Origin of the sequence: Streptomyces sp. NPDC002619 (assembly GCF_042889305.1) — a bacterium.
GTDB lineage: Bacteria > Actinomycetota > Actinomycetes > Streptomycetales > Streptomycetaceae > Streptomyces.
This window is the reverse complement of the sequence record NZ_JBIAQV010000013.1, coordinates 56830-113481: the sequence shown is the minus strand read 5'-3', so window position 1 is coordinate 113481 and position 56652 is coordinate 56830. Positions and strand designations below refer to the sequence as shown.

Annotated in this window: 54 protein-coding genes and 2 tRNA genes (1 of these 56 only partly in view); 18 read left to right on the top strand and 38 right to left on the bottom strand. The window is 69.3% G+C overall.

The features are described 5' to 3' along the window. Both ACFYXB_RS21830 and ACFYXB_RS21825 read right to left on the bottom strand, forming a co-directional pair. On the bottom strand, window positions 1-716 hold the 5' portion of the coding sequence (locus ACFYXB_RS21830) for a YceI family protein (protein WP_389584792.1). The gene continues 166 nt to the left of window position 1, outside the view; only the first 716 of its 882 coding nucleotides appear in the window; its start codon is at window positions 714-716; its stop codon lies off the left edge, out of view. A gap of 163 nt (window positions 717-879) precedes the next feature. After that, on the bottom strand, window positions 880-1698 hold the full coding sequence (locus ACFYXB_RS21825) for an arylamine N-acetyltransferase (protein ID WP_389584789.1): 819 nt from the start codon (window positions 1696-1698) through the stop codon (window positions 880-882). A gap of 237 nt (window positions 1699-1935) precedes the next feature. On the opposite strand from ACFYXB_RS21825, the gene ACFYXB_RS21820 reads away from it, so the two are divergent. The 13 genes from ACFYXB_RS21820 to ACFYXB_RS21760 all read left to right on the top strand — a co-directional run bounded on the left by ACFYXB_RS21820 (window position 1936) and on the right by ACFYXB_RS21760 (window position 10318). Beyond that, window positions 1936-3597, top strand: coding sequence for a recombinase family protein (locus ACFYXB_RS21820; RefSeq protein WP_389584787.1), 1662 nt, complete (start codon window positions 1936-1938; stop codon window positions 3595-3597). Window positions 3598-3968: 371 nt separating this feature from the next. Continuing rightward, on the top strand, window positions 3969-4157 hold the full coding sequence (locus ACFYXB_RS21815; RefSeq protein WP_389584785.1) for a hypothetical protein: 189 nt from the start codon (window positions 3969-3971) through the stop codon (window positions 4155-4157). Between the two features lie 33 nt (window positions 4158-4190). Next, window positions 4191-4625: a hypothetical protein gene (locus ACFYXB_RS21810; protein ID WP_389584784.1), complete on the top strand. Its 435-nt coding sequence runs from the start codon at window positions 4191-4193 to the stop codon at window positions 4623-4625. Further along, window positions 4625-6073, top strand: a complete 1449-nt coding sequence (locus ACFYXB_RS21805; protein ID WP_389584781.1) for a phage/plasmid primase, P4 family — start codon at window positions 4625-4627, stop codon at window positions 6071-6073. The genes ACFYXB_RS21810 and ACFYXB_RS21805 overlap by 1 nt, the downstream gene beginning before the upstream one ends. A 459-nt stretch (window positions 6074-6532) precedes the next feature. After that, a complete protein-coding gene (locus tag ACFYXB_RS21800; protein ID WP_389584778.1) occupies window positions 6533-6739 on the top strand; it encodes a hypothetical protein in 207 nt (68 codons plus the stop codon). A gap of 81 nt (window positions 6740-6820) precedes the next feature. Then, window positions 6821-6991 carry a competence protein CoiA family protein gene (locus ACFYXB_RS21795; protein ID WP_389584967.1) on the top strand — a complete coding sequence of 57 codons (171 nt, stop codon included), beginning with the start codon at window positions 6821-6823 and terminating at the stop codon, window positions 6989-6991. Between the two features lie 6 nt (window positions 6992-6997). Continuing rightward, a complete protein-coding gene (locus ACFYXB_RS21790; RefSeq protein WP_389584776.1) occupies window positions 6998-7678 on the top strand; it encodes a hypothetical protein in 681 nt (226 codons plus the stop codon). A gap of 68 nt (window positions 7679-7746) precedes the next feature. Further along, window positions 7747-7935: a hypothetical protein gene (locus ACFYXB_RS21785; protein WP_389584773.1), complete on the top strand. Its 189-nt coding sequence runs from the start codon at window positions 7747-7749 to the stop codon at window positions 7933-7935. Window positions 7936-8299: 364 nt separating this feature from the next. Next, window positions 8300-8542 (top strand): HNH endonuclease signature motif containing protein, encoded by a 243-nt coding sequence (locus ACFYXB_RS21780; protein ID WP_389584770.1) that lies wholly within the window; start codon window positions 8300-8302, stop codon window positions 8540-8542. Between the two features lie 151 nt (window positions 8543-8693). After that, window positions 8694-8978, top strand: coding sequence for a hypothetical protein (locus ACFYXB_RS21775; RefSeq protein WP_389584768.1), 285 nt, complete (start codon window positions 8694-8696; stop codon window positions 8976-8978). A 7-nt stretch (window positions 8979-8985) separates the two neighbouring features. Beyond that, window positions 8986-9555: a hypothetical protein gene (locus ACFYXB_RS21770; protein ID WP_389584765.1), complete on the top strand. Its 570-nt coding sequence runs from the start codon at window positions 8986-8988 to the stop codon at window positions 9553-9555. A 12-nt stretch (window positions 9556-9567) separates the two neighbouring features. Then, entirely contained in the window at window positions 9568-9732 is a 165-nt protein-coding gene (locus tag ACFYXB_RS21765) for a hypothetical protein (protein ID WP_389584762.1), read from the top strand. A 214-nt stretch (window positions 9733-9946) separates the two neighbouring features. Next, window positions 9947-10318: an HNH endonuclease gene (locus ACFYXB_RS21760; protein ID WP_389584759.1), complete on the top strand. Its 372-nt coding sequence runs from the start codon at window positions 9947-9949 to the stop codon at window positions 10316-10318. A 77-nt stretch (window positions 10319-10395) separates the two neighbouring features. Here ACFYXB_RS21760 and ACFYXB_RS21755 read toward each other — a convergent pair whose 3' ends face one another. From ACFYXB_RS21755 to leuS, 6 genes are all read right to left on the bottom strand, one after another. Beyond that, a complete protein-coding gene (locus tag ACFYXB_RS21755; protein WP_389584756.1) occupies window positions 10396-10755 on the bottom strand; it encodes a hypothetical protein in 360 nt (119 codons plus the stop codon). A gap of 172 nt (window positions 10756-10927) precedes the next feature. Further along, a complete protein-coding gene (locus ACFYXB_RS21750; RefSeq protein WP_389584754.1) occupies window positions 10928-13411 on the bottom strand; it encodes a ComEC/Rec2 family competence protein in 2484 nt (827 codons plus the stop codon). Continuing rightward, window positions 13408-14505: a helix-hairpin-helix domain-containing protein gene (locus ACFYXB_RS21745; protein WP_389584751.1), complete on the bottom strand. Its 1098-nt coding sequence runs from the start codon at window positions 14503-14505 to the stop codon at window positions 13408-13410. The genes ACFYXB_RS21750 and ACFYXB_RS21745 overlap by 4 nt, the downstream gene beginning before the upstream one ends. A 143-nt stretch (window positions 14506-14648) precedes the next feature. After that, the gene (locus ACFYXB_RS21740; protein WP_389584749.1) at window positions 14649-15494 is read right to left on the bottom strand and encodes a DegV family protein; all 846 of its coding nucleotides are present in this window, start codon (window positions 15492-15494) and stop codon (window positions 14649-14651) included. A 71-nt stretch (window positions 15495-15565) separates the two neighbouring features. Beyond that, on the bottom strand, window positions 15566-16300 hold the full coding sequence (locus ACFYXB_RS21735) for a hypothetical protein (protein WP_389584746.1): 735 nt from the start codon (window positions 16298-16300) through the stop codon (window positions 15566-15568). 159 nt (window positions 16301-16459) lie between these two features. Then, complete coding sequence (leuS, locus tag ACFYXB_RS21730) at window positions 16460-19357, bottom strand: leucine--tRNA ligase (protein WP_389584744.1); 2898 nt, start codon at window positions 19355-19357, stop codon at window positions 16460-16462. Between the two features lie 492 nt (window positions 19358-19849). Between leuS and ACFYXB_RS21725 the strand changes: the two genes are divergently transcribed. Beyond that, a complete protein-coding gene (locus ACFYXB_RS21725; RefSeq protein ID WP_389584964.1) occupies window positions 19850-21034 on the top strand; it encodes a cytochrome b/b6 domain-containing protein in 1185 nt (394 codons plus the stop codon). Continuing rightward, window positions 21031-22641, top strand: a complete 1611-nt coding sequence (locus ACFYXB_RS21720; protein WP_389584742.1) for an NADH-ubiquinone oxidoreductase-F iron-sulfur binding region domain-containing protein — start codon at window positions 21031-21033, stop codon at window positions 22639-22641. Before ACFYXB_RS21725 ends, ACFYXB_RS21720 begins: the two co-directional genes overlap by 4 nt. Window positions 22642-22745: 104 nt before the next feature. Here ACFYXB_RS21720 and ACFYXB_RS21715 read toward each other — a convergent pair. Beyond that, window positions 22746-22818, bottom strand: a tRNA-Ala gene (locus ACFYXB_RS21715). A gap of 123 nt (window positions 22819-22941) precedes the next feature. Between ACFYXB_RS21715 and ACFYXB_RS21710 the strand changes: the two genes are divergently transcribed. After that, a complete protein-coding gene (locus tag ACFYXB_RS21710) occupies window positions 22942-24141 on the top strand; it encodes a glycosyltransferase 87 family protein (protein ID WP_389584739.1) in 1200 nt (399 codons plus the stop codon). Here ACFYXB_RS21710 and ACFYXB_RS21705 read toward each other — a convergent pair. From ACFYXB_RS21705 to ACFYXB_RS21665, 9 genes are all read right to left on the bottom strand, one after another. Continuing rightward, window positions 24131-24364 carry a hypothetical protein gene (locus ACFYXB_RS21705; RefSeq protein WP_006136074.1) on the bottom strand — a complete coding sequence of 78 codons (234 nt, stop codon included), beginning with the start codon at window positions 24362-24364 and terminating at the stop codon, window positions 24131-24133. The genes ACFYXB_RS21710 and ACFYXB_RS21705 overlap by 11 nt on opposite strands. A 3-nt stretch (window positions 24365-24367) precedes the next feature. Then, window positions 24368-24541, bottom strand: a complete 174-nt coding sequence (locus tag ACFYXB_RS21700; protein ID WP_389584736.1) for a hypothetical protein — start codon at window positions 24539-24541, stop codon at window positions 24368-24370. Window positions 24542-24908: 367 nt separating this feature from the next. Next, window positions 24909-24981: transfer RNA gene (locus ACFYXB_RS21695), tRNA-Ala, on the bottom strand. A gap of 109 nt (window positions 24982-25090) precedes the next feature. After that, the gene (locus tag ACFYXB_RS21690; protein ID WP_389584733.1) at window positions 25091-25762 is read right to left on the bottom strand and encodes a histidine phosphatase family protein; all 672 of its coding nucleotides are present in this window, start codon (window positions 25760-25762) and stop codon (window positions 25091-25093) included. Next, the gene (rsfS, locus tag ACFYXB_RS21685; protein WP_351351162.1) at window positions 25759-26205 is read right to left on the bottom strand and encodes a ribosome silencing factor; all 447 of its coding nucleotides are present in this window, start codon (window positions 26203-26205) and stop codon (window positions 25759-25761) included. Before rsfS ends, ACFYXB_RS21690 begins: the two co-directional genes overlap by 4 nt. A 113-nt stretch (window positions 26206-26318) precedes the next feature. Beyond that, window positions 26319-28010 (bottom strand): LytR C-terminal domain-containing protein, encoded by a 1692-nt coding sequence (locus ACFYXB_RS21680; RefSeq protein WP_389584729.1) that lies wholly within the window; start codon window positions 28008-28010, stop codon window positions 26319-26321. A gap of 16 nt (window positions 28011-28026) precedes the next feature. After that, window positions 28027-28701: a nicotinate-nucleotide adenylyltransferase gene (gene nadD, locus ACFYXB_RS21675; protein ID WP_351351156.1), complete on the bottom strand. Its 675-nt coding sequence runs from the start codon at window positions 28699-28701 to the stop codon at window positions 28027-28029. 89 nt (window positions 28702-28790) lie between these two features. Continuing rightward, window positions 28791-28955, bottom strand: coding sequence for a hypothetical protein (locus ACFYXB_RS21670; RefSeq protein WP_389584726.1), 165 nt, complete (start codon window positions 28953-28955; stop codon window positions 28791-28793). A 120-nt stretch (window positions 28956-29075) separates the two neighbouring features. Continuing rightward, window positions 29076-29237 (bottom strand): hypothetical protein, encoded by a 162-nt coding sequence (locus ACFYXB_RS21665; protein WP_351351150.1) that lies wholly within the window; start codon window positions 29235-29237, stop codon window positions 29076-29078. A 103-nt stretch (window positions 29238-29340) separates the two neighbouring features. Here ACFYXB_RS21665 and ACFYXB_RS21660 point away from each other — a divergent pair, with 103 nt between their 5' ends. After that, entirely contained in the window at window positions 29341-30441 is a 1101-nt protein-coding gene (locus tag ACFYXB_RS21660) for a M48 family metallopeptidase (protein ID WP_389584961.1), read from the top strand. 9 nt (window positions 30442-30450) lie between these two features. On the opposite strand, the gene ACFYXB_RS21655 is transcribed toward ACFYXB_RS21660, so the two are convergent. The 5 genes from ACFYXB_RS21655 to proB all read right to left on the bottom strand — a co-directional run bounded on the left by ACFYXB_RS21655 (window position 30451) and on the right by proB (window position 35406). Further along, window positions 30451-31521: a hypothetical protein gene (locus ACFYXB_RS21655; protein ID WP_389584723.1), complete on the bottom strand. Its 1071-nt coding sequence runs from the start codon at window positions 31519-31521 to the stop codon at window positions 30451-30453. A gap of 89 nt (window positions 31522-31610) precedes the next feature. Beyond that, window positions 31611-32207, bottom strand: a complete 597-nt coding sequence (locus ACFYXB_RS21650; RefSeq protein ID WP_389584720.1) for a hypothetical protein — start codon at window positions 32205-32207, stop codon at window positions 31611-31613. A gap of 58 nt (window positions 32208-32265) precedes the next feature. Beyond that, window positions 32266-33552, bottom strand: coding sequence for a glutamate-5-semialdehyde dehydrogenase (locus ACFYXB_RS21645; protein WP_389584717.1), 1287 nt, complete (start codon window positions 33550-33552; stop codon window positions 32266-32268). Between the two features lie 148 nt (window positions 33553-33700). Next, entirely contained in the window at window positions 33701-34162 is a 462-nt protein-coding gene (locus tag ACFYXB_RS21640) for a hypothetical protein (RefSeq protein ID WP_351351138.1), read from the bottom strand. A 137-nt stretch (window positions 34163-34299) separates the two neighbouring features. Beyond that, the gene (gene proB, locus ACFYXB_RS21635) at window positions 34300-35406 is read right to left on the bottom strand and encodes a glutamate 5-kinase (RefSeq protein WP_389584958.1); all 1107 of its coding nucleotides are present in this window, start codon (window positions 35404-35406) and stop codon (window positions 34300-34302) included. A gap of 213 nt (window positions 35407-35619) precedes the next feature. Here proB and ACFYXB_RS21630 point away from each other — a divergent pair, with 213 nt between their 5' ends. Beyond that, window positions 35620-37047: a polysaccharide pyruvyl transferase family protein gene (locus ACFYXB_RS21630; RefSeq protein WP_389584713.1), complete on the top strand. Its 1428-nt coding sequence runs from the start codon at window positions 35620-35622 to the stop codon at window positions 37045-37047. Between the two features lie 308 nt (window positions 37048-37355). On the opposite strand, the gene ACFYXB_RS21625 is transcribed toward ACFYXB_RS21630, so the two are convergent. The 15 genes from ACFYXB_RS21625 to ACFYXB_RS21555 form a co-directional block, all read right to left on the bottom strand. Then, on the bottom strand, window positions 37356-38594 hold the full coding sequence (locus ACFYXB_RS21625) for a glycosyltransferase family 2 protein (RefSeq protein WP_389584711.1): 1239 nt from the start codon (window positions 38592-38594) through the stop codon (window positions 37356-37358). Between the two features lie 300 nt (window positions 38595-38894). Next, window positions 38895-41015 carry a hypothetical protein gene (locus tag ACFYXB_RS21620; protein WP_389584955.1) on the bottom strand — a complete coding sequence of 707 codons (2121 nt, stop codon included), beginning with the start codon at window positions 41013-41015 and terminating at the stop codon, window positions 38895-38897. A gap of 167 nt (window positions 41016-41182) precedes the next feature. Beyond that, window positions 41183-42682, bottom strand: coding sequence for an SDR family NAD(P)-dependent oxidoreductase (locus tag ACFYXB_RS21615; protein WP_389584708.1), 1500 nt, complete (start codon window positions 42680-42682; stop codon window positions 41183-41185). 452 nt (window positions 42683-43134) lie between these two features. Next, window positions 43135-44571, bottom strand: a complete 1437-nt coding sequence (obgE, locus tag ACFYXB_RS21610; RefSeq protein WP_351351129.1) for a GTPase ObgE — start codon at window positions 44569-44571, stop codon at window positions 43135-43137. A 123-nt stretch (window positions 44572-44694) separates the two neighbouring features. After that, entirely contained in the window at window positions 44695-44949 is a 255-nt protein-coding gene (gene rpmA, locus ACFYXB_RS21605) for a 50S ribosomal protein L27 (RefSeq protein WP_023550764.1), read from the bottom strand. Window positions 44950-44962: 13 nt separating this feature from the next. Continuing rightward, a complete protein-coding gene (gene rplU / locus ACFYXB_RS21600; RefSeq protein ID WP_351351126.1) occupies window positions 44963-45283 on the bottom strand; it encodes a 50S ribosomal protein L21 in 321 nt (106 codons plus the stop codon). A gap of 233 nt (window positions 45284-45516) precedes the next feature. Then, window positions 45517-49449 carry an Rne/Rng family ribonuclease gene (locus ACFYXB_RS21595; RefSeq protein ID WP_389584705.1) on the bottom strand — a complete coding sequence of 1311 codons (3933 nt, stop codon included), beginning with the start codon at window positions 49447-49449 and terminating at the stop codon, window positions 45517-45519. 278 nt (window positions 49450-49727) lie between these two features. After that, a complete protein-coding gene (locus ACFYXB_RS21590; RefSeq protein ID WP_389584703.1) occupies window positions 49728-50549 on the bottom strand; it encodes a TIGR03936 family radical SAM-associated protein in 822 nt (273 codons plus the stop codon). Window positions 50550-50597: 48 nt separating this feature from the next. After that, window positions 50598-51689, bottom strand: a complete 1092-nt coding sequence (locus tag ACFYXB_RS21585) for a hypothetical protein (RefSeq protein WP_389584700.1) — start codon at window positions 51687-51689, stop codon at window positions 50598-50600. 53 nt (window positions 51690-51742) lie between these two features. Then, on the bottom strand, window positions 51743-52342 hold the full coding sequence (locus ACFYXB_RS21580; protein WP_389584697.1) for a hypothetical protein: 600 nt from the start codon (window positions 52340-52342) through the stop codon (window positions 51743-51745). 159 nt (window positions 52343-52501) lie between these two features. Next, window positions 52502-53254 carry a DUF2637 domain-containing protein gene (locus ACFYXB_RS21575; RefSeq protein WP_389584695.1) on the bottom strand — a complete coding sequence of 251 codons (753 nt, stop codon included), beginning with the start codon at window positions 53252-53254 and terminating at the stop codon, window positions 52502-52504. Window positions 53255-53278: 24 nt separating this feature from the next. After that, window positions 53279-53488: a hypothetical protein gene (locus tag ACFYXB_RS21570; protein ID WP_389584692.1), complete on the bottom strand. Its 210-nt coding sequence runs from the start codon at window positions 53486-53488 to the stop codon at window positions 53279-53281. Between the two features lie 333 nt (window positions 53489-53821). Beyond that, on the bottom strand, window positions 53822-55033 hold the full coding sequence (locus ACFYXB_RS21565; RefSeq protein WP_389584689.1) for a cytochrome P450: 1212 nt from the start codon (window positions 55031-55033) through the stop codon (window positions 53822-53824). Window positions 55034-55067: 34 nt separating this feature from the next. Continuing rightward, complete coding sequence (locus tag ACFYXB_RS21560) at window positions 55068-56435, bottom strand: NAD(P)/FAD-dependent oxidoreductase (RefSeq protein ID WP_389584687.1); 1368 nt, start codon at window positions 56433-56435, stop codon at window positions 55068-55070. Continuing rightward, window positions 56425-56634, bottom strand: a complete 210-nt coding sequence (locus ACFYXB_RS21555) for a ferredoxin (protein WP_351351092.1) — start codon at window positions 56632-56634, stop codon at window positions 56425-56427. The genes ACFYXB_RS21560 and ACFYXB_RS21555 overlap by 11 nt, the downstream gene beginning before the upstream one ends. Window positions 56635-56652 lie beyond the last annotated feature (18 nt).

Genomic DNA, 56652 nt, shown 5'->3' with positions numbered 1-56652 from the left:
AGCCCGAGGTAGTCCATGTCGAGCGTGACCGTACGCGTCACTCCGCGCAGCGAGAGCGCGCCCGTGACGGCCCACCGGTTGCCGGCCTTGTGCGCGCAACGCTCGCTGTAGAACTCAAGCGTCGGGAAGCGCTCCACGTCCAGGAAGTCCGCCGACCGGAGGTGGTCGTCGCGCATCCGCACACCCGTGTCGATGGTCGCCGCGTCGATCACCACGTGCATGGCAGACTGCTCCACCCGGTCTGCGATCCGTACCGCCCCCGCGAAGGAGTTGAACCGCCCGTGGACCCGGGCCAGCCCGATGTGCCGCGCGGTGAAGGCGATCGAGGAATGCGTCGGCTCGATCCCCCAGTCACCCGGCGCCGGCAGCTCCGGCGGCCGCGCGACCTGGAGGGTCACATCGCCCAGTGAGGCGAGCGCGTTCTCACCGACCACCGCGGTCGCCCGGTACGGCGTGTAGCCCTCGGCGGACACCGCAACCCGGTACTCCCCCGCCGGAACCGTCGCCATGAACGACCCGTAGGGATCCGCCCCACCGCTGACCACCTTGCGCCCCCGCACGTCACTGACCGCGAACTCCGCGTGCGTGACCGGCTCGTTGACCGGGTCGAGGACCCGGCAGCTCAACACCCCGGCGTCGGGCGGGGTCTGCACCGCCGCGAGAGGACTCGTCCGTTGCACCCGGTCCGTTCGGTTTCCCAGCCAGCGGCCGAACATCTACGACACCCCTGTGCGCCTCGACGTCTGTTGCCGAAGAACCATTCGATCACCGATGCGACTTTCGAGGCAACTCGCGCCCATATCACGGGAATCCAGCACATGTGATGGGACTACGCATGAGTAGCATCGAGTGGTCCGACATCATCCGATATCAGCTGGATCAAGCCTTCAGGGTTCCTCCCCGCACGGTCGGCACATGGTCGAGCGCGATCCCGAACCGCTCCCTGTACGCCGTGAGCACCTCCTCGTCCGACCCCAACTCGCGCGCCTCGCGCTTCCCGTCGGGCGCCGTCACCGTCACCGTCCGCCCGCTCAGCGTGGTCCTCCCTCCGTCCTCCGTCACCCGTGAGCACACCGTCGACCGGGCGAAATGCGAAACGGGCGACGTGCTGTGCCACCACGCCCCGGCCACGAAGTCACCAAGCACCCGCGGCCGAGTCTCCAGCCGGTACTGCCGCTTCCCGTCGATCAGCACGTCCAGGTCCGTGCCCGCGACGCCCGCCTTGTCCGGCCCGGACTCCACGATCCGGAACACCCCGCCGGGATCGCGCTGCTCCCCCCGCTCCTCGAACGCCAGCGGATAGTGACTGTGTGCCCCGAACCCGACGTCGGCCAGCCACATGCCCCCGTCGACCGTCCCCACCCGCAGCGCGAGATGGTCGTACGGGATCCCGAGCCGTCCCTCGTCCCCGTACACCCGCGCCGCCAGCAGTACGACGTCGAAGCCGAGCGCGGCGAGCAACATCCCGAACACACCGTTCAGTTCGTAACAGAACCCGCCCCTGCGCGCGCCCACCACCTTGTCCAGCAGGTGTTTCTCCTCCAGCACGATCTCCTCTCCCAGATGGATCGACAGGTTCTCGAAGGGCACGGCCCGCAGATGGCGCAGATGCAGTTCGCGCAGCACCTCGACGGTGGGCCACGCCGGATGGGCGGCCCCTAGCCGGCGGAGATAGGCGTCGACCTGAGCGGTGTTCATGCCCTCAGTCTCGCGCCACCCGCAGTTCGGCGCCCATACCGGCGACCGCGAGCGAGCCGTCCTCGTCCGTGCGCAGCACCACCGCCCCTTGGTCCCGAAGCGCGGCCACGGTGCTCGGCGCCGGGTGCCCGTACGGGTTTCCGGAGACTCCCCGACTAGTAGTTCTGGGAGCCACCCACCATGACGGCATCTGCGCAGGTCAGAGGCACAAAGCATCCGAACCGCTCGTACACCCCCATGACCACTCAACTCAGGGGCGTGTCCTGCCTCCGCCTGTCCGTCCTCACCGACGAGACCACCAGCCCCGAACGCCAGCGGGAAGCCAACCAGCGCGCTGCCACGGCAGAGGGAATCGACCTGGGCGACCGGGAAGCCGTCGACCTGGGAGTAAGCGCCAGCAAAACCACACCCTTTGAGCGCCCCGAATTGGGCTCTTGGCTCCGGCGCCCGGATGACTTTGACGCGCTGGTCTTTTGGCGATTCGATCGCGCCGTCCGGTCCATGGATGACATACACGAATTGGCTAAGTGGGCGCGCGAGCACCGGAAAATGATCGTGTTTGCCGAGGGTCCGGGTGGTCTGCTCAAACTGGACTTCCGCAACCCGCTGGACCCCATGGCCCAACTCATGGTCACGCTGTTCGCGTTCGCCGCACAGATGGAAGCCCAATCAATCCGGGAACGAGTCACCAGCGCGCAGGCAGCAATGCGGGTAATGCCGCTCCGCTGGAAAGGCTCGCGCCCCCCGTATGGCTACATGCCCGCTCCGCTGGAAGGCGGCGGGTGGACCCTGGTCCAGGACCCAGAAGCCGTAGCAGTCATCATGCGAATCGTCCGGGAACTCATGGGCGACCCCAGCGCAAGCATTCCCGGAAAGAGCCTGGCAGCAATCGCGCGGGGGCTCAATGAGGACGGCATTCCCTCATCCCGTGACCACTGGAGCCTCAAGAAAGGACGAGAAACCGGCGGGAAGACAGGCGGCAAGGCTGGCGAGACTGTTGTCCGGGGGCGCTTTTCATGGCGACACGGCGCCATCAAAGAACTGCTGACTTCCGAGCGCCTGTTGGGATGGAAGGTGACCGACGGCAAGCCAGTTCGAGCGGGCAGCGAGGGTGCGCCTGTCATGGCTACCGCTGAGCCGATTCTGACCCGTGCGGAATTCGACGCAATCGGGGCTGTTCTCGCTGAGCGCTCCGTGGACAACAAGCCTGCGGACCGAGTGGACACGGTGGCCCTTTTGCTACGCGTAGCGCACTGCGGAAGCTGCGGGGAAAGGATGTACCTTCACCGGCCGTCGCCTAACAGCAAGAGCACCAGCAAGACGGAAACCTATAAGTGCGGCGCGCACACCCGTGGCCACAAGTGCGACGCGCCAGCCATCATCAAACGCGAATGGGCAGAAGAGTACGCGGAGCGTGAGTTTCTGCGGATGCTGGGCGCACTGGAAGTAACGCACAGCCGCGTAATCCCTGGGTATGACCCACAGCCTGAGATTGACGCCACCCTCGCTGAGTTTGAAGAGCACCAGGCACAGCAAGGGCGGCACAAATCGAACGCAGCTAAGACAGCGTGGCAGCGTCATGCGGATGCCCTTGACGCGCGACTCGCTGACCTCGAAACGCGTGAGCGTGTGGAGCCCCGCACTGAGGAGATCCGGACCGGTAAGACCTACGCCACGCTGTGGGCGAAAGCTGACACGGCAGGCAAGCGACAGATGATGCAAGACGCCGGGGCGCATCTGAGCGTGAAGCGAGCAACGCGCGGCGGGTGGCGCAAGTTGGATGAGCGGCGCGTTGACTTCGACGTCCGAGACCCGTTCTTCGCTGCGGCAGCGGGTGATATCTCGGCCGACGCTATTGAGCTTCAAGAGCTACTCGGCGACGCTGACGCAGCGCACTAGCGCCCCTGAACGCCCATCTGCGCCCCGTTCATCCGTCCCCTGGGGGGATTGGGTGGGCGGGGCGTTCGCATGCACGCAGACAGGCGCCCAGGGCTCAGGCATTCGAACCGCTAGATGTCCCTAGAGGGCAGCGCGCTGGCCGATACGCCAGTACGTGTGACACAGGCCACAAAGTTACCTTTCTGTTATCTTCGCAAGTCTCTGGCCTGCGGAAATGCCCAGCAGGTAACCGACTCGCTAGAACACCCTCGAGAGCGGCGAACAGCGCCCCCACAGATTCCCACCTTGGCCGGTGGTTAGAGCAACGCGTCAGTCATTGCGGCTGGCGCGTTTGCTTTGCCCTGGCTCTGTAAGCAGAAGGAGGTAACACCATGGACGAAATCACAGAGCGCGTAAGGGCAGTTGGCGCCCGGCGCAAGAGGCTGCGCGATGAACTCGCCGCCGCTGATGCCGAGTTGCGCGAGCTGATGCCCAGCGCAAAGGCACGGATGACCCAAGAGGAAATCCGGCGCGTGACAGGGCTCAGCTTTCCGACCATCAGGCTTTACGCCACCCCCTGAACTACCGGCCAAGGAAGGAAGGGCATTCGCCCCATGGACCTAGACACCTATCACCCGCGCGTAGCTGCGACGCTCGTCCAGGACTACTACCCGAACGGCAAGCTGGCCGGTGAATCGCGCGTAATCACCTGCCCCTACTGCCGATTGCAGCACAGCCACGGCGCCATGCTCGGCCACCGTGCGCCCCATTGCTTGGACGTAGTCGCCAAACGCAATCAGGTGGTCGACCCGCGCGACACACAGCGGACGCCCGGATACATCCTGTGCGACCCGGACGAGCAGGTGAACTGGCAACTCGAGTACGTCTACGGGCAGTTGTACGTGCTGCGGAACAAGTACCGGCGCCTGAGTGCAGAGCACGAGCGCATGGACCCGTGGACAGCGCGAGAGAAGCGCGTCAAGCAGAACCTACGAACGGAAATCGACGGCATCGCCACGGTGCTACGAGAGGCCGGAGTGATCCTCTGATGGACCTACAGAACATTGACGCGCAGGCGCTGCTATCCGCGCTGCTACAGGCGCAGGGCGATTCCAGCGCTGAGGCCATAGGCACGCAGTCCGACGATGACCTAGCCACTTACGCACTGGACAGCCGCTTTGGTGGCTCGCTGGCCTACAGCCGGTCGCGTGGCTGGCACACATTCCCGGACGATGGCCAGCACTGGCAGGCTGACCCCGAGGGCGACGAAATCGTGTCGACCGTACAGACGATGCTGCGGGACCTGCGCAAGGCTGAGAAGGACCAGCGCAAGGCGCAGTACCTCGGTTCCCGCCAGCGCCGAGACAACGTCGTAGACATGCTCAAGGGCCTGCCCGAGGTGCGATACAGCGGAGAGTGGGACCGTAACCCGTACCTACTCGCGGCGCCCAATGGCGTAATCGACCTGCGCACGGGCGAGATTGACGATGGCCAGCCGGATCAGCGGATTACGCGCGCTGTCACTGTCGCGTATGACCCGGACGCAAAGGCGCCTCGCTGGGAGCGCTTCATATCCGAGATTTTCGCCCATGACCCTGAGCTACCGACGTACGTTCAACGGCTGCTCGGGTACGGCATTACTGGCAGCACCAAGGAACAGTGTTTCGCTGTCCTGTACGGCGCCGGATCTAACGGCAAGTCGACGCTACTGACCACGCTGCGGGAACTACTCGGCGACCACGCTGCCACGGTGCCATTCGACATGTTCACCACCAGCGGGAAAGCGCGAGGCGGCCCCGAGGCAGAAATGTTGGTTGGCGCACGGCTCGCCCTGGCCAGCGAGACAAACCGATCCGCTGTCCTGGATTCCGCAGCAATCAAGAATGCGACCGGCGGCGAAGAGATCACGGTCAATCCCAAGTACCGCAAGCCGTACGCGTTCAAGCCACAGGCGCTGATCCTGCTTGCCAGCAACTACAAACCGATTGTGCGCGAGCAGGACACAGGCACCTGGCGCCGTATCAAGCTGATCCCGTTTCTCCAGCGGTTCGAGGGTGACGCCAAGGATCTGGACCTCGAGGACACGCTACGCAGCGAACGGGCGGGCATTCTCGCCTGGCTCGTCCGGGGCGCCGTCGACTGGTTTGAGAATGGCCTAGAGGACCCTGCCAGCGTGCGCGAGGCAATCGCCGAGTACCGCGAGGAGTCTGATTCCCTCGCTGGCTTCATGCCTGGTGTGCTGGTGGCCATTCCGGGGCGCTGGCTTTCCAACGCTGCTGTCTGGACTGCGTACGAGCAGTGGGCGCAAGCCAACGGTGACAAGGCATTCCAGATGGGCAGCACGCTGAATAAGGCAGTGATCGAACGCAGCAAGGGTGAGATCAGCGCCAAGAAGCAGGGTGGACAGCGCGGATTGGTCGGCGTCGCGCTCGCTGATGACCTGTCACGCGAGGAATTGCGGAAGCACGCGCCCGGCATCTTTGGCGTGGACAGCTAGCTGACCCTTTATGGACAGCTGGAGTTGCTCAGCTGTCCACGAGAAACCGCAGGTCAGACATGGTTTATGGACAGCTGGACAGCTGTGGACAGGTGTTTTGGGAAATGGAATCCACCAGTGCTAATGGCATATGGACTTTTGCCCAAGTGCCTGTCCTAGCTGTCCCACCTGTCCACCACACCCGCTGACCTGCGCAAACACCCTGGACAGGTGCTGCCCATGCCGTGGACAGCTGAGATCCCCTGTCCGCTGCACACGCAAATAGGCACCACTCGCCGGCTCAGGCATCCCCGCAGGTCAGCGCGCTGCCCGCTGCTGTCACAGACATTCACTGGAGCACACGTGATCATCGCCTTCTTCGAAACCCTATCCGCGCTGTGCGCACTCGCCCTGGTGGCTATCCACACCACCCGCTAGCCACCTACCAAAACTGGTAGGTGCCTGTCTAAAGGACACAAGATGACTACTCCCACACCCGCTGATATCGCACCCAAGGTGCCCACCCGCAGGGCGCTAGAGCAGCTCGTAACTGCCTGGGCGCTCAGGCTGGTCGACCAGGAAAAGCCAGACCTGGCCGAGGTTGATGCACTCGCGCGGCTGACTGACTCGCTGGCCAGGCTGACCAACGCGATTACGGCGTACCGCAGTTCCCACATTCAGCGGTGAGCGCGCGTGCTGTACGCCATATCGCTGGCGCACGTTGACATATACAGCGCTGAGGACGCGCCAGCCGATGGGGCGCCGTTCATGTGCCCGCGCTGCCATTCCCGCGTAATCCTGCGCGCCACCATCAATCAGCGCCCTCATTGGTCCCATGGGCGCACCCATTCCATGCGCTGTGCCTTGCGTCGTGACGCTGTCTCAGGGCACGGCCACGCCAAGCGCACTGCCGCTGAGCTGAACACCTACGAAAGCTGAGAAAAGATGAGTGACCTTGCACAGACGTATTCCCCGTTCGGTATGCCGAAGGCTGTTTCTGCGGCTGAGGCGGAGCGCGATAAGGCTTATGACGCGCTGGGAGACGCTGAGCTGCGCTACGCCGACGTGGCCGACGACCACTGGCAGGCTCGAGCCCACCAGCGCGACGCAGAGGCCGCCAAGGCTGCCACCCTGGCGGGCAAGCCCCTGCCTACCGGGCCGAGTCACTACGAGCAGGCTGCTGCCCTGCGAGGCGAAGCCATGGGTGTGCTTGAGGCGCTGCGCGGTAAGGCGCTTCAGGCGGACAATGCGATAACCCTCGCGTGGCAGCAGGAAGCGCCCGGTATGGCTGACGACATTCGCGCCGCTTACGTTGCAGCGGAAAAGGCCGAGGCTGAGGCTGAGAAGGCTTTGCGGAATGCTCGCGGAATGATGCGTCATGCGGCCCGTGCGCTGGTCGGTACCAAGCATGTGCAGAGCGCTGGCCCGCTGCCCCGTATCGACGGCAACCCGTCCGGTGACATGGCGCATTCGGAGATGTTCCGCAGGTTCATCGCGTCGCATGGCATGAGCGTTGACACGGATGGGCCCGAGTACCGCGCTGTGCTCATTGACGGAATGGCGCGATACCTTCCCGCCAACGTCGCTGAGAAGCTCATCAGCGCTGGTGCGGCCCAGCGCGCGTAAGGACTGCGTCCAGGGGGTCACCTACCAGTTTTGGTATGTGGCCCCCTGGCCTACCGAATAGAGGGCCCATGTACGTCAAGATCAATGCCGGATTCCAAGTCACCTACCAGGGCGCCGTGTTCAGTGGTGGGCAGGTGCTGCGCAATGTGCCCGCCGAGGTTGCGCAGGGCTGGATAGACCAGGGAATTGCGGCTGCATTCACCCCGCCGCGCACCAGGGACACCACGTTTCAGGACGTGTGGGGTGACTATGTCTGACCCCCTGGTGCGACTACGCGTTGCGGAGTTCCGCCAACTGTTCTTCAACGGCTCGCAGCTCATCGCTGGCGACATCATCGAGATACCAGCCGAGAACACCGCTCAGTGGCTGCGTACGGGCCTGGTGGTGCCCGCTGATGGCCAGTACCCAGAGGGTGTCTTCACGTCGCCCAGCGAGGCGCCTAGCAAGCCTGCGGAGCGCGCAGCGCATGAGCCCTGCGACCCTGGCCCAAAGCCAAAGGGCAAGCGCCGTAGCGTCTGCTCGGTACCTGGGTGCCCGTGCCTGACATGGGGCGGCAAATGCAGGGCCCATGCTCGGACTTCAACAACGACCGGCAGGGAATACCACACTGGCCACCGGAACGTGAGTGCCAACCTGCGTGCCCGCTGGGAACGTGAGCGCGTGGCCTACCTGCGCGCCAATCCGTATTGCGAGTGCAGCGAATGTCTCGCCATTGCTGAGCCGCTGAGGCCGAGCGCCAGCGAGGTGGACCACATTGACGGGCTCGGCCTGCTCGGTCCCAAGGCATTCGACTGGGACAACTTGCAGTCACTGACCAAGGCTCACCACTCACGTAAGACAGCGCGAGAATCTTTTGGCTTTTGATTCTCACGCTGAGTGACACAGGGGGTGGGGGATGACCCCGATGATCATGACCCCCCGAGACGCAGGGGAGGGCTCTGACAGGTGCGCCCGGTTAGAAACCTGGTTCTACACGCCCAATTCGGACATACAGCTACAGCACGGAGAGTGACCCATGACCATAACCGCCGACTACTGGGACGACTTCCCTGAATGGTGCTCGCGCTGCCAGCAGGAAAAGCCAGCCAGCGAGTTTGCCTATGAAGCGCGCCGAGGCTTGCAGCCATGGTGCCGAAAGTGCAAAACCGAGTACACCCGCGAGCGTCGCCGACTGCTGCGAGAGGGCCAAGAGGGCCACGATTTCCCGCCGATTGGCTCTGGCATCAGCCAGGTCGAATGGCAGGAGATTTCGGAGCCTGAGCGCCAGCAGATCCGCCACGTTTACGGGATAGCTGACTGATAGTCAGATGATCTTGAAAAGAGACCTACTCGGCGCACTCGCCCTGCTCGCTGCCCTGGTTGCAACTGCCAGCGCTGAATACGCACTTGCCCGCGCAGCCGGATACGGCCAATGGGTCGCTGGATGCATTCCGGCTGCACTCGACGTCTACGCCCTGCGTGCATTCAGCGTGAAGCGCGACGTACCCGCTGTGGTGGTTGCGCTGATTACGACGAATGCACTTGCGCACCTGGTGAGTTCACACCTGGTTCCCGTATCCGTTCCGCTGGTGGTCGCAGTCAGCGCGATAGCGCCCCTGGTGCTCTGGCGCGTAAAGGCGCTGAGCGCCCCTGTGAGCGCCCCTGAGCCTGCGCCGGTATCCGTGGAGCCTGAGCGCGCTACGGGCCCTGTACAGCGCCCCACAGCCATTCCCGCCCCCGCATCCGAGGCGCAGCCAGACGAGTTGCTGCCAAAGGCTCGCGCATTCGCCGCCGAAGTGCACAGCGCAACCGGCAAGGCGCCAAGCCTGCGTGCACTCCAAGCGCATCTGAGCATCGGCCAGGCACGTGCCCAGCGCATCCGAACGCAACTCGCCTAGGAGGTACACAAGTTGACCCGCGTACGCGTCCGCATCAGCGATGAGGAGCTGGCCGAGCTGCTCGCGCTGGCACGTGAAATGAACCTGACCCCGAATGTCGTCATGCGCACTGCGCTGGCCAGGCTGTCTGACGAGTGGAGGGAAAGCCATGGAGACTCGACCGGCGCCGCTGGCTGACAGGCGCACCAGGCTGGCCCGTAACCGCCGTTTCCGCGCGCTGGGCATCCCGTACAAGACTTGCTCTAGCTGTTTCGCTGTCAAGGCGCACGGAGCATTCCCGGCCGCCAAGGGGTACCCAGACGGGCGCCACCATCGCTGTTATACGTGTGATGCGGCGCGCAAGCGGACACCCGAATACCGGACACACGCCCGTGAGGGTGACCGCAGGCGTTTGGCGGACCCTGCGAGGCGTGCTGCTAAGAATGCGCGCACGCGTGAGTGGAAAGTCAGCAACCCAGACAAGCACCGTGCCGCCAACCAGCGTCGACGCGCTACCAAAGCTGCTGCCCAGGTCGAGGATTTCACCCGCGCTGATCTGCTGGCCTACTGGGACGAAATCGGCTCGTACGGCTGTGTGTTCTGTGGCGGCCCATACGAACACGACGAACACATACAGCCGCTTTCGCTGGGTGGCGAGCACAGCCGCGCAAACCTGCTTCCGTCCTGCGCAACGTGCAACAGCAGCAAGGGCGCCAGCGACCCAATCGACTACGTGAACCAGCGCTATGGCCTGCGCCTCTCCTGGCCCACTGAGAGGCTTTGAGACCAAGAACGGCCCCCAGGGTCCCCGGATGTATTCCGGAGGCTCTAGGGGCCGTTTATTCGTTTCCTGACAGCTCGTCAGATGCGACGGAGAGCCGCGCGCAACGCCTCTTCAAGGGCCCTTGCCGCTGGACCGTAGACCGGTTCGCTGAGCCGTTCGCCACGCAGTTCCGCCACGCTGGCAACGTCCTTCACCGCACCGGCCAACTTCCGGATGATCAGGCGCAGTTCAGCGCGGGGCACTTCCGGGCGCTCCGCCATCGCCAGCGCATAGGCAGCATCGTCGCGCGCCATGCTGACTATGTGCGCTTCTGTGCTGTCTGCGATCTGGTTGATAACCCCGTCCCCCGGCGTGACGTACTCCACCTTGCCTTCCGGTCCGGTCCACGGCAGGCGTCGCAGGGGCTCGTGCGTCTCAGTGCCGATAGGCTCAGGCATGCCGACTCCTTTTCAGTCGGTAGCCCCGGTGCGGAAGCTGAACCCTTCCCGCCGGGGCGCTTTTTATGACCTGATCAGGCTACGCGGATAAGTGGCGCCTAGAACGCGTGAGTTCGCCCCGTCGCTGCCCCCTTCCTGCCGCTGAATCCCTGCGCTGACCAGGGCAGATGTGCTAGAACTGGAAGTCGCGAGTCTTCGGGTTGTCCGCCCCGCACGAGATGAGCGCCACCCGCGGCGACACGAGACGTATGAGCCCGGGGTCCTGGTACGCCGACCCGTGGTGGGCGACCTTCAGCACGTCGACACCGCCCAGCGCGGCCGCCGCCGGTGATCTCAACAGCGCCTGCTGGGCCGGGGGTTCCAGGTCCCCGAGCAGCAGCAGCCGCAGTCCTGACGACCGGACGAGCAGCGTGACGCTCGCGTCGTTGGGGCCGTCGGGATCCGGTGCCGGGCGCGCCGGAGGCCACAGCACCTGCCAGGTGAGCGCTCCGGTGCGCCGCCGCTCCCCGGCGACGGCATGGGTGAGCGGAATGTTCCGTTCGGCTGCCTCCCTTCTCACGAACTCGACCTGGTCCGCGGGTTCTTCGAAGTCCGTCGTCTCGATCGCGCCCACCGAGCGGCCCCGCAGCACGCCGGGCAGCCCCGCGACGTGGTCGGCGTGGAAGTGGGTGAGGACGACGAGCGGGATCCTGGTGATGCCGAGTTCGCGCAGGCAGTGGTCGACGAGCGTCGGATCGGGTCCGGCGTCCACGACCACGCCGCTGCCCTCTCCCGCCGCCAGGACCGTCGCGTCGCCCTGTCCCACGTCGCACATCGCATACCGCCAGCCCGGCGGCGGCCAGCCCGTGATCACCCGGGCCAGCGGCGCCGGCCGTAGCACCAGCAGCAGGAGCAGCACCGCACAGGCACCGCACCACCACGGGTGCCGCAGCAGCCGGCGCGCGACGAGTACGACGACCACCGTGACCCCGGCGAGCAGCAGCGCGCCCGTCCAGCTGCCGGGCCAGTCCACTCCCCCACCGGGCAGCGCGGCCCCGGTCCGGGCCACACCCGCGATCCACCCGGCCGGCCAACTCGCGCACCAGGCAAGGGCCTTGGCCAAGGGCATCGCGATCGGCGCCGCGCCCAGCGCCGCGAAGCCCAGCACCGTGGCCGGGGCGACCGCGGCCTCGACCAGCAGATTGCAGGGCACCGCCACCAGGCTCACCCGCGCCGACAGCACGGCGACGACCGGCGCACACACCGCCTGCGCCGCGGCGGCCGCGGCCAGCGCCTCGGCCAACCGTGCGGGCACCCCGCGCCGCCGCAGCGCCGCGCTCCAGCCCGGCGCGAGCACCAGCAGCGCCCCCGTGGCCAGCACCGAGAGCAGGAACCCGTAGCTGCGGGCCAGCCACGGGTCGTACAGCACCAGCAGCAGTACGGCCGTCGCCAGCGCCGGGATCAGGGATCTGCGGCGCCCGGTCGCCAGGGCGAGCAATGCGACGGCTCCGCAGGCCGCGGCGCGCAGCACACTCGGGTCGGGCCGGCACACGACGACGAAGCCGAGCGTCATCGCCCCGGCGAGCAGCGCCGTGGCCCGCAGCGGGATGCCAAGGCGCGGGGCGAGCCCACGGCGCTCGGCGTACCGCGCCAGGCCGGGCGGTCCGACGAGCAGGGCGAGCAGGACCGTGAGATTGCTGCCGGAAACGGCGAGCGTGTGAGCCAGGTCCGTCTCCTTGAACGCCTCGTCCAGCTCGGGCGTGATCCGCGAGGTGTCTCCGACGACCAGCCCGGGAAGCAACGCCCGCGCGTCCGCGGGCAGCCCGTCGGTCGCCACGCGCAGCCCGGCCCGCAGCCGCCCCGCCAGCCGCTGCGGCGCACTCGGCCCGCCCACGACCTCCGGTACCGGTTGCTCCCGCACACGCAGCACGGCCGCACTGCGGTCCCCGTCGGTCATCGTGGGGGCCAGCCTGGCACTCACCCGCAGCCGGGTGGAGGGCAACAGCCCCAGCCAGGCCGAACGCCCGGCCCCGCCGCCGGCCCCGCCGCCCTGCCGCTCGGGTGCCGGGACATCCTCGTCGACGATCATCAGCACCGGCGTCCGCGTGCTCACGGCCGTCCCGTCCGCCTCCTCCACCCGTCGCACCTCGGCGCGGACCAGCACGGCGGCCGGGGCCGCGTGATCGCCTCGTACACGGGGTCTGCTGAGCCAGGGGTCGGAGTCCAGCTCGACCTCCGCGGTCACGGTCGCGTACTCCCGGGCCAGCCCGGGCACCGGCCCGCGCCGCACGTCCGCCCCGTGCAGCCCGGCGGACACCGCGGCCGCGGCGACGCACAGCAGTACGGCGGCGACGGAGGCACGGGGCCAGGTGAGCCAGGCTGAGGGCCGGGTCAACCGGGGCGATGGGGCGAACATTCGCCCTGTCGCACCGCGTCGCGCCCCCAGCAGAATGACGGCCACGATCAGGCACAGCACCGCGATCCCGGTGATCCACAGCGGCGGAACCTCCAGCCCCAGTGCCGCCATGGCCCAGGCCGTCAAGGCGGGCGGTACGAGGCGCAGGTCCGTCGGCCCTTCCTGCCGGGGATGGGCGGCGCCCAGCCGCTTGCCGGAGTCGGCGTGCACCGGACGGCGGGCCGCCTGCGGTTCGAGTGGGGGTACGGTGCGGCGGCTCATGGCCGTACCAAGTCGCGGAGATCGGAGAACCGGCGGTCACCGATGCCGTTGACCTGGCGCAGTTCGTCGACCGAGCGGTAACCACCGTGCTGGGTGCGGTAGTCGATGATGTGCTGGGCCAGCACGGGACCGACTCCGGGCAGTGTGTCGAGTTGGTCCGCGGTGGCCGTGTTGAGGGAGACCGGGGCGGCGGGACCGCCCGCTCCCGCCGTGGAGCCCGCCGTCCCCGAGCCGCTCGTGCCGCCGGGGCCGCGTCCCACCGCCGGTGCGGGACCGCCCACGACGATCTGCTCGCCGTCTACCAGGAACCGGGCGCGGTTGAGGCCCTCGGTGCTGGTGCCCTGCCGTACGCCGCCCGCGGCCCGCAAGGCATCCACGACCCGCGAACCGGCCGGCAATCGATGGATCCCGGGCTTGCGGACCTTCCCGCTGACGTCCACCACGATCTCGGTGCTCGCCGAGCCCGCCCCACTGGGTACTTCGGACACACCGCTCGACGCACGGCCGCCGGAGGCCGACGCCTCGTCCTTCCCTCCCTTGCCACCCTGCCTGTCCTCCCCCAGCCGCTCCTCCGACCGCACCACCTGAGGTGCCCGCACGGCCTGCGTGCGGCCGGCCCAGAAGTGCTGGACGGCGAACACGGCGACCAGGACGAGCAGTGCCGCGAGCGCGACCACGCCCCGCCGCTCCAGCCCGCACCTGGTCTGCAGCCACACCGGCATGCGCTCACGCAGGGCAGTCCCGGCACGCTCCCGCAGACTCGGCGGAGTCGGCCCGTCCGGCGGTGTCGGCCCCTCCGGCAGCACGGCAACCGGTGCCTGCCTCGCCCCGGACGCCGATCCCGTCACCGTCGCCGTACCCGTCACGACCGCCGTCGCCCCACCCGGAGGCCCATGTCCCGACTCCCGCCGCTGCAGGGCGCGTTCGCCGAAGAGCAGTTCCGCGCGGCGGCGCAGCTCCTCCGCCGGGTAGTGCCCCTGGCGGGAGTTACGGCGTACAGGTGTCCGGCGGTGACGGGTACGGCCGTCGGAGGCCGGTCCGCGGCCCGGGCCACTGGTCGCGGTCGCTGTGCGTGAGCGTGATCGAAGTGCCATGCGACGAGGATCGGACATCCCGCCCATTCGCGATGATCTTGCTCAATTTCCGGGGATTACCGCCCAGTTGTGGATAACTCCATCACTCACACGAGTGAACCCACCGACGAAGAACCACCGACGAAATGCCCTGCGTCCCCGCCTCACCGAGGTGAGACGACCGCCCCCAGCAGCCCTGGCCCGGTGTGCGCCCCGATCACAGCGCCGACCTCGCTCACATGCAGGTCGGCGAGGCCCGGTACCCGGGTCCGCAGCCGGTCGGCGAGGGCCGACGCCCGGTCGGGGGCGGCGAGATGGTGGACCGCGATGTCGACCTCGGCGCCGCCCGCCCGTTCGGCCACGATCTCCTCGAGGCGGGCGATCGCCTTCGACGCCGTCCGTACCTTCTCGAGGAGTTCGATGCGGCCACCCTCCAGCTGGAGCAGGGGTTTCACGGCGAGTGCGGACCCCAGCAGGGCCTGCGCGGCGCCGATGCGGCCGCCGCGGCGCAGATAGTCGAGGGTGTCGACGTAGAAGTAGGCGGAGGTGCCCGCGGCCCGCTTCTCCGCCGCCGTGACGGCCTCGTCCACCGTGCCTCCCGCGTCCGCGACCTGCGCCGCGGCGAGCGCGCAGAAGCCGAGGGCCATCGCGACCATGCCGGTGTCCACCACCCGCACCGGCACCGGCGCCTCACGCGCAGCGACGACGGCCGCGTCGTACGTCCCCGACAACTCGGCGGAGAGGTGGAGCGAGACGATGCCGGTGGCGCCGGACTCGGCGACCCTGCGGTAGGTTTCCGCGAACTGCCGCGGGCTCGGGCGGGACGTGGTGACGGGCCGCCGCTTCTGCAGCGCCTGGGCCAGGGCACGGGTCGAGATCTCGGTGCCCTCTTCGAGTGCCCGGTCGCCGAGAACCACGGTCAGGGGAACCGCCGTGATGCTGTGACGCTCCATCGCCCGGGGCGGCAGGTAGGCCGTTGAATCGGTGACGATCGCGACATGGCGGGACATGAGCTGGAGGTTACCTGGCGTAGCGCCCGTGCGGCAGCCCGGCCCCTCTCACCGGGCCGGGACCGGCCGGATCAAGTGGTGCTCTCGGGGCGGGGCTTCTTCTGCCAGGGGTACTGCTGGCGCCGTCCGGGCGGGGTGATGGCGGGCCGGGTGGGTTCCTCGGCGGTGCGGGACTTGGGGGTCTGACGCCAGGTCTGCTGGGTGTGCGATCCGTCGGCCTCCGGGGTCTCGGGCCAGGGCGGCGGCGCCTGTGACGGTTCGGTGCGCTGCCAGTGCCGCAGCGCGCCGGTCTCGACGTGGATCTGGGTGCTCAGCGAGTCCAGGTCGTCGGCGGCGAGATGGTGGGCCCGGTCGCGGGCGGCCCAGCGCAGGGAGTCTGCGGACTTCGTGATGCGTTCGGTGCGGCCGCGCAGCTCGGGCAGCAGGGCGGCGAGGGCCGCCCGGTCCGGCTCGGACTCCAGGCGCTTGAGTTCGTCGTCCAGTTCGTGCCCGTGGACGCTGAGCCGCTGGAAGAGGCCGAGCGACTCTCTCAGCGACTCGTCCTCGGCCACGCCCACGTGCAGCGCGTCCTGGGTGGCCCTCATCGAGGTGCGCAGGCTGAGCCGGAGCTGGGCGATCTCGCCCGCCGGGCCGGTCTGCGCGAAGGACTTGGCGCGCAGGGTGTGGTCCTCCACCGTGCGGCGGGCCTGCGTGATCGTGCGGTCGACGCCGCGCTTGGCGGCGCCGATCACCTTGACCGTGGCGTAGGCGCCCAGGACCACGAAGAGCAGGAAGATCACGGCCAAGACTGCGATCACTGTTTCCACGACTCTCCTCCTAGGGCCTCCCACGACAGGCGCCGCGCCGGTCTTCGCGCTCTTCCGCCTCTCCGCCTCTTCAACCCTAAACGCAACGGGCAGGCCCTGGGTTCCAGAAGAACCCCGAACCTGCCCGTAGGGGACTACCCGGAGGCAGCACCCGGACGCTTACGCCGTGACGATGTTCACCAGCTTCGGCGCCCGCACGATCACCTTGCGGATCCCCGCCCCGTCCAGCGCCGCGACGACCTTCTCGTCGGCCAGTGCCACCTTCTCCAGCTCCTCCTCGGAGATGGCCGGCGAGACCTCCAGGCGGGCCTTGACCTTGCCCTTGATCTGCACGACGCAGGTCACGGTCTCGTCGACGACGTACGCCGGGTCGGCGACCGGGAAGTCCTGGTGGACGACCGAGTCGGTGTGGCCCAGACGGCGCCACAGCTCCTCGGCGATGTGCGGGGCCAGCGGCGCGACCATCAGCACCAGCGGCTCGGCGACCGAGCGCGGCACCGTGCCGCCCGCCTTGGTCAGGTGGTTGTTCAGCTCGGTGACCTTGGCGATGGCGGTGTTGAAGCGCAGGCCCTCCAGGTCCTGACGCACCCCGTCGATCGCCTTGTGCAGGGCGCGCAGCGTCTCCTCGTCGGGCTCGGAGCCGGTGACGGTGACCTCACCGGTCGCCTCGTCGACGATGTTGCGCCACAGCCGCTGCAGCAGCCGGAACTGGCCGACCACCGCGCGCGTGTCCCACGGCCGGGAGACGTCCAGCGGACCCATCGCCATCTCGTACAGGCGCAGGGTGTCGGCACCGTACTCGGCGGCGATCTCGTCCGGAGTGACCGCGTTCTTCAGGGACTTGCCCATCTTGCCCAGCAGGCGGCTGACCTTCTCGCCCTGGTAGTAGTACGCGCCCTCGCGCTCCTCCACCTCGGCGGCCGGCACCGCGATGCCACGGCTGTCGCGGTAGACGAAGGCCTGGATCATGCCCTGGTTGAACAGCTTGTGGAACGGCTCGGCCGACGAGATGTGCCCCAGGTCGTACAGCACCTTGGACCAGAAGCGCGCGTACAGCAGGTGCAGTACGGCGTGCTCGGCGCCGCCGACGTACAGGTCGACACCGCCGTGCGGCTGCCCCACACGCGGGCCCATCCAGTACCGCTCGATCTCCGGGTCGACCAGCTTCTCGTCGTTGTGCGGGTCCAGGTAGCGCAGCTCGTACCAGCAGGAACCGGCCCAGTTGGGCATGGTGTTGGTCTCGCGGCGGTACTTGCGCGGACCACGTCCGTCACCCAGGTCCAGGGTGACGTTCACCCAGTCCTCGTTGCGCGACAGCGGCGTCTCGGGCTCGGTGTCGGCGTCGTCCGGGTCGAAGGTGCGCGGCGAGTAGTCCTCGACCTCGGGCAGCTCCAGGGGCAGCATCGACTCGGGCAGCGCGTGGGCGATGCCGTCCTCGTCGTAGACGATCGGGAAGGGCTCGCCCCAGTAGCGCTGGCGGCTGAACAGCCAGTCACGCAGGCGGAAGTTGACGGTGCCCTCGCCGATGCCCTTGCGCGCCAGCCACTCGGTGATGCGCGCCTTGGCCTCGACGACGCCCAGGCCGTCCAGCTTCACGTCGTCGCCCGCGGAGTTGACGATCTCCGCGTCGTACGAGACGAAGGCGTCGTCCCACGTCGAGGTGTCCGTGCCGCGGCCGTCGGTGGGCTCGACGACGCAGCGGATCGGCAGCTCGAAGGCGCGCGCGAACGCGAAGTCGCGCGTGTCGTGCGCCGGTACAGCCATGATCGCGCCGGTGCCGTAGCCCATCAGGACGTAGTCGGCGATGAAGACCGGGACCTGCTCGCCGTTGACCGGGTTGGCCGCGAACGCTCCGGTGAAGACGCCGGTCTTGTCCTTGGCCTCGGCCTGGCGCTCCACGTCCGACTTGGAGGCGGCCTGCGCGCGGTAGGCGGCGACGGCCTCGGCGGGAGTTGCGTGGCCGTCGGTCCACACCTCGTGGGTGCCTTCCGGCCAGGCGGCCGGGGTGAACTTCTCGACCAGCGGGTGCTCGGGAGCCAGCACCATGTAGGTCGCACCGAACAGGGTGTCCGGGCGCGTCGTGAAGATCGTGATGCGCTCGCCGTCGATCGGGAAGTCGACGCGGGCGCCCTCGGAGCGGCCGATCCAGTTGCGCTGCTGCAGCTTGATGGCCTCGGGCCAGTCCAGCTCCTCCAGATCGTCCAGCAGCCGGTCCGCGTAGGCGGTGATCCGCATGTTCCACTGGCGCAGCTTGGCCTTGAAGACGGGGAAGTTGCCGCGCTCGGAGCGGCCGTCAGCGGTGACCTCCTCGTTGGCCAGCACGGTGCCCAGGCCGGGCGCCCAGTTGACGGGCGCCTCGGACGCGTAGGCCAGGCGGAACTCGCTCAGGACGTCGGCCCGTTCGGCGGCGCTCAGTTCGTTCCACGCGCGCGTGTCACCGTCGACGCCCGGTACGGCACGCTCACCGGACTCGAACTGGGCGATCAGCTCGGAGACGGGGCGGGCCTTCTTCGCCTCGTCGTCGTACCAGGAGTTGAAGATCTGCAGGAAGATCCACTGGGTCCACTTGTAGTACTCCGGGTCGATCGTGGCGAACGACCGGCGCTTGTCGTGGCCCAGGCCCAGCCGGCGCAGCTGGGACTTCATGTTCTCGATGTTGGCCTCGGTGGACACGCGCGGGTGCGTGCCGGTCTGCACGGCGTACTGCTCGGCGGGCAGGCCGAAGGCGTCGAAGCCCAGGGTGTGCAGGACGTTGTGGCCGGTCATGCGCTGGAAGCGGGCGAAGACATCGGTGGCGATGTAGCCCAGGGGGTGACCGACGTGCAGGCCCGCACCGGAGGGGTACGGGAACATGTCCATGATGAACTTCTTGGGCTTGGCTACCAGCTCGGGGTCACCGGCCAGATCGCCCTTCGGGTTCGGCGCGGCATAGGTGCCGTCTGCGTCCCAGAAGTCCTGCCAGCGTGCCTCGATCTCGGCCGCCATGGCGGCCGTGTAGCGGTGCGGCGCGGCCTCCGCCGGGGTTGCGGCGGCGGCAGCGGGGTTCGTCTCGCTCATGATCCTCAAAGCTCCATCGATCGTCTCTGCCTGCGGCTGTGACTTTCAAGAAACGAAAAATCCCCTCGCACAGGAGGGGACGCCGCGCCGATGCCGACCACGTTTCATCCGGTGGTCGGGACTGATCAGCGCGGCCCGCTAAGCAGAAGGCGTACGGCACGCATGGCGTCAGGGTACCGCAGGCCTTGAGCAGGCCGCGACGCACTTCCGTATGCCTGGTCGACACACCCGGTCGGCATGACAAGACAAGGCAAGACGCAGCACGAACTGAACCCCGTTCAAGGGTTACTTCGCGTAACGCCCGCTATGGGACAACGCAACAGCCAGATAGTCCTTTGATAACAACGCAATAACTCAAACCTCGTACTGATCGGTATGACGCCGCTTAGAGTGCCGCAGCGGGACCGCTTTACCGAACCGCTCGGAGTTGCCCCCATGAACCCTCGTCGTAGTAACAGCTCGCTCCCCAAACCGGGCCGGTCGGCCTATGGGATGGCGTCCGCTGTTGTTCTGCTGCTCATACCGGTGGTCGTGCTGTTCGGAGGCAGCCGGCTGCAGGACTTCCTCAACTTCGGTGCCGGCGTCCTGTCCCTGGTCTGCCTCACCTGCTCGGTGATCTGGGGCCTGGTCGCCCAGGACCGGCTCATCCTCAACACGCGCCAGCGGATCGTCGCGCAGGGCATCCACCGGGTGACCGCCGTCGCCTCGATCGCGTTCCTCCTGGTGCACATCACGATCAAGCTGGCGCTCGACCACACCGTCCTCATCGCCGCGCTCGTCCCCTTCAGCCTCGGCGTCAAGGGCAGCGCGGGACTCATCGGCCTCGGTTCCCTGGCCGGACTGCTCATGATCTTCGTGGGTGTCACCGGCGCCCTGCGCAACCAGTTCGCCTCCCCGGCGCCGGTCGCGGCGCGCTGGCGCGCGATGCACATGCTGGCCTACCCGGCCTGGTGCGCGGCGCTGGTCCACGGCCTGTTCGCCGGCCGCCCGGCGAAGACGTTCTTCATGGTGTCGTACGAGCTGTGCCTCGTCGCGGTCGCCGCGGCCCTCGCCCTGCGCGCGGCTCCCCGCCCGTTCAAGCACAAGGTCGCCGACCGGCTCGTCGCGATCCTGGGCACCGAGGAGCGGCCCGGCCGCGAGGAGCTGGACGCGAGCCGGGCCCGGGCGGCGGAGACCGCGTCGCTGCCCGGCTACGAGAACCGGCGTACGGCGAACCCCGCGCGGGACGACGCGACGACGCCCCCGGCACCCGACTACGCAGCCCCCGCGTCCGGCTTCGCCGCCGCCTACCGGGCCGTATCGACACCTCAGCAGCCTTACGCGACCGGCCGCGCGGACCTGCGGGCCACGGAGGCGATGCCACGCGTCGACGGCCCCGCCGGCCCCTCGGGCAACTGGCCGATCCCGTCCCCGCCGCCGGTCGGCGAGGCACCCCCGTCGGCCTACGACCCGCTCCAGGACACCGGATACACCATCCCGGTCTATGGCAATCCGGGCGCCGGTGGGTACGGCGGAAGTGATGTGTACGACACCGGTGAGACGAACACCCTCTACGGGACGTACAACCCGGGTGACACGTACAACAGCGGTCCCGCCACTGAACCATCACCCGGTGCGTCCTTCGACGCACCGGGTTCGGGCGAACCTTGGAACACGCCCTCCGGAGGCTATAGGTGAACGAGGCCCTGCCCGACGTACCGGAAGTCCGCGTGGTCGGACTGCCGCAGCTCACGTCGGGCTTCGACCTTGTCGAACGACTCGATCTGCCCATGCACCTCAAGGTGCACGGGCCGCTCGACCCCCTGGGCGGCGAACAGCTCGCGCAGCTCGCCGAACGCATCAACCTGAAGGGCCGCGGCGGCGCGGGCTTCCCCTTCCACAAGAAGCTGCGCTCGGTCGCCGAAGCGGCGATCAAGCGCGGCGTACGGCCGGTCGTCGTCGTCAACGGAAGCGAGGACGAACCGGCCTGCCGCAAGGACACAGTGCTCATCAACCGTGCCCCGCACCTCATCCTGGACGGCGCGCTGCTGTGCGCCGAGGCCATGGGTGCCCGCACGCTCGTGGTGGGGGTCACCCGTGAGTCGACGCAGCGCTCCATGGAGGCCGCGCTCGCCGAACGCGGCCTCAGCAACAGCCGCAGGTCGGCCCTGCGCGCGTGGGTGCAGCGCAACCCGGTCCGCATGGTCACCGGCGCCGCCGCGTCGCTGATCCGCTCCATCGACGGCGGTCCGGCGATCCCGCCCGGCCGCAAGGTCAGCGCCTCGCAGACCGGCGTCGGCGGGGCGCCCACGCTGCTGTCGAACGCCGAGACGTTCGCCCAGCTGGCGATCGCCGCCCGCATCGGCCCGGAGCGCTACGGCAACACCGGTCTGTACGACGAGCCGGGCACCGTCATGCTCACGGTCTCCGGGGCGGTCGCCCGGCCGATGGTGATCGAGGTTCCCACGGGAGTGCCGCTGCGCTACGTCCTGCAGCTCGCCGGCGCCCCGCCGATGCCACAGGGCGTGCTGACCGGCGGCTACCACGGCAAGTGGATCGACGCGGCCACCGTCAACGAGGCCATCGTCTCCCGCAACTCCCTGGATGCGGTGGGCGGTTCACTGGGCGCCGGCGCCATCCTGCCCATCAGCCAGGACACCTGCCCGCTGGGCGAGTCGCTCAGGGTGGCCCAGTGGCTGGCCGAGGAGAGCGCGGGACAGTGCGGTCCCTGCTACCTCGGACTGCCCGCCGCCGCGCGCGGGATGGAGGACATCCTCAACGGCGGCGGACCGGCCGCTCTGGAGGCGCTCAAGCAGGTCGCCAAGAACGTGAAGCGGCGCGGCGCGTGCTCGCACCCGGACGGCTCCGCGATGTTCCTGGAGTCGACCGTCAAGGCGTTCACCGACGACCTCGCCGCCCATGTCCTCGGAAACGGCTGCGGACGTCCTGTGGAGGGCGTTCTGCCGCTCTTCGAGGGGGGCATGGCACCCGCGGGCATCCCGGGCAGCGGCGAGCCCGAGGACAGCGGCGCCAGCCGCCAGAAGATCTACGTCGACTGGACCCTGTGCCGCGGCCACGGCCTGTGCGCGGACATCCTCCCGGAGGTCTTCCAGCTCGGCGCCGACGGCTTCCCGACCGTCGCCCAGGCGAAGGTGCCGCAGTACGCGGAGGCGAAGGCGCTGCGCGCGGTGCGCCGCTGCCCGGCGCTGGCACTGCGCCTCGAGGAGGACACGCGCGCGCAGGCGCCCTCCCGCAACCTGCCGGTGCTCTCCCAGGGCCGCGGCCGCCGCGCCCTGGGCCGCTGAACACACGGGCGGCGGGTCACCCGGAACGGGGAACCCGCCGCCCGCATACGACGACATACGTCGAAGGCGGACCATCCGTTCGGATGATCCGCCTTCGACTCCTGTGGAGCTAAGGAGAATTGAACTCCTGACCTCCTGCATGCCATGCAGGCGCTCTACCAACTGAGCTATAGCCCCTTGTGTTGTCCCGGCGGGTTCCCCCGATGGCGACGCCAACATTACACGGTCCACCGGGTGCACCACCAAATCGTTTCCGTTCCGCACCGATAAGGGCCGGTACCGCAGCTAGTGTCGGCCCTCATGACCGTGATCGCGTTGTCCAGGACCCACCATCGTGTCCCGGTCGCCCTGGGGGCGTGCCTGTTGTCGTTCGCGGCGTTCTGGGTCGCGCAGCGGGTCGCGCACGTGTCGATGGTCGACCTGATGGTGTACCGGGCCGAGGGAGCGACCGTCCGCGCGGGCGGCGATCTGTACGCGCTGCGCACCACCGCGTTCCGGCTGCCCGCCACCTACCCGCCGTTCGCGGCACTGCTGTTCACGCCGCTGACACTCCTGGACACCGGCCTTCTGCGCACCCTGGCGACCGCCGGGAACCTCGCCCTCCTGGTGGCGTTCGTACGGCTCTCGCTGAAGCTCGTCGGGCACACACGCGTGGCAAGCGTCTGGTGGGTCGCGGCGGCGGCCGTGTGGTGCGAGCCGGTATGGACGACGCTGCGCTACGGGCAGGTCAATCTGCTGCTCGCCGTCCTGGTGCTGTGGGATCTGACACGCCGCTCCCCCGCCGCCGGGGCCCGCTGGGCCGGAGCCGGCCTGGGGCTCGCCGCGGCGGTCAAGCTGACGCCCGCGCTGTTCGTGGTCTTCCTGGCCGCCACCGGTGTCGTGGCGCGGCTCAGGGGCGGCGACGGGGGGCCTTGGCTGCGGCACGCGCGCGGGGCGGCCATCGCGTTCGCCGGGGCGACGCTGTTCGCGGCGGCCGTCCTGCCGTACGACTCGTGGCGCTTCTGGACCCGCATGGTGTTGAGCGCCGACCGGGTGGGGCACGCCGAGGAGACCGCGAATCAGGCCCTGCGCGGCGTTCTGGCGCGGTTGCTGCACTCCCCCGACCCGGGAGCCCTCTGGGCCGCCGCGGCGGCTCTCGTGGCCCTCACGGGGCTCGCCGTGGCGATCGTGGCGGAGCTGCGGGGCCACCGGTGCTGGGCGGTGGCCGTCTGCGCGGTGACGGCTCTGCTGGTCTGCCCGGTGTCGTGGTCGCACCACTGGGTGTGGTGCGTGCCCGTGGTGCTCCTGCTGTGGACCCGCGGCCACCGCGCGGCCGCGGGCGCCACCCTGCTGGTCTTCTGCTCGTACGCCCTGTGGTGGGTGCCGCACGGGCACGGTCGGCCCGAACTGCATCAGAACGGCGTCGCGTTGACGCTGTCGGCCCTCTACGTGGTCACAGGACTGGGCTTCCTGGTGCTCGCCGGACATCGTTGCCGAGGTCCAGCGGGAGTCAAGCCGTGACGAACGAATAGAACCGCTTGAGGGTGCAGTGCTCCTCCAGGAGGCGGCCGTAGATCGGTTCCCCCTCCAGTTCGCGGTACGTCTCGATCGGGTCGCCTTTTATGATCAGCGCCCGCGCGCATTCCTCGCACCAGTACTGGTAGTCGGGGTTGATCGGTTCCATGTCACGGACGATCGGCGTACCACTGCCGCACCAGTCGCACTTTCGCCGGTGTGCACCCATCGATCAGCTCCAGCTGTGGCCGCAGGCCGTGCACACGTAGGAGATTCCGCCGTTGTCGCCGAGTACTTGGGCCACATGTGCGGAACCGCAGGAAGGGCAGCTGAGCCGGGTGGCCGTGTCCCGTATCAACGCCACACCGAGGAGGTGGCCGACCTCCTCGAGGATGCTCGCAGGCATCGCACTCCCTCCCGTCGGGCCGCGCCCCCTTCCGGCCGTCTGATTCTGCCACGGCCGGAGCGCTACGGTCAGCGACGCCTCAGTACCAGTCCGGACACGCTCACCGCGGCCGTCCCGGCCAGTGCCCCCAGGCAGGCCGAGAGCGCCTCCGAAGAGGTATACGCCCCTGGGCCCCAAGTGACTCAAGCACGGCCCGGACGACGAGGAAACAGCCCGGCGCACGGCCCGGACGACGAGGAAACGGCCCGGCGTACGGCCCTGCTGAGGGGGCGTCGGAAGCGGCTGTGGCCGCCGGACGCGATGACGTGGACCGGGCACACAACGAAAAATCCCGCCCTCCGAGGGACGGGATTTCGTGGAGCTTGTGTGGAGCTAAGGAGAATTGAACTCCTGACCTCCTGCATGCCATGCAGGCGCTCTACCAACTGAGCTATAGCCCCTTGCCCACGCGGTGGAGCCGCATGGTGTTTCGCCCCGCTCGGCGGGGCGAACAAGAAGAACTTTAGCCTGCGACCTGCCGGAAAGTGAAATCCGAGGGTGGGGGGGTGCTCAGTCGTCGTCGCCGAGGACCGGCTCCGGGAGGGTGCCGGCGTTGTGCTCGAGGAGGCGCCAGCCGCGGGCGCCCTCGCCGAGGACGGACCAGCAGCAGTTGGAGAGGCCGCCGAGGCTCTCCCAGTGGTGGGCCTCCAGGCCGAGGAGACGCCCGATGGTGGTGCGGATGGTGCCGCCGTGGCTGACCACCACGAGGGTGCCGTCCTCGGGCAGCTTCTCGGCGTGCCGCAGGACGACGGGGGCGGCCCGGTCGGCGACCTCGGTCTCCAGTTCGCCACCGCCGCGGCGGACCGGCTCGCCGCGCTTCCACGCGGTGTACTGCTCGCCGTACCGGCCGATGATCTCCTCGTGCGTCAGCCCCTGCCAGACGCCCGCGTAGGTCTCGCGCAGGCCCTCGTCGCGGGTGATGTCGAGGCCGGTGAGGGCAGCGAGCTCGGCGGCCGTGTCCGCGGCCCGCCTGAGGTCCGAGGAGACGATCGCGTCGGGCTTCAGCGAGGCGAGCAGGCGGGCGGCGCGCCGGGCCTGGCCGACGCCGGTGTCGGCGAGCTCGACGTCCGTGGAGCCCTGGAAGCGGCGCTCCACGTTCCAGGAGGTCTGGCCGTGCCGCCACAGAATGATGCGGCGGCCCCTGCCGGGCCTGCGGTCGGCCACCCCACCGGTGCCGCTCATCGCCACTCCCCGCCCAGTTCGGCGGCGTCCTCGGCGGCCTGCAGCTTGGCGTGCTCCGCGGCCTTGCCGCGGGTGGCCTTGGCGTCGGCCGGCAGCTCGATCTCGGGGCAGTCCTTCCACAGCCGCTCCAGGGCGTAGAAGACGCGCTCCTCGCTGTGCTGGACGTGGACGACGATGTCGACGTAGTCGAGCAGGATCCAGCGGGCCTCGCGGTCGCCCTCGCGGCGCACCGGCTTGGCGCCGAGCTCCTTCGAGAGCCGCTCCTCGATCTCGTCGACGATCGACTTGACCTGGCGGTCGTTGGGCGCGGAGGCCAGCAGGAAGGCGTCCGTGATCGACAGGACGTCGCTGACGTCGTAGGCGATGACGTCGTGGGCGAGCTTGTCGGCGGCCGCCTGAGCGGCGGTGTTGATGAGCTCGAGAGAGCGGTCAGTGGCGGTCACTACGCGGCTTTCCGTCGGCGGTCTTTTGTTGTCAAGGGTCTCACGGACCGCCGGGGGCACCCCAACGTGATGGTCGGATCACCTGGGGTGCCCTGCCGCCGTGGATACGGCCTTCAGGAGCTCGACGGCTTGTAGTCCTGGCCGAGGACCACGGAGACGTCGGCGTTCGAGCCGACCGTGCCCTTCTTCACGGCGCTGTCGGGCAGGCCCAGGGTCTTCGCGACCTCGGTGGCGTTGTCCTTGTCGGCGGCGCCGGAGTACAGCACCTTCGACGTGTACTGGACGGCGGACGCGGTGCCGCCCTCCTGGAAGGAGAAGCCGCCGTTGAGGAGGACCACACGGGCCTTCTCGGTGTTGTCCTTGGCGCCGGTGGCGTTCTGCACGGAGACCCGGACCGCGGAGCCCGCGTCGGGACTCTTGGCGACGCCGCCCAGGATGTCCTTCACCACGCTGGAGCTGGTCTGCGCGCTCAGCGTGCCGTCGGACTGGAGGGGCAGGATCGCCGTCTTGTAGTCGCCGCCCTTGGCGAGGTCGGCGAGCTTGGCCAGGAAGGTGCCGAGGTTCTTGTCGGACAGCGGCGGCTCGATGATCTGCCCCAGCGTCTGCACGGTGACGGTGGCGCCCTGCGCGTCGGAGGACAGCTTGCGCAGCACGCCCTGCATGACCTGGCCGAACCGCTCCAGCTGGGCGTTCTGGGCCTCGCCCGAGGCGCGGTAGGTGGCGTAGCCGACGGCCGCCTTGCCGCTGAGGGTCTGGGCCTTGCCCTTGTGGACGAGGGGTGCGGTGCCCTTCTTCTTCGCGTCGGGGTCGGGCACGTCGGCGTTGGTGTCGATCTCGATGTTGCCGACCAGTTCGACGAGGTTCTGCAGGTAGGGCGTGTCGAGGCGCCAGGTGCCCTCGATGTTCGTGCCGAGGACGGTGTCGAGCTGGTCGCGAGTCCCGGAGGAGCCGTCGTCGTCGACCGACTTGGCGAGGGTGGTGACCGAGCCGTCGTCGCCGCTCAGGGCAAGGGAGTTGGGCAGCAGGACGGTGGTGCCCTGCTGGGTGGTGGTGTTGTCGACGAGCAGCGCCGTGGAGGTGCCGCCCTTCGCGGTGTTGTGCAGGTGGACGACGATCACGTCACGGTTCTGGGCGGCCACGTCGCTCGCGGTGCCGGTCTTGGAGCCGGACTTGGACAGACCGGGCAGCTTCCCGTCGTACCAGAGGTAGCCGACACCGCCGACGGCGACGAGGGCGAGGACGACGAGGAGGGCGGTCAGCCGACTGCGGGCACGGCGGCGGGCCTCCTCGCGGCGCTCGGTGCGGTTCTCGGTGAACTTCAGCCAGTCGATGACGTCTTCGGACTCGGCCTCGGGCTCCTCGACGAAGGCGAACTGCTCGGTGCGGTAGTCCCGTTCGCGGGCGGCCGGGGGTTCGGGCCGCCCGTCCGGGCCGGGCTGCTGCGGGATGTAGGCGGTCTGTTCACCGGCCCGGGGCGGCCTGCCGGCGGGCGGCGTCTGCCCATAGGGGTCGTACGGCGGCACGGTCGGCTGCTGCCCCGTCCCGTAGGGGTCGTAGGACGGCTGGACCTGCGGGTGGCTGCCGGTGTCGTAGCCGTCGTAGGGCGGCGCGGGCGGCCGCACGGTCGGCTGCTGGCCGGTCGCGTACGGGTCGTACCCGTAACCCTGTTCCTGTGCGTACGGGTCGTATGTCCCCTGCGGGGTCTGCTGGGCCGGGATCTGGCGGTACACGGGCCTGCCGTACTCGTCGTAGCCGACGAGCTCGTACTGGTCGCCCGCGTACCCCGGGTCGTATCGGTCGTTCACCGGTGCCCCTCTCGGCTCACTCGCCGCGGTACAGCTCGCGCTTGTCGATGTAGCGCACGACTCCGTCCGGCACCATGTACCAGATCGGATCGCCCTTGGCGACTCTCGCACGGCAGTCTGTGGAGGAGATGGCCAGCGCCGGAACCTCGACGAGCGACACGCCGCCCTCCGGCAGCCCCGCGTCGGTCAGGTAGTGGCCGGGCCGGGTGACCCCGATGAAGTGCGCCAGGGAGAACAGCTCCTCCATGTCGCGCCAGGTCAGCAGCTGGGCGAGGGCATCGGCGCCGGTGATGAAGAAGAGGTCCGTGTCGGGGTTGAGCGCGCGCAGGTCGCGCAGGGTGTCCACGGTGTAGGTGGGGCCGCCGCGGTCGAGGTCGATACGGCTCACCGAGAACTGCGGGTTCTCGGCGGTCGCGATGACCGTCATCAGATAACGGTCCTCGGCCGGGGAGACCTTGCGGTGGGTCTTCTGCCACGGCTGGCCCGTGGGGACGAACACCACCTCGTCGAGGTGGAACTGCGCGGCGACCTCGCTGGCCGCCACGAGGTGCCCGTGGTGGATCGGGTCGAAGGTTCCGCCCATGACACCGAGACGGCGCTTGCCCGTGCGCACGGGGCCGTTGCCCGGCCTGAGCTCCGGGGCCCTCACCGTCTCGTTCGCCGGACCGGTAGGCATGTCCTGCTCTCCCATGCGTGCAGACCCTACCGGCCCGGCCTTCGGGGCCCGTTGGTCAGACCCCCTGGGTGTACGGCCCGGGACCGGGCCGTCGCAGCCAGTGGTCAGCGGTCGCGGTTGAAGCGAGTGGTGATCCACAGCAGAAGCAGCAGGATGAGGAACGCGCCGCCACCGGTGACGAGCGGGTCGAGGCTGTTGTGGTTGCCGCCGTGCCCCTCGCCCTCTGCAGCGAGAGTGACCAACTGGGCAGCGGTGCTGTGGAAGCTCATCTTCGGCAGAACCTATCCGGTGTGGGCGGGATAAAGACGTCGGCTCATCGTAAGCGGGCGACTCGGCGCCGATCACGCCGACTCCGCCGTTGGGGGCGGGCGGGGAACGATCCGGGCGCCTCAGTCGTCCTTCCGCTTGTACCCGCGCAGCAGGAACCACGCGGTCAGTACACAGCCAAGGAACATCACGACGAGTACGACGCGGAGCAGATTCCCCGCCCCCTGCTGCTGGGCGGCGCTCGCGGCCTCGGTCAGCCAGGCGGCTGCTGGGGTGTGCTCCATGGCAATGGACTCCTTTGGCTGTACTGCCCGTCCACGGTATCTCCGCCTAGGCTGGGCCCTGCCTCGGGGGCACTTGGGCACACAGACGCACATGGGGGACCACATGTCCGACGACGGCCACGAGCACAACGAGCACGAGAACGTGCCGAGCAGGCAGCGCAGGCGCTTCGCGGGGATCTCCTCGCGGGCGTACGAGCACCCGGCCGACCGCTCCGCCCTGGTGGCGCTGCGGAAGCTGAGCGGCTTCGACACGGTCTTCAAGGCGCTCAGCGGGCTGCTCCCGGAGCGCAGCCTGAGACTGCTGTTCCTTTCCGACTCGGTCCGCGTCTCGGAACAGCAGTTCTCACACCTGAACGACATGCTGCGGGACGCCTGCTACATCCTGGACCTGGAGAAGGTCCCGCCGATGTACGTCAACCAGGACCCGCAGCCGAACGCGATGTGCATCGGCCTGGACGAGCCGATCATCGTCGTCACCACCGGGCTCGTCGAGCTGCTCGACGAGGAGGAGATGCGGGCGGTCGTCGGCCACGAGGTGGGCCACGCGCTGTCCGGCCACGCGGTGTACCGCACGATTCTGCTGTTCCTGACCAGTCTGGCGCTCAAGGTCGCCTGGATCCCGCTGGGCAACTTCGCGATCATGGCGATCGTGACGGCGCTGCGCGAGTGGTTCCGCAAGTCGGAGCTGTCCGCGGACCGGGCGGGGCTGCTCGTGGGCCAGGATCTGCAGGCGTCGATGCGCGGCCTGATGAAGATCGCGGGCGGCAACCACCTGCACGAGATGAACGTGGACGCGTTCCTCCAGCAGGCCGAGGAGTACGAGTCGGGGGGCGACCTGCGCGATTCCGTGCTGAAGATCCTCAACGTGCTGCCCCGCTCCCACCCCTTCACCGTGGTCCGCGCGGCCGAGCTGAAGAAGTGGGCCGCGACCCGCGACTACCAGCGGATCATGGACGGTCACTACCCGCGGCGCGACGAGGACAAGGACACTTCGGTCAGCGACTCGTTCAAGGAGTCGGCGGCGAGCTACGCCAGTGGTGTGAAGAGCTCCAAGGACCCGCTGATGAAGCTGGTCAGCGACATCGCGGGCGGCGCCGGAGACCTGGGCGGCCGGGTGCGGCGCGGCTTCGGCGGCTTCGCGAGCCCGACACCGCCGAAGGACCGGGAGCCGGAGGACGACACCCCGCCCGGCGACGACGACTGACGCCCGCCGTCAGACCTTCGGTTCCGCCGTTGCCGCCAGCGTCCCGCACAGGGCCGTCGCACTGCCCGTGGCGTACGGATTGGTGCCCGCCGGGCCGCCGCTCCTGGCGGTCTGGCCGGCCAGCAGGGGGTGGAGGTGGTTGGCCGAGTCCTCGGCGCAGGACAGAGGCCCGGCCTGGACGTAGGAGACGACCATCTGGGTCTGGTTGGTGCGCAGGTCGGTGCGGTCGAAGCGGAACGTCAGCTCGCGGCGGACGGTGAACAGAGAGGCCTGCGCGTGGTCGGCGGCGCCGGTCGGCCGGAGCGCGTAGACGAAGGTGTGGTCCGCGGTGACCTCCAGCGTGGACGCGTCGGTCTCGGTGGCCTGGAGGGAGCCCTGGACCCGTATCTTCGGGTCGGCCAGCTCGACCTGGGCGGGGTCGAAGCGGACCACCCAACCGGTCGGCGCGTGCCGTCCGTCCGCGGCGGGATGCTCGAAGCTCTGGTCGAACTGGTCGAGTTGGCCGGGGTCGATCAGCATCCGTGCGAGCCGCACCTGGCTGCTGTCGAGCACCTCGGGGTGGAGCGAGGAGCGGGAGACATACTCCTGCGCGATGGTCAGCGCGGCCTTCACATCGCCGTCGGAGAAGTGCGCGGTGCGCCGCCAGGCGGGCAGCGGTATCCCCTCGGTGCCGACGGCGAACTGGGCGGCGGGGCTGTGCGCGTACAGCTGCTCCGCGTCCGCGGCGCCCGGCACCTTGCCCTGCGGGGAGAGCGGAATGACGGTCATCCGCAGGGGTTCGACGGACTGCCGGGCCTCGTTCGGGCCGTAGGGATGGCGTACGCCCATGTAGATCGCGGTGCCGAAGGCGACGGCGATCAGCAGGACGAGGATCAGCGCCTGCCGGGACAGCCCGCGGTGCAGGGCCGGGCGGCGGCGTACAGCGGGGGCGTGGTCGGCCATCCGCTCCTGCGCGGAGGACTCCTGGAGGCGGGCAGCACGGACGAACGACTCGTCGAAGACGACGGATCGGTATTCGTCCTCTCCACCACCGGGAGCACCCTCGGGTGTCCCCTCAGGTGGTTCTCCTGGCCCGCCCATATATTCAGAGTAGGTCTCACGAGCCTCGGGTAAACGCCCTGCTACACGACAAGTTCTGACAGGTTCTCACCAGGAACCTGCGCGGGTGTTCAGGGGGAGCGCGGGATCGCTGAGACCGCGGGCGGGTTGGAGTCCGCGGAAACGGAGGGAGCCGCCGCACTACCCTGTTCAAGGCCGGTGGAGGCGGGCTGCGGGACCTGCTCGCGGTCGCTGGAGGAGGCGCTGCGGTAAACCGCCGCGAAGGCCAGCGCGACCATGCCGACACCCATCATGAGGGCGAGCGCCCAGGCGACGGGGCGGTGCCAGCGGACGTGCTTGCCGTACGGCCCCGCGCCGTAACGGTCGTCCGGGGCGTCCGGGCCGACAGGCTCGTCGAGGTCGCGGTCGTGGCCGGGATCGTGGTGGTCGGCGTCGTACCCGTCCTCGTACCGCTCGCCTGTCGCGTGGGCGCGGCGGGCTTCTGCCTCGGAGGCCTCGGCTCTCGCCTGTGCGGCGGCCAGGAGGCGCTCCACCGCGGTCGGCTCGTGCACCACCGCCGCTCGTACGAAGGCCTCGTCGAAGACCACGGAGGCGAACTCTTCGTCCGACACCCCGCGGTCGTGGTCGTCGTCGGGCTCCCAGCCGTCAGGGAACGGCGTGCCCCCCACGTCCTCCGGCACGGATCCAGAGTAGACCTGGGGGGTCAATTTGGGCAGACGGTACGGAAATTCATCCGTCCCGTGAGACGACCGTCACGCTGTGCGGTCAGCGGCGCACATGACCGTCGCCAGTCACGATGTATTTCGTGCTGGTGAGCTCCGGCAGGCCCATCGGGCCGCGGGCGTGCAGCTTCTGCGTGGAGATGCCGATCTCTGCGCCGAAGCCGAACTCGCCGCCGTCGGTGAAGCGGGTGGAGGCGTTCACGGCGACGGTGGTGGAGTCGACCAGCCGGGTGAAGCGGCGGGCGGCCTGCTGCGAGGTGGTGACGATCGCCTCGGTGTGGCCGGAGGTCCACAGCCGGATGTGTTCGACGGCCCTGTCGAGGGAGTCGACGACGGCGGCCGCGATGTCGTACGACAGGTACTCGGTCTCCCAGTCCTCCGGGGTCGCCTCGACCACGGTCGCCTTGGAGTCCTTGCCGTACGCCAGCACGCGTTCGTCGGCGTGCACCGTCACGCCGGCCTCCGCGAGCGCGTCGAGGGCGCGCGGCAGGAACGCCGGGGCGATGTCCTGGTGGACCAGGAGGGTCTCGGCGGCGTTGCAGACGCTGACGCGCTGGGCCTTGGAGTTGATCAGGATCTCGATCGCCATGTCGATGTCGGCGTGGGCGTCGACGTAGACGTGGCAGTTGCCGGTGCCGGTCTCGATGACCGGGACGGTGGACTCGGTGACGACGGCCTGGATGAGGGAAGCGCCGCCGCGCGGAATGAGCACGTCGACCAGGCCGCGGGCGCGCATCAACTCGCGCACGCTCTCGCGGCTCTCGCCGGGCACGAGCTGTACGGCGTCTGCGGGCAGTCCGGCGCCGCCGACGGCGTCCCGGATCACCCGGACGAGAGCGGTGTTCGACTCGTATGCGGACGCCGAGCCGCGCAGCAGCACCGCGTTGCCGGACTTCAGGCAGAGGGCGGCGGCGTCGACGGTGACGTTCGGCCGGGCCTCGTAGATGATGCCGACGACACCGAGCGGGACGCGGACCTGGCGCAGATCGATGCCGTTGGGGAGGGTGGAGCCGCGGACGACCTCGCCGACCGGGTCGGGCAGCGCGGCGACGTCCCGCACGTCGGAGGCGATGGCGCGCACCCGCTCGGGTGTGAGGGTGAGCCGGTCGACGATGGCCTCGCTGGTGCCGGCCTCGCGGGCCTTGGCGATGTCCAGGGCGTTGGCCTCGACGATCTCGCTCGTACGGACCTCCAGGGCGTCCGCGATGGCGAGCAGCGCGTCGTCCTTCAGGGCGCGCGGGAACGGCGCGAGGTCGGCGGCGGCGGCCTTGGCGCGGTACGCGGCCTGGGTGACCGGGGACATCGAGTCGTACGGCGAAAGCGTCGTCATGGGGGAAGGGTAGTGCGCGGGCGATGACGGTTCAGCAGTTGTCCCACACCCCGAGACGCCCCTTTTGCGCCTAAACCGGCGCCGCTTTCGCGGACCTGCTTACTCGCCGTAGGGGTTTCTCAATTGATGGTTACGGTCCGCGTTCGGTTCAAAACGGATGTACCCCAACCGGCGTTGCCGGTGGCGGGCCGTAGCCCTCGGCGAGGCGTTGGTGGTAGGTCTCGCGGTCTATGACCTCGAGGCCGACGATCTCCCAGGCGGGCAGCCCAGCGGTCTGGCGGTGCTCGCCCCACAGGCGCAGCGCCACGGCGGCCGCGTCGTGCAGGTCGCGGGCCTCTTCCCAGTAGCGGATCTCGGCGTGGTCGCCGGCGTAGCGGCTGGTCAGCAGGAAGGGGTGGTCGTGGGCGAGCTGTTCCAGGGCCCGCCGCAGGTCCTTGAGGGGGACCTCCTCGCCCGAGACGCTGAGGGTGACGTGCCACAGTCGGGGCAGGTCCTTCGGAGCCTGGTAGCGGTCGCCGGCCGCGACGCTCGTCAAGGGGCGCTCCTCCCCGGCGGCTCGCGAGCTGGAACCACCGCGGGACGCCGCCGCCCCAGGGCGTACTCGTCTCACGACAGCCTCCTTCGCGCAGCGCTTGTGCGGGAACGTGTCCCTCAAACACGTCCCTGAGACAAAGTTGAGCAGGCCGCACGGCTCCGTGGGGCGGTTTTACGGAACGTCCCCCACCGGGGTCGGTGGTTGCGCCCGGTTTACGGGTGCAGGATCACCAGGTCGTCCCTGTGTACGACCTCCCGTTCGTACGCCGCTCCCAGCTCGCGCGCCAGCTCCCGCGTCGAACGCCCGATCAGCTGAGGGATCTCCTTGGCGTCGAAGCTGACGAGCCCGCGGGCTACCGCATGCCCCCGCACGTCGCGCAGCTCGACCGGGTCGCCGGCGCTGAACTCCCCCTCGACAGCGGCGATTCCGGCGGGCAGCAGCGACTTGCGGCGCTCGACGACCGCGCGCACGGCGCCGTCGTCCAGGGTCAGCGCGCCCTGCGGGGTGGAGGCGTGCTGGAGCCACAGCAGCCGGTCGGCGGAGCGCTTGCCGGTGGGGCGGAAGTAGGTGCCGGTGTCGCCGCCGGTCAGCGCCTCGGCCGCGTGGACCGCACTGGTGAGGACGACGGGGATGCCGGCGGCGGCCGCGATCCGGGCGGCCTCGACCTTGGTGACCATGCCGCCGGTGCCGACGCCCGCCTTGCCCGCGCTGCCGATCTCGATGCCGTCGAGGTCGGCGGGCCCGCGCACCTCCGCTATCCGCGAGGTGCCGGGCTTGCTGGGGTCGCCGTCGTACACGCCGTCGACGTCGGAGAGCAGCACCAGCAGGTCGGCGTGGACGAGGTGGGCGACAAGGGCGGCGAGGCGGTCGTTGTCGCCGAATCGGATCTCGTCGGTGGCGACGGTGTCGTTCTCGTTGACGACCGGGAGGGCCCCCATCGCGAGGAGCTTGTCGAGGGTGCGCGAGGCGTTGCGGTGGTGGGCGCGGCGGCTCATGTCGTCGGAGGTGAGCAGGACTTGGCCGACGCGGACGCCGTAGCGGGCGAAGGAGGCGGTGTAGCGGGCGACGAGCAGGCCCTGGCCGACGCTGGCGGCGGCCTGCTGACGGGCGAGGTCGCGGGGCCGGCGGCGCAGTCCGAGCGGGGCGAGGCCGGCGGCGATGGCGCCGGAGGAGACGAGGACGATCTCGCGCTCGCCGCCGCTGCGACTCTTGGCGAGGACGTCGACGAGCGCGTCCACGCGGTCGGCGTCCAGGCCCCCGGACGCGGTGGTCAGCGACGAGGAACCGATCTTGACGACGATCCTGCGGGCCTCGCCCACGGCCTGCCTTGCCCCAGCCACCTTGCCCTCTGTCCCCTCATGCCCCCGTCGCGTCCCTGCCCGGCAATCTACGCGAAGGGGGCCGTGCGCCGCGCATCGGTCCAGCCCCCGGACACGCGCCCCGTAACCGTTTGCTCACGCATCGCAAACTGCAAAAAGGTTGTACTGATTGCTTATAGAAATCAAAAACCACGTAAACATATTGTGACGTCTGTGTCGTCTACAGTCCGCCCCCAGCGCATCCTCCTCAGATCGGGGAAGAGCCCCTTCGACGCGATTCCGGTGGAGGAAGCCCTCCACAAGAACGTGATCGCCACCAACTCCGGCAATCTGATCTTCAGTGATGCCGCTCACAAGATCCTTGAGACTCCGGGCACCGAGGTGGTCTCGAACCACATGCGCGTCGACGTGACCGCGGCCGGCCGGATCAACGAGGAGTACGACGCCTTCGTCGTGCCGCTCGCCAACGCGTTCCGGCCCTCGTTCACGGAGCCCCTGCAGAAGCTGACGCAGCTCATCGGCAAGCTGAAGATCCCGGTCGTCGTCCTCGGCGTCGGGGCGCAGGCCGACGTGGGCTTCCACGCGGAGCGGCTCAAGCCGATGGAGCCCGTCGTGCGCGACTTCGTCTCCGCGGTGCTGGACCGCAGCGCGTCCATCGGCGTGCGGGGCGAGTTCACCGAGAAGTACCTGAAGGACATGGGCTTCAGGGACGTCGAGGTCATCGGCTGCCCCTCGATGTTCATGTGGGGCAAGGAACTCGCGGTGCACAAGCGCGTGGAGGCGCTGACCACGGACTCCCGCATCTCGATCAACGGCTCGCACAACGCCGTGAAGAACCAGGGCCTGGACAGGATCATCCTCCAGACCCATGCGCGCTATCCCAACCTGCGCTTCGTCGGCCAGAACCTCTCCGACGCCCAGCAGATGCACTGGCGCGATCTGTCGGACCGCAACAGCAAAGTGGTCGGGATGCCGACCCATCCCGACCACCCGATGTACCGGGAGGACAAGGTCCGGATCTACGTCGACCCGGTGCGCTGGATCGACGACCTGCGCGGCTTCGACTTCTCCTTCGGCTCCCGCATTCACGGCAATATCGCGGCGCTGCTGGCCGGCACGCCCGCGACGGTGCTGTGCAGCGACTCGCGCACGCTGGAGCTGTGCCGTTACTTCGACATCCCGCACCGGACGCTGTCCGAGGTGTCCGAGGACGTCGACCCGGCGCGGCTGTACGAAGAGGCGGACTTCGGCGCGCTGGTCGGCGGCCACCAGGAGCGCTTCGAGCGGTTCATCAGCTTCCTCGACGTGAACGGTCTGAAGAACACCTTCACGCACGGCGACGGCGGCGCGGCCTTCGAACAGCGCATGAAGTCGCTGAAGTTCCCGGAGGGCATACGCCCCTGGAACGACGCCGACATCGCCTCGATGGTCTCCCGGTTCGGCTGGCTGCATTCCCGGGTCAGCCAACTGTCCAAGGACAACGCCCAGTTGAAGCGCGAGCTGACTCGCGTCAAGGCGAACGCGAAGGGCGCGGCCAAGGCGGCGGCCGTGGCGCAGGTGCCGACCGTGACCGTGCGCAGCCCGTCGGTCTACCGCCGCGCACGGCGCGCGATGGGCCGGGCGCTGCAGTCGGGGCGTTAGGGCCTGTTGCGAAAGTCCCGTCGTCCGTCCGAAGGGCGGCCCCGGCGGCGTCGTGGGGGTCCCCCCGCTCGAGCGAAGCCGAGAGTGGGGGAGCCTGCTCTCGGCGTGCCGGGTGCAGGCCCTCGTACTGGACGTACTCGGGTCTGTGCCCGGTGCGGCGAGTGGGGGCACCTCCCACGCCCTTCAGGCAGTGGGGGAGCGTGCATGGCGTCACCGGGCAGGCGGGACTTTCGCAACAGGCCCTAGACCCCGTCGGCCTGACGGCAGACGAGTCCGGTCCCGTGCGCGGGACCGGACTTCTGCGTGTGTCAGGCCGCCGCGGCCCCGAAGCCGTCCGCCGGCCGGGAGCGCCGTACCTTCCGCAGCGCGCGCCGCAGGAAGGAGTTCGCGGCGACCTCGCGGTAGCCCTCGAAGGCGCGGGCCTCGCGTGCTTCGGCGAGGTAGAGGAAGTCGGGGAGGCCGGCCGCGCGAGAGCGGAAGTGCGGGTAGACGAGGTAGACCCGGGTGCCCCGCTTCTCGATGACGGCGGCGGCCTGCCGCTTGGCCCGAAGGAACTCCACGACGTCCACGAGGAGATCGGGCCGCCCCACGGCCACCAGGTGCAGCCTGAGGCGCTCGTGGACCCTGAGGCGGCGGGCCACCTCGGGGTTCCAGTGGGCGTCCATGAGCGGCTTGGCCAGCTCGAACTTGCGCCGTCTGACGTCCTCGGAGTCCTTGAGGAACTTCGGGCCGAACTGCGGCAGCAGGGTCACCAGGAAGGGCCGGACCATGAGTGTGTCGCGCTGGGGGCCGGCCGGGACCATCTCGGCTATGAGGTTCGTCAGGGCGCGCGCGGAGTCGAAGCGGAGCGTGTAACTGCCGCTCTTGGTCACGTGCTTGCCGTCGTCGCGGCCCACCAGGTAGTAGCAGGTGTAGTCGGCGAGCACCGAGACTCCGTCGGCCCGCAGATAGGCCTCCATCGTGAACAGCGCGTCCTCGCCAGTCCACAGCGACTCGTCGAAGCGCATGTTGTGCCGCTCCAGCAGCTCGCGTCGGAACAGCTTCTGCGCGCTGAGCGTGAACTTGATGTTGGAGGAGAACACGTCGGTACGGTCGAGGGTCTTGCCCCACATCGACTTCGGCGGCGTTCGGTTGATCCCCTCGACCCGGCCCAGGACCACGTCTGTGCCGTTCCTGTCGGCCATGGCGACCAGGCGCTCCAGGGCCTTGGGCCCGAGTCGGTCGTCGGCGTCGAGGAAGAACACGTACCGTCCGACCGCCTTGTCGAGCCCGACGTTGCGCGGGCCGCTGGGGCCGCCGGAGTTGTCCTGCCGGACCACCGTGACCGGCATGGGGGCGCGGGCGGCGAAGTCCACCAGGTACTCCCCCGTGCCGTCGGTCGAGCCGTCGTCGATCGCGATGACCTCGATACGCGCTGGGTCGATGGTCTGCGCCTCGACGGACGCCAGGCACTCGACCAGGTACGGCATCGCTTCGTACGCCCCGATGATCACACTCACATCAGGCTGCGTCACGCCGGTCACGTTTTCCCCTTGTCCATGGAACATTTCCCCCGCATCGCCTTAATGGCAACTCGCTAGACGACCCGCCGGGCGAGCCGGTTGCCTTACGGCACCCAATCAGTGGCTTACGTCACACATCTGGGCGACGGGGGAGTCTTCAGCGGGTCACACCGGAGAGTACGGGCGGCCGGTAAGAGCTGCTCACGGTGAACGAGAGGCAGAGGTAAGAAGAACCGGAAAGAAACCTGAACACGGGAGAGCGGGGGTGCGGGAAAGGGAAAAGGCCCGGCCCCGGGATTTCTCCTCGGGGGCCGGGTCTGGTACTCCCAGGCCGGTCGGGGCTGGTCAGCCCGCCGTGACGCCGTCCGTCTCGCCGGTGGCCGACCGGCGCTGTCCGGGCAGCGCATTCGCCAGTTGCGCCTCCTCGGCAGCGCCGCCGGCGGTGTGCGCCCGTTGACCGACGTTGCGCGCCTCGGCCTTGCGGGCGAGGTCGGCCACCGCGCCGTTGAACTGCTCGATGGACGTCGGCTCGTCCGGGCCCAGCAGATACCGCTTGAGCTCCGTGCGGTCCCCGGCCAGCGTGTCGGCCGACGGATCGCGTACGGCGTCCAGCAGGCCGCCCAGCTCCTTGGCGCTGTTGGACAGGATCACCGCGGCGCGCACCGCCGTGTTCTGCCGCTTGAACTCCTCGACGCCGAGCTCGGCGGAGTCCGTGACGGCGTACGGCTTGCCGCTCGCGATGAAGTCGGAGACCACGCTGGAGATGTCGGAGACCATCGCGTCGGAGACGTTGAAGCAGTCGTACAGACGCGGCTCTGCGCCCGTGATGACCCGGTGCTCGTACGCCGGGAAGGAGCGCCAGTAGGCCTCGTTCCACTCGTCGCGCAGCCGGGCGATCTCCTCGTGCTTCTCGACGTCCACCACGCCGTCGCGGGTGGCCTCCGCCTCGTCGCCCTTGTCGCCGGAGCCGGAGGACCCGGCGGAGCCGGACAGCTCGGCCAGGCGGGCCTCGATCCGGGGCAGCTCGGCCTTGGCCTTCGCCTGCGCGGCGGTGTCTGCGGGGAAGCGGGCGTCGGCGGCGCGCTCGACGGCCGCCTTCTCGACGAGGGCGGTGATGCGCCGGTGGGCGGCGCCCGCCTGGGCGCTGACGGTGCCGGTGAAGGGGTGCGGCTTGTACAGGACGCGGACCGGCGGGTCGGCCTTCACCAGCTTCTTCACGATGTTCTCACCGGCGAGCACGAGCGAGGTGTTGCCGGGGTTGTCGTCCCAGCCCTCCCAGGTGGGCGCGTACAGGACCGTGGGGCAGTATCCATCAGCGGCTCCGCCGCGGGGGCCCTCGGGCACGCCCTTCCGGCCCTGGATGGACGCCAGCTGCGGGCGGCCGACCTCGACGATGTCGTCGTCGCGGACGCCGACGTCGGCGATGGCGTACCGGTCGCGGCCCGCACGGCCCGCGGTCCACACCTCGTCGTACACCTTGCTGAACGGGTTGACGCTGGCCAGCTTGTCGCTGTCGCCGTGGCCGATGAAGACGTGCTTCATGGTCGGGACGCGCAGCAGGTGGATGTTCTTGCCGACGTTCGCCGCGTACAGCGCGACGCGTACGTTCGACAGGTCCAGGTTCATCAGGTGCACACCGCCGGGCACGCAGATCACGGGGACCGTGGTGGGGGCCAGACTCTGCAGGATGACCCGCTCGCGCAGGATGATCAGCGGCCGGGTGTCCAGCTGCTCCATCGTCTCCAGCCACATGTTGACCTGGTACGCGGAGTCCTTGGAGCCGGAGAAGTAGAGCACCGTCTCCGGCTTGTAGGCGGCCAGCCAGTCGTCGACGGCGGCCAGCACCTTCTCGGCGTTCGGCGGGATCCTGCGGCCGCGCACGTACGGCATGAGCGCGAGGACGTACAGGCTGCCCAGGGCGACCGTGAGGCCGATGCCGGCGTAGCCGTACACGGACGTGTCCAATGCCGCGGCGACGAGTATGCCGGTGACCGCGAAGAGGTCGAGGTGGAGGATCTTCTCGGCGGAGCGGTCGAGCAGCCGGCGCGGCGGGGCGTCCGGGATGCGGATGCGGGACTTCACGTCCACGTTGCGCGTGGCGACCGGCATCCGGCGGCGGTTGCGGATCAGGGTGACCAGCGCGCCGTGCGGGGCCTGCAGACCGTAGAACGCGATGAAGCAGGCGATGGCGCCGTAGTAGAGCAGGTTGTCCGCGAGGGACAGCCGGGCCAGCAGCAGGACGAGCAGGAGCTGCCGGATCAGGAAGCGGATCGACAGACCGGCCCGCACCTTGCTGAGGCGGTTGACCAGATAGCTGCCCTTGCGGTGCAGATAGTGGTCCGCCAGGTACGTCACGGCGGCCGCGGCGGCGAAGGCGTACACACTCGGGACGAGCGCGGCCACCATGAGCGCCGGGAAGCCCAGGATCATCAGAGCCGCCGCGGCCAGCTCGGCCGCGCTTCCCACCCGGGCGATGCGAATAGCGGTGGATATCACGGAGAACCTTTTGCAGACAAAAAGGCCGGAATGAGACCTTGCGGACGATCTGGAAGTCTTACGGATTCAGGCCCCTGTGAATGCTCCGCGAACGCGCAGCCACAGAGGCCTGAATAACAGATGTCAATTGCAGCTGATTATGCCACGCCGTCCTGGCGGTCCAGGACACTGGCCAGTGCCTGTTCGAAGCCGGAGGCCTGGCCGGCCGCCGCCGTCGGGTCCTGCTGGCGTACGTCGATGACGTGTCCGGTGAGCTCGGAGAGCAGCACATCGAGCGAGGTGCGGGCCACGGCCTCGGAGGAGAGCAGGCTGCCCGCGGGCTCCTGGCCGAAGGCCTTGGTACGCATGGGGGTGGCGGTGCGCTCGGGGTTGATGCAGTTGACGCGGATGGCGTCGCCGGCCCACTCGTCGGACAGGGCCTGGGTGAGGTTCACCATGGCGGCCTTGGTCGAGGAGTAGAGGCTGTACTCGGCGCGGCCGCGGGTGTAACTGCTGGAGGTGTACAGCAGCAGCTGGCCCTTGGTCTCGGCCAGGTACTTGTACGCCGATCGCGCGATCTGCACCGGGGCCAGGTAGTTGACCTTCAGCGCCTCCTCGATGGTGGCGTTGTCGGTCTCGGCGAGCTTGCCGATGCGCAGCACGCCCGCGGTGTTGACGACGTAGTCGATCCGGCCGGTCTCCGCGTACGCCTTGGACAGCGCGTCGTCCACCTCCTCCGGGTTCTCCACGTGCGTTCCGGTGGTGGAGCGGCCGAGCGCGTAGACGTTCGCGCCGTAGGACCCGGCGAGTTCGGCGATGTCCTTGCCGATGCCGTAGGAGCCGCCGAAGATCACGACCGTCCTGCCGGTGAGGAGCGCGCGGTAGTCCTCCTCGCCGTTCTGCTCGGGGGCGGCGGTGGAGGCGAGCTGGAAGAGCTTGTCGGCGAGGAAGACGTCGACGGGCTGCGTCACCTTCATGTTGTATTCGTCACCCGCGACGACGTGGATCGGCACGTCCGGCAGGTACTTGAGCACGACCGAGCAGTCGTCCGTGGCCTGGAAGTTGGGGTCACCGGCGGCGACCTGGTAGGCGCGGCGGATCGTGGAGAGCTTGAAGGCCTGCGGGGTCTGGCCGCGGCGCAGCCGGGAGCGGTCCGGGATCTCGGTGATGAACTCGCCGTCCTCACCGTGCGTGCGCGTGACGATGATGGTGTCGGCGGACGGGATGGCGACGTCGACGGCCTGGTAGCGCTCCAGGGCGGTCACGCAGTCGTCGATGACGCGCTCCGACAGCAGGGGGCGTACGGCGTCGTGGAAGAGGACGTTGAGGTCCTCGCCCTCGGCCAGGCCCTCGCCGAGGGCCGCGATGGCGCGCTCGGTGGTCTCGTTCCGCGTGGAGCCGCCCTCGATGATTTTCTTGACCTTCGTGAACCCGGCCTTGGCGACGATCTTCTCGATGTCCGGCACATAGCCCGGCGCCATCAGCACGATGACGTCGTCGATCGAGTCCGCCTTCTCGAAGGTGGTCAAGGTGTGCTCGACGACTGCCTTGCCGGCGATCTTCAGCAACTGCTTGGGGATCGACAGACCCACCCGCTGACCGGTGCCACCGGCCAGGATCACTGCGGTGGTACGGGGCTTGGCTATGTGCTGGGACACAGGTGACCTACCTTGGGGCGTCAGGGAACGCCGAAATGGTCCCACTTCGAGTAACCGCTGTGCAAGGTGAGCGCCCTCCGCTGCATATGTGCCCGCAACCTGTCATTCACCTTGTGCTGCTGGTGATGCGCACTGTCCCCCATGGAACACCGCCGGCATTGCTGTGAGTAACTCCACAGGTCTTTGCAATTGCAGTACGTGACGCCCCATCGGCTCAGCGGCACAATTGCGTCGCGTTTCGGTCTCGGTCCGGGCAAGAGAGCGGGGTGGGGCTCGGATGAGCCTCAGGGCGGTACAGCCGGCCCGACGGACCTTGCCCTCGGGGCGAAGGGTGCGTTCGCGTGTATCGCCGCCCGGGGAGCCCACTGTTGACCGAGGCACACGAAGGGGGCCCGGCGTCGGTCGGCCGACGCCGGGCCCCCTTCGTGTCACACCGTTAGGAACGGCTCGAGTCAGAACGGCTCGAAGTCGTCGAACTCCCGCAGGGCCTCGTCCCGTTCCGCCTCCCGGTCGCGGCGCCGCTGTGCCGCCGGACGCGGCTCCTCGAGACGGTGGTCCTCGCCACGCCGGCCGAGCATCTCCGCGCCGGCCATCACCGACGGCTCCCAGTCGAAGACGACCGCGTTCTCCTCGGGGCCGATGGCGACGCCGTCGCCGGAGCGGGCGCCCGCCTTCATCAACTGCTCTTCCACACCGAGGCGGTTGAGGCGGTCGGCGAGATAGCCAACGGCCTCGTCGTTGTTGAAGTCGGTCTGGCGGACCCAGCGTTCGGGCTTCTCGCCGCGCACCCGGAACAGCCCGTCCTCCTCCTGCGTCACCGTGAAGCCCGAGTCGTCGACGGCCTTCGGCCGGATGACGATCCGCGTCGCCTCCTCCTTCGGCCGCGCCGCCCGCGCCCGGCCCACCAGCTCGCCGAGCGCGTACGTCAGCTCCTTCAGTCCGGAGTGCGCCACCGCCGACACCTCGAAGACGCGGTAACCGCGCGACTCCAGCTCGGGCCGCACCATGTCCGCCAGGTCCTTGCCGTCCGGTACGTCGATCTTGTTCAGGACGACGATGCGCGGACGGTTGCCGAGGCCGCCGTACTGCTTCAGCTCCTCCTCGATGACATCGAGGTCGGAGACCGGGTCGCGGTCGGACTCCAGCGTGGCCGTGTCCAGCACATGAACCAGCACACTGCACCGCTCGACGTGCCGCAGGAACTCCAGGCCGAGCCCCTTGCCCTGGCTGGCGCCGGGGATGAGCCCCGGCACGTCGGCGATGGTGTACACGGTCTCGCCCGCCGTCACGACACCCAGGTTGGGGACGAGGGTGGTGAACGGATAGTCCGCGATCTTCGGCTTGGCCGCGCTCAGCACCGAGATCAGCGAGGACTTGCCCGCGCTCGGATAGCCGACCAGCGCCACGTCGGCGACCGTCTTCAGCTCCAGGACGACGTCCTGCAGATCCCCCGGCACACCGAGCAGCGCGAACCCGGGCGCCTTGCGCCGGGCCGAGGCAAGCGCTGCGTTGCCGAGGCCGCCCCGGCCGCCCTGCGCGGCGATGTACGAGGTGCCGTGCCCGACCAGGTCGGCGAGCACATTGCCCGCCTTGTCGAGGACGACCGTGCCGTCCGGCACCGGCAGGACCAGGTCCTGGCCGTCCTTGCCGGCGCGGTTGCCGCCCTCGCCGGGCTTGCCGTTGGTGGCCTTGCGGTGCGGGGAGTGGTGGTAGTCGAGCAGCGTGGTGACGGACTGGTCGACGGTCAGGATCACGTCGCCGCCGCGTCCGCCGTTGCCGCCGTCGGGTCCGCCGAGCGGCTTGAACTTCTCGCGGTGGACGGAGGCACAGCCGTGACCTCCGTTACCCGCGGCGACATGCAGTTCGACGCGGTCCACGAAGGTGGTCATGGTGGGGTGCCTCCAGCTGAATTACGGAATGTCTTCTGCTTAACACGCGAAAGGCGGACCCGCCTTCCCGACCGGGAAGTGAGGTCCGCCTCGCGAAGCGAAACGTTCGGTCGAAACCTGGGATCAGGCGACCGGAACGATGTTCACGACCTTGCGGCCACGGTGAGTACCGAACTCCACCGCACCGGCCTGCAGCGCGAACAGCGTGTCGTCGCCGCCACGACCGACGCCGGCGCCCGGGTGGAAGTGCGTGCCGCGCTGACGGACCAGGATCTCACCCGCGTTGACGACCTGACCGCCGAAGCGCTTCACGCCGAGCCGCTGGGCGTTGGAGTCGCGACCGTTCCGGGTGGACGATGCGCCCTTCTTGTGTGCCATGTCTCCTCAGTCCTTACTTCGCAGCCGCGGGGATCTCGGTGACCTTGATCGCCGTGTACTGCTGGCGGTGGCCCTGCCGACGACGGTAGCCGGTCTTGTTCTTGTAGCGCAGAATGTCGATCTTCTGGCCCTTGTGGTGGTCCACGACCTCGGCCTGGACCTTGATCCCGGCCAGCACCCACGGGTCGCTGGTCACGGTCTCGCCGTCGACAACGAGCAGGGTCGAGAGCTCGACCGTGTCGCCAACCTGGGCGGTGGAAATCTTGTCAACCTCAACGATGTCGCCGACAGCAACCTTGTGCTGGCGACCACCGCTGCGCACGATGGCGTACACGCGGATCTCACTCTCTCGCTCGGGAACGGCACCCCCGCAGTCCAGCCGCCCGGCACGCGGGCAGCCTCTCCGGAACACCCAGTGCTCTGGAGGAAGAGGTTTACGGGGATGTGGCGTGTCCATATCTGCGGACACGCCGACAGTCAAGGTTACGGGGCCCTGCCCGAGAGGGTCAAACCGGGCCGGGCCCCGCAGCTGTGCGGCCGGTCACCAGGACCGGCCGCACCTCGCGATCAGGCCTCGTCGGTGGCGGCGGAGACCGTGGTCTTCTTCGCCGTCGACTTGGCGGCGGCCGTCTTGACGGTCTTCGCCGCCTTCTTGGCCGTCGTCTTCTTCGCGACCGTCTTCTTGGCGGCGGCCTTCTTCGCCGTGGCCTTCTTGGCGGTCTTGCGGGCCGCCGCCTTCTTGACCGGAGCGGACTCCTCGGTCGACTCGGCACTCTCCTCCGGCTCGGCAGCCTCCGTGCCCTCCGTGCCCGACGGAAGGACCACGACGGCCGCTTCCTCGGACGCGGTCGGCGCGGTGGCCCTGCGGACGGCACGGCGGCGCGCACGGGCTGGGGCGGCGCTCTCGGCGGGCGCCTCCTCAACCGCGGCCGGCGCCTCGGCGGGCTCCACAGCTGCCTCGGGCGCGGTCTCGGCGACCGTCACGACGGCCGCCTCGGCACCCTCGGGAGAACCGGCCGGCGCGGACACCTTCCGGGTGGCGCGACGACGCGTACGGCCCTTGGGCGCGGCCTCGTCCATGGCGGGAGCCTTGGCCGGGACAACCGCGTCCGCCACGGGCGCGGGCTCGGGCGCCGCCACGACGGCGGGTTCCAGCTGCACCGGACGCTCGACCTCGGTCTCCGCCGACGCCTCGGCCACCGGAGCCGCCTCGCGCCTCGGCGCGCCGGCCGGAGCCGACGCCCGGCGGCCCGCGCGGCGGCGCGAACGGCCACGGCTCGCCGCGGCCTCCGCCTCGGCGACGCTGCTGTACAGCTCCTCGTCCGGCGCAAAGTCGGGCGCGGGCAGCGCGACGGGCTCGGCGACCTCGGCCACCAACTCGGCCTCGCTCTCCGCCTCTTGCTCGGCGGTCTCGGTCACCTCGGCAATCACCGTCTCGGCCTCGTGCACGTGTCCATCGCCGCCACGGCCGCGCTTCTTGCGCTTGCCGCCGCCTACTGCGGAGGTCGGCTGCTCCATGTGCACGATGACACCGCGGCCGTTGCAGTGGACGCAGACCTCGGAGAACGACTCCAGCAGGCCCTGGCCGACCCGCTTGCGGGTCATCTGCACGAGCCCCAGCGAGGTCACCTCCGCCACCTGGTGCTTCGTACGGTCCCGGCCCAGGCACTCGAGCAGACGCCGCAGCACCAGGTCCCGGTTGGACTCCAGCACCATGTCGATGAAGTCGATGACGATGATGCCGCCGAGGTCGCGCAGCCGCAGCTGGCGCACGATCTCCTCGGCCGCCTCCAGGTTGTTCCTGGTGACCGTCTCCTCGAGATTGCCGCCCTGACCGGTGAACTTGCCGGTGTTGACGTCGATGACGACCATCGCCTCGGTCCGGTCGATCACCAGCGAACCGCCGCTGGGCAGCCAGACCTTGCGGTCCAGCGCCTTGGCGAGCTGCTCGTCGATCCGGTACGTGGCGAAGACGTCGACCTCGCTGGTCCACTTCGACAGACGGTCGGCCAGGTCCGGCGCGACGTGCGAGACGTACCCGTGGACGGTCTCCCACGCCTCGTCGCCGCTGACGATGACCTTGGAGAAGTCCTCGTTGAAGATGTCGCGCACGACCCGGACGGTCATGTCCGGCTCGCCGTACAGCAGCGAAGGCGCGTTCGAACCGCCACCGTTCTTGGACTTCTTCTGGATGTCCTCCCACTGCGCCTGCAGCCGCTCGACGTCCCGGTGCAGCTCGTCCTCGCTCGCGCCCTCGGCGGCGGTGCGCACGATGACGCCCGCGTCCTCGGGGACGATCTTCTTGAGGATGGTCTTCAGCCGGGCCCGCTCGGTGTCGGGCAGCTTGCGGCTGATGCCGGTCATCGAGCCCTCGGGGACGTACACGAGGTAGCGGCCCGGGAGGGAGACCTGGCTGGTCAGGCGGGCGCCCTTGTGTCCGATCGGGTCCTTCGTCACCTGGACGAGCACGGACTGCCCGGACTTGAGGGCGGACTCGATGCGGCGCGGGCCGTTGGCCATGCCCAGCGCCTCGAAGTTGACCTCACCGGCGTACAGGACGGCGTTGCGGCCCTTGCCGATGTCGATGAAGGCGGCCTCCATCGACGGCAGCACGTTCTGCACCTTGCCGAGGTAGACGTTGCCGACGTACGAGGTCGACTGCTCCTTGTTGACGTAGTGCTCGACGAGCACGCCGTCTTCCAGGACACCGATCTGCGTGCGCTCGCCGTTCTGTCGTACGACCATCACGCGCTCGACGGCCTCGCGGCGGGCCAGGAACTCGGCCTCGGTGATGATCGGAACGCGGCGGCGGCCCTGCTCGCGGCCCTCGCGACGGCGCTGCTTCTTGGCCTCAAGACGGGTCGAGCCCTTGATGGACTGCACCTCGTCGGACGGCTCGGCTGGCTTGCGGGGCTCGCGGACCTTGACGACCGTGCGCTCCGGGTCGCCGTCGCCGGGCTCGGCCTCGGCGGAGGAGTCCCCGGCACGACGGCGGCGACGGCGACGGCGACGGCTGCTGCTGGAGCCGCCGGCCTCGTCACGGGCCTCCTCGTCGTCCTCTTCCTCCTGCTCGGCGGTGTCCTCGGCGTCCTGCGCGGCCTGCTCGGCGGCGAGCTCCTCGGACTCGTCGGCGCTCTCACCGGCCTCGCCCTCGGCAGCGTCACCGCGGCGACGGCGACGGCCGCCACGACGGCGACGGCGGCGCGAACCGGTCTCCTCCGACTCATCGCCCTCGGCGGCGTCCTCGAGGGACTCCTCGGGCTCCTCGGGTTCCTCCGCCTCTTCCTCGGCGGCGGGCTCCACGGGCTGCGCCTCCTCGAAGGCGGTGCCGCGACGGCGCCGACGGCGGCGCGAACCGGTCTCGACCGGCTCCTCCTCCACCAGTTCCTCGGTGTCCTCGGTGTCCTCGGCCCCGGCGGCCTCGGCGGCCGCCTCCGCGGCGGCGCGCTGCGGGGTCTGGAACCTCGGCTCGGTGAACACGGGCGCCTGGAACACGGCGACGGCGGGCCGCGACGGCCTGCGCGGCGCCTCGGGCTCCTCCTCGGCGGCCTCCGGCTGCGCGGACGGCTGCACGGACCGCTGTCGCGCGGGCTCGGAGAACCCGGACGCGGCCTGCCGCACGACGCGACGGCGGCGGCGCGGGCCGCCGCTCTCGGCAGCCGCTTCGGCGACGGGCGCCTGCGTGGCGACGACGGACTCGGCGGCCTCGGTCTCGGCCTCGGTCTCTACGGCGGCGGCAGCAGGCTGCGTAACCTCCGCGACGGGCGCCTCCTCGGCCTCAGGAGCACCGGCGGGCGCGGAGACCCGGCGCGTGGCCCGGCGACGAGCACGACGCGGGGCGGCCTCCTCGGCACCCTCGCCGCTCTCGGCACCTTCAGCACTCTCGACCGAAGCGGCCTCGGCGGTCTCGGTCTCCTCAGCGGTCTCCACTGCCTCGGCGGCCTCGGACACCCGACGGGTCGCACGACGACGCGTACGACCGGCAGGCGCGGCCTCCTCGGCAGGCGCCTCGGGCTCCTCGTCGGCAGCCGGCGCCGCAGCCTCGGCAACCTCAGGCGCACCAGCGGGCGCCACCTCCTCGGCAACAGCAGCCTCGGACTTCTCCTCAGCAGCAGCCGCCACCACAGTCTCCGCAGCCTCAGGCGCACCAGCGGTCGCACCGGCAGGCGCGGACACCCGACGGGTCGCACGACGACGCGTACGACCGGCGGGCGCGGCCTCCTCCGCTACGGCCGCAACCACGGCGGCCTCATCGGTCTCATCAGTCACCGCGGTCTCCACAATCTCTTCGGTCACCGCAGTCTCCACAGTCTCTGTGGTCTCGTCCGTCTCGGCGGACTCGTCGACCGGTATGGCCGACGCGGTGACCTCGGCCGCTGTCTCCGCCGCGGCGGGCGGGCCCGCGGGGCGGGACGCGGCACGGCGACGCCTGCGCGGGGGCAGGGTGTCGCTCGGGGTGTTCAGTTCGGAACCCTCTGTGGGTTCGGTCGGCTCGAGCATGCGGGCGTTTCTCCCGTCAGGCTCCCGGGCGCCGCGCCTGGTCCGGCGTCGATCACATCGATCGACCGCCGTTGACGTCCACGGCCCGCGCGATGCGCGATGGCCGCCGTCCGGGGCGTGGGCGCCACACGGGAGCTCTCTGTGTCCTGTCTCGCCGGTTCCGTACGCCATTTTGCGTACGGCCTGGCGAAAGTCTTTTGGTCAGTGCGCTGCCCGACCCAGGTGGCTCCCGAGTACGAGGGCGGCGCTTCGACGTACGTCCTTACGCGGAACCTTCCTTACACCGGCGCCGTCGCGGCGGCAGCGGCCGTGGTAAGGGCCTCTGCTGCCTCGCGGTCGGGCGCGAGCGGGTCGGTCACCGTGCCGGTCTCTTCATCGAACAGCCCCTGCGCCAGCCTGGTCACCGCTGCGGGGACCGGCGGCGCCAGGTCGGCCACGGCGCGGAAACCGGACAGGACGTCGTCGGGTCGCACGGCAGGCGTCACGTGCCGAACAACCAGCCGCAGTATCGCACAGGGCTGGTCGGTCGGCCCATCAAGGTGCGCGGCGTATGCCGCTCCAGTGGAGCCGACGCCCCCGTCGGGCTGCGAACTGTGCGTTTCCGCGTTCGTCAGGCTCGTCAAGCTCACGACGGCGGAGCGGGCGTCGAACGTGCGGACGCCGTTCTTGGTCGTGCGCTGTACCTCGACGGTCTCGGCCCCGTTGAAGGCCTCGACCGCGCGCTCGGCGTCGGCGGGGTCGACACCGTCCAGCCGCAGCTCCCAGACGGAAGCCGTCAGCCGGTCGGCGAGCCCCGACGTGCGCGCCTCGACCGCGTCGACGATGTCGAGCCCGGCGGGCAGCGACTCGTCGAGCAGGACGCGCAGGGTCTCCGGTTCACGGGCCTCGGCGAGCGCGATCTCCAGGTACTCCGCCTCACTGCCCGTGCCGGTGGGTGCGGCATTGGCGTACGACACCTTCGGGTGCGGCGTGAATCCGGCCGAGTACGCCATCGGCACCTCGGCACGACGCAACGCACGCTCGAAGGCGCGCTGGAAGTCACGGTGGCTGGTGAACCGGAGGCGGCCACGCTTGGTGTAGCGCAGTCGGATGCGCTGCACCGCGGGTGCGGGCGGCGGGCCTTCGGGCTGTCGCTTGCCCAGTTTCGTTCAGTCCTTAGTGAGTGCGGTCGTACTGCTACCAAGAGTACGTGTCTCGCCGCCCGTCGGTTCCCGGCGGTCCACCTCCACCGGCCGCCGCGGCTCGCCGAACAGCGCCCGCCGGATGTCGGCGCGGGCCTGCCGTACGGTCTCCCGCGCGGCGGCCAGCGCCTGCCGGGTGGCCCGTCCGACGGCGCGCGCGGCCTCGGCGGCGGGCCGCAGGACGAGGTCCCGGACTACGTGTCCGACCGGGGTCAGGACGGTCCTGTACACCCAGCGCACCGGCTCCACGAAGACCCACCGGAAGAGGGTCCCCAGGAACCGCCCGACGACGAGCGAGACGCGCCCGGCGATCCGCCACGCGTGCCCGAGCGCCTCCCCCACCTCCCGGGCGACGACGGCGAGGACCCGGCCGACGGGCACGAGCACCCAGCGCCACAGGGCGAGGGCGGGCAGGACGAGCAGAATGCGCGTCGTCCAGTACAGGACCCAGCCGATGCCGGTGACGACGGCGCCCACGAACCACACGAGGGCCCGGCCGACGGGCGCGAGGATCCACTTGTACAGCCATCGGGCGGGTATGACGAGCAGATACCGCACCAGCCGGGCGACGACTGCGTACACCCCGGCTCCGACGGCGGCGAGCAGCATGCCGACGCCCTTGAGCAGCCGGGCGACGCCGTGCCCGACCGGGGTGAGCACGCGCGCGTACAGCCACGCGAAGCCGGCGCCGATCCCGCGCGCGAGCCACGCGAGGGCGTGTCCGACAGGGGTCAGCACGTTCCGGTACAGCCAGTCCAGCGGTACGACGACGAGCACGTACCCGAGCCAGGCGAGCGCCTTGCCGACGGGCACGAGGACGTATCGCCACAGCGCCACCAGCGGCCATACGAACAGGGCCCGGCCGAGCCACAGCAGCGCCCTGCCCAAGGGCCGCAGCACGGTGTCGGTCAGGAACCGCCCGGCCACGACCAGCGCGTCCCACGCGATGCGCACCGGCACCACCAGCACGAGCACGACGATCCGCAGCGGCAGGCGCAGGGCGACGACCAGGCACCCCTCCGGTTCTTGACGCCGCTCGGGCGCCTTCTCGAACTCCATACCCGACTGGACGCGTCAGGCCCCCGTCCGGATCCGGCACGGCCCCGGCATGGCTAGATCGCGCGGGCGCGGTGGGTCTCCGGGTAGCGCTGGGTGAACCTGACGACCCAGACCAACAGGGCGATGGGGACGACCCAGTTGAACCAGTCGCTCAGATCCGGCATACGGATCGCGAGCCAGGTCGAGACGGTCATCAGGGCGAAGACCCCGCCCCAGGCGGCGGTCAGCACCAGGTTGATGTGCTTGAAGACCGACGACTCCCACAGCTCGGGAGGCGTCATCCGGCGGGCGTACTGAGCGGTGAAGGGATCGACGAACAGCGAGCCGAGCGCGACGACGGCCACGACCGCGTTGGACAGGACCTGGGCGTACGTCTCCAGCCAGATGAGTTCATGACGCTCGAGGACGAGCGCGAGGACGGTGAGCACGGCGAAGAACACGATGCCCGCCATGTCGAGGATGTTGAACCGCCTGTGGGCGAGGTCCTGCCCCGACAGACCGAGGGCGGTGATCAGGGCGGCCAGAGCCGCGTACTCCCAGGTGCTGGGGCTGGCGACGACGCCGAAGATGATCCACGGGGCGAACGAGAGGTAGACACTGCCGCCGCTGACGGGCTTCTCGACCGGGGCTCTGGTCGCCGACTGCTGTCCCATGGGGGTTCCTCCCAGCGCTAACCGCCCGTGTGTCGCAACCGCCCCTCCCTTCCCATCGTGCCGTGGCCCAAGGTCCTTCGCATGCCGCTCGGCCGGGGCGTCACGTTCCGGGCCGCCCGGCAGAACGTGAACACCCCGGTCGCCGCGCCCTGAACTCGCCTACGGAACCCGCGTCTTGGAGGTCCGCTGTGCATGGGCGCCCTGCTGCCGGGTCCCGTACTTGGAGGAGACCTGGCCGATGAGTTCCCAGAAGCAGACCAAGGCCGTGATCGGTGGAATGCCGAGCATCACGAACGCCACCAGCGAGCGGGACGAGTGGCTGACGCAGAGGGCCACCGCCATGAACGAGGCGGCGAGGATGACGCCCCAGGAGCGGCGCGCGCTGCGGCGCTGGACGGTGGCCCGCAGGATCGACAGAGCCGCCACGAACCACGGCCCGTACACCGTGAGCGGCCACCACTGCGCCAGCCCCGCGGGCAGTACGGACTCGGCGATCGTGCGGAGTTGGCCGTAGGAGTAGGTGATGGACCAGCCCAGCATGGACGCCGCGCACACCGCGATCGCGGCGATCAGGACCGTGACGTGGGTGATGCGCTGACCGCCGTCGAGGAAATGCGACTCGGCGCGTTGCCGACGCCGGTTGGCTCTGCGTGGCGGTCGTTCCAGCGGGACGGTGTCGGCGTCCAGGCTGGTCGCCGTGGACAGCATGTGCGCCAGCTCTTCGTCCAGGTCCCAGGCGTTCGGCGTGCCGTCCGGCACCGGGTTGTCCCAGGACTGCTGGGTCGGGAAGGACACGGTGCCGTAGGAAGGCTGGCCCAGTGTGCCGTAGGAAGGCTCGCCCAGTGTGTCGTGTTCCGGCCTCAGGGCGTACTGCACGTGGTAAAGATGTGCTTCATCGTTGTTCCTGTCCATCAGAAATTTCCTCCGTGCCCTCGTTCAGGATGTTCCGTCTTGAGCACGGGATCCGGGCGGTTTCGCCGGTACGGCGGCACCGGCTCCGCCATATCGCTCGCGAGCCGCCCGCATATATTCGGTTTCCATATTCCTGATCTTGTCCAGAAAATCATCCAACAGGTCCGAGCAGCCGCCGAGACTAGCTCCACCGCCGGTCAACGCATGATCATTGCCGATCATCGGCTGATGCACAGCCCCGCACCCTTCGTTCCCACTCACGGTCACATAACGAGCGCCATCGGGGGGCAGGTGTCGGGCGTTCGGGGGATTGAATCCCCCGAACGAGTTGTCCGGGGCGCCTATTAAAATACTTGACCGGCGAATGTATGAAATAGCAGAAGAAGAGGACCCGACGGTATCGGGTCCCCATTTTGCGAATTCATTGCGCCGCACCGGGGCACGGCGCCGGAAGCGGATTCGACAACTCCTGACGGAACGTCACCTCTCGCATGTCACGCGAACGGCCCAACACCCGCACGACAGGTGCCCGAACTTGTTTCCGACAGGTCGACCGACGCCGCAGCTTCAGAACGCGACGGGCAGATGGCGGGGGCCGCGGAGCATGGCGTTGCTCCGGTAGGGGGGCGGGTCCTGCACCAGGGTCGCGCCGCCGAGACGGGGCATCAGCGCGCCGAGTGCCGCCTCGGCTTCGATACGGGCGAGCGGTGCGCCGTAGCAGAGGTGGACACCACTGCCGAAGCCGAGATGCTCGTTGTCCGGGCGGGTGGGGTCGAACCGGTCGGGGTCCTGGAAGCGCTTGGGATCGCGGCTGCCCGACGCCAGCCCGAGCACCACGGTGCTGCCCTCGGGAAAGGTGGTGCCCGCGAAGTCCACGTCGACGAGAGGGATGCGCTCCCGCATGTGGACCGGGGGCTCGTAGCGCAGGAGTTCCTCCACCGCGCGCGGCAGCAGACCGGGGTCCCGGCCCAGCCGGTCCAACTCGTCGGGCCGGCGCAGCAGGGTGAGGACGCCGTTGGTGATCAGGTTGACGGTGGTCTCGTGTCCGGCGATGAGCAGGAGGATGGCGGTTTCCGCCAGTTCGTCGGGGGCCAGCCGCAGCGCGGGGTCGGGTTCGTTGATGAAGGCGGACAGCATGTCGTCCGTCGGACGGCCCTGGCGCTGCTGGGCGAGGCCCAGCAGGTACTGGCCCATCTCATGCTTAGCCTGACCGGCCGCCTTCTCCCGCTGCGTGGTGTCCTCCCCGGTCCCGATGTCGGCGCCCGCGACGATGACGTCGGTCCATTCCCGGAACATCGACTCGTCCGCTTGCGGGACGCCGAGCAGCCGGCAGATGACGGTGACGGGCAGGGGATAGGCGAAGTCGTCGACGACGTCGATCTGTTCGCGGTCCCGGAACGACTCGGTCAGTTCCTCGGTGATCCGGGTGATCTCGCCGCGCATGGCGTCGACCCGACCGGGGCTGTGCGGCGGGCCGAACGGCCGCATCGCGAGCGTGCGCAGTCTGTGGTGCTCCGGGTCGTCGAGCCGCAGGAACGGCAGTTTCCGTGCTTCTTCGGACGGCTCGGAGGAAGGGGTGGTACGGCGGTTACGAGGGTCGGCGCTCATCCGCGGGTCGTGCAGCAGGGCGACGATCTCGTGATAGGTGCCGACCAGGAAGCTGCCGTCCGCCTGAGGCACCACGACGGGACCGGCCTCCCGCAACTCCGCGTACAGAGGCCATGGGTTGGGGCGGTTGGCGTAGTCGGTGATCCGCTCCAGCAGGGTGTCGGCGGTCATGGTGGGACTCCTCGTGGACGAGCGGGGCGGTGGGTCACGCGGTGGGCCGCATCATGACCAGTCGGCGGTCCGGCAGATGACCGGTAAGCGCGACGGTGGGGCCGTGATAGAGCCCGCTCGGATCCGGCACATCGGAGGGGATCGGGACTGCGGCCGCCGGCGGACGATCCGAGGCGCCGGGCGCGGGCGGGAACGGGGCGGCCGTTTCGATCAGGTTCTGGTAGTACTCCAGCGACTTGGCCATGTCGACCGTGACCGCGGCGGTCACCCGGCCGCGGTAGCCGTAGACCATCGCCAAGCGGCGCGCCTCCAACGAGCCCTGGGCGATGACCACTTGGTCCGAGAAGGTGGGAACGCCCACGGATTTGATGTTGAGGCCGAACTGGCTCGACCAGAACGTCGGGACCGCGAGGTGCGGGCGCCGCAGCGGTTCCGGGCTGACCATGTTGTGGGCGGCCACCTCGGCCTGCTCCACCGCGTTTTGCCAGTGCTCCAGTGACAGCAACTGGTAGTCGAACAGCGGGTGCGGGAAGCGCGAGACATCACCGGCCACGAAGACGTCGTCGGTGACGATCCCGTACATGTTGAACGCGCGGCACCCGGCGTCGCAGGCGATCCCCCGAGCGCCGGCGGCCAGCCCGGAGTCGGCCAGCCACTCGACGTTGCGGACCGCTCCCATGGCGACGATGCACAGGTCCGCATCGATTCGGCTGCCGTCGGAGAGGTCCGCGCCGGTGAAGCGGCCATTGCCCCGCAGCGCGGTCACCGTGACCTCGCAGCGCAGATCCACGCCGTGGTTGCGCTGCATGGCGGCGGCCAGTTTCCCCAGCGTCCCGCCGAGCGCGCCCACCAGCGGTGCGGGACCGCGTTCGGCGACCGTGACCTCCAGGCCCCGCTCGCGGCATGCCGAGGCGATCTCCGAACCGGTGAAGCCACCGCCGATCACCAGCACCCGGCGCGGCCCGGCAGCCAGCCGCTCGGCCAGCTGGCCCGCGTCATCGCTGGTGCGCAGGGTCAACACCCCGTCCAGGGCGGCCTCCTGCGGATTCGGCCAGGGCCGCGCCCGCGTCCCGGTGGCGATCAGCACCCGGTCGTACGGCAGCGGCTCGCCCTCGGCCAGCAGCACCTGTTTCCCGACGGTGTCCAGTCCGGTGGCGCGCACCCCCAGCCGCCACTCCGCTTCCGGGTCACGGCGCACCGGCAGCCCGGTGGCGTCCGCCGGCACCTTGCCGAACAGCACCTGCTTGGACAGCGGAGGACGGTCGTACGGCGGATGAGCCTCATCCCCGACGACGGTCAGCGAGCCGGTGAACCCCTCCTCGCGCAGCTTCTCGGCGGCTCTCAGCCCGGCCAGCGACGCGCCGACGATGACGATCCGACCGTCCCGAAGATCACCGGGCACCCGGGCTCACCTCCTCACCCAGCAGAATGGCCTGCAGTGGACACGCCGCCGCGGCCTGGCGCACACGTTCGCGTTGTCCGTCGGGAACCGCCGGGTGGTACAGCAACGACTCCTCACCGTGCAGCTCGAACACCTCCGGGGCCAGAAACACGCACTGCGCATACCCCTGGCAACGGGCGAGATCCACCACGACCTGCATCGCTGGCCACTCCCTCCG

What these genes read in the sequence shown, in the direction of transcription:
- ACFYXB_RS21825 (WP_389584789.1), bottom strand. Translation starts at nt 1,698, where the DNA reads ATGAACACCGCTCAGGTCGACGCCTATCTCCGCCGGCTAGGGGCCGCC.
- ACFYXB_RS21820 (WP_389584787.1), top strand. Translation starts at nt 1,936, where the DNA reads ATGACCACTCAACTCAGGGGCGTGTCCTGCCTCCGCCTGTCCGTCCTC.
- ACFYXB_RS21815 (WP_389584785.1), top strand. Translation starts at nt 3,969, where the DNA reads ATGGACGAAATCACAGAGCGCGTAAGGGCAGTTGGCGCCCGGCGCAAG.
- ACFYXB_RS21810 (WP_389584784.1), top strand. Translation starts at nt 4,191, where the DNA reads ATGGACCTAGACACCTATCACCCGCGCGTAGCTGCGACGCTCGTCCAG.
- ACFYXB_RS21805 (WP_389584781.1), top strand. Translation starts at nt 4,625, where the DNA reads ATGGACCTACAGAACATTGACGCGCAGGCGCTGCTATCCGCGCTGCTA.
- ACFYXB_RS21800 (WP_389584778.1), top strand. Translation starts at nt 6,533, where the DNA reads ATGACTACTCCCACACCCGCTGATATCGCACCCAAGGTGCCCACCCGC.
- ACFYXB_RS21795 (WP_389584967.1), top strand. Translation starts at nt 6,821, where the DNA reads ATGTGCCCGCGCTGCCATTCCCGCGTAATCCTGCGCGCCACCATCAAT.
- ACFYXB_RS21790 (WP_389584776.1), top strand. Translation starts at nt 6,998, where the DNA reads ATGAGTGACCTTGCACAGACGTATTCCCCGTTCGGTATGCCGAAGGCT.
- ACFYXB_RS21785 (WP_389584773.1), top strand. Translation starts at nt 7,747, where the DNA reads ATGTACGTCAAGATCAATGCCGGATTCCAAGTCACCTACCAGGGCGCC.
- ACFYXB_RS21775 (WP_389584768.1), top strand. Translation starts at nt 8,694, where the DNA reads ATGACCATAACCGCCGACTACTGGGACGACTTCCCTGAATGGTGCTCG.
- ACFYXB_RS21770 (WP_389584765.1), top strand. Translation starts at nt 8,986, where the DNA reads ATGATCTTGAAAAGAGACCTACTCGGCGCACTCGCCCTGCTCGCTGCC.
- ACFYXB_RS21755 (WP_389584756.1), bottom strand. Translation starts at nt 10,755, where the DNA reads ATGCCTGAGCCTATCGGCACTGAGACGCACGAGCCCCTGCGACGCCTG.
- ACFYXB_RS21750 (WP_389584754.1), bottom strand. Translation starts at nt 13,411, where the DNA reads ATGAGCCGCCGCACCGTACCCCCACTCGAACCGCAGGCGGCCCGCCGT.
- ACFYXB_RS21745 (WP_389584751.1), bottom strand. Translation starts at nt 14,505, where the DNA reads ATGGCACTTCGATCACGCTCACGCACAGCGACCGCGACCAGTGGCCCG.
- ACFYXB_RS21740 (WP_389584749.1), bottom strand. Translation starts at nt 15,494, where the DNA reads ATGTCCCGCCATGTCGCGATCGTCACCGATTCAACGGCCTACCTGCCG.
- leuS (WP_389584744.1), bottom strand. Translation starts at nt 19,357, where the DNA reads ATGAGCGAGACGAACCCCGCTGCCGCCGCCGCAACCCCGGCGGAGGCC.
- ACFYXB_RS21725 (WP_389584964.1), top strand. Translation starts at nt 19,850, where the DNA reads ATGGCGTCCGCTGTTGTTCTGCTGCTCATACCGGTGGTCGTGCTGTTC.
- ACFYXB_RS21710 (WP_389584739.1), top strand. Translation starts at nt 22,942, where the DNA reads ATGACCGTGATCGCGTTGTCCAGGACCCACCATCGTGTCCCGGTCGCC.
- ACFYXB_RS21705 (WP_006136074.1), bottom strand. Translation starts at nt 24,364, where the DNA reads ATGGGTGCACACCGGCGAAAGTGCGACTGGTGCGGCAGTGGTACGCCG.
- ACFYXB_RS21700 (WP_389584736.1), bottom strand. Translation starts at nt 24,541, where the DNA reads ATGCCTGCGAGCATCCTCGAGGAGGTCGGCCACCTCCTCGGTGTGGCG.
- ACFYXB_RS21690 (WP_389584733.1), bottom strand. Translation starts at nt 25,762, where the DNA reads ATGAGCGGCACCGGTGGGGTGGCCGACCGCAGGCCCGGCAGGGGCCGC.
- nadD (WP_351351156.1), bottom strand. Translation starts at nt 28,701, where the DNA reads ATGGGAGAGCAGGACATGCCTACCGGTCCGGCGAACGAGACGGTGAGG.
- ACFYXB_RS21670 (WP_389584726.1), bottom strand. Translation starts at nt 28,955, where the DNA reads ATGAGCTTCCACAGCACCGCTGCCCAGTTGGTCACTCTCGCTGCAGAG.
- ACFYXB_RS21665 (WP_351351150.1), bottom strand. Translation starts at nt 29,237, where the DNA reads ATGGAGCACACCCCAGCAGCCGCCTGGCTGACCGAGGCCGCGAGCGCC.
- ACFYXB_RS21660 (WP_389584961.1), top strand. Translation starts at nt 29,341, where the DNA reads ATGTCCGACGACGGCCACGAGCACAACGAGCACGAGAACGTGCCGAGC.
- ACFYXB_RS21655 (WP_389584723.1), bottom strand. Translation starts at nt 31,521, where the DNA reads ATGGGCGGGCCAGGAGAACCACCTGAGGGGACACCCGAGGGTGCTCCC.
- ACFYXB_RS21645 (WP_389584717.1), bottom strand. Translation starts at nt 33,552, where the DNA reads ATGACGACGCTTTCGCCGTACGACTCGATGTCCCCGGTCACCCAGGCC.
- ACFYXB_RS21625 (WP_389584711.1), bottom strand. Translation starts at nt 38,594, where the DNA reads ATGTTCCATGGACAAGGGGAAAACGTGACCGGCGTGACGCAGCCTGAT.
- obgE (WP_351351129.1), bottom strand. Translation starts at nt 44,571, where the DNA reads ATGACCACCTTCGTGGACCGCGTCGAACTGCATGTCGCCGCGGGTAAC.
- rpmA (WP_023550764.1), bottom strand. Translation starts at nt 44,949, where the DNA reads ATGGCACACAAGAAGGGCGCATCGTCCACCCGGAACGGTCGCGACTCC.
- ACFYXB_RS21595 (WP_389584705.1), bottom strand. Translation starts at nt 49,449, where the DNA reads ATGCTCGAGCCGACCGAACCCACAGAGGGTTCCGAACTGAACACCCCG.
- ACFYXB_RS21585 (WP_389584700.1), bottom strand. Translation starts at nt 51,689, where the DNA reads ATGGAGTTCGAGAAGGCGCCCGAGCGGCGTCAAGAACCGGAGGGGTGC.
- ACFYXB_RS21580 (WP_389584697.1), bottom strand. Translation starts at nt 52,342, where the DNA reads ATGGGACAGCAGTCGGCGACCAGAGCCCCGGTCGAGAAGCCCGTCAGC.
- ACFYXB_RS21575 (WP_389584695.1), bottom strand. Translation starts at nt 53,254, where the DNA reads ATGGACAGGAACAACGATGAAGCACATCTTTACCACGTGCAGTACGCC.
- ACFYXB_RS21565 (WP_389584689.1), bottom strand. Translation starts at nt 55,033, where the DNA reads ATGACCGCCGACACCCTGCTGGAGCGGATCACCGACTACGCCAACCGC.
- ACFYXB_RS21555 (WP_351351092.1), bottom strand. Translation starts at nt 56,634, where the DNA reads ATGCAGGTCGTGGTGGATCTCGCCCGTTGCCAGGGGTATGCGCAGTGC.